The 57,484-nt window shown below is 70.6% G+C and carries 48 protein-coding genes and 1 riboswitch (1 of these 49 cut by a window edge); of the genes, 33 read left to right on the top strand and 15 right to left on the bottom strand.

What is annotated here, in order from left to right; genetic code table 11:
- A protein-coding gene (locus AB0E78_RS38090; protein WP_361843104.1) for a vitamin B12-dependent ribonucleotide reductase crosses the window boundary here: on the top strand, positions 1-823 show its 3' end. The gene continues 2,087 nt to the left of window position 1, outside the view; 823 of the gene's 2,910 nt are visible here — the last part of the coding sequence; its start codon lies off the left edge, out of view; the stop codon is at positions 821-823.
- Positions 824-889: 66 nt separating this feature from the next.
- Here the strand turns inward: AB0E78_RS38090 and AB0E78_RS38085 are convergent, their stop codons facing one another.
- Complete coding sequence (locus tag AB0E78_RS38085) at positions 890-1,417, bottom strand: TerD family protein (protein WP_361843102.1); 528 nt, start codon at positions 1,415-1,417, stop codon at positions 890-892.
- 148 nt (positions 1,418-1,565) lie between these two features.
- Here AB0E78_RS38085 and AB0E78_RS38080 point away from each other — a divergent pair, with 148 nt between their 5' ends.
- From AB0E78_RS38080 to AB0E78_RS38060, 5 genes are all read left to right on the top strand, one after another.
- The gene (locus tag AB0E78_RS38080) at positions 1,566-2,399 is read left to right on the top strand and encodes an arylamine N-acetyltransferase (RefSeq protein WP_361843100.1); all 834 of its coding nucleotides are present in this window, start codon (positions 1,566-1,568) and stop codon (positions 2,397-2,399) included.
- A gap of 33 nt (positions 2,400-2,432) precedes the next feature.
- Positions 2,433-3,038 (top strand): YdbC family protein, encoded by a 606-nt coding sequence (locus AB0E78_RS38075; RefSeq protein ID WP_361843097.1) that lies wholly within the window; start codon positions 2,433-2,435, stop codon positions 3,036-3,038.
- A gap of 143 nt (positions 3,039-3,181) precedes the next feature.
- Positions 3,182-3,841, top strand: a complete 660-nt coding sequence (locus AB0E78_RS38070; RefSeq protein WP_361843094.1) for a histidine phosphatase family protein — start codon at positions 3,182-3,184, stop codon at positions 3,839-3,841.
- Between the two features lie 12 nt (positions 3,842-3,853).
- Positions 3,854-4,762, top strand: a complete 909-nt coding sequence (locus AB0E78_RS38065; RefSeq protein WP_361843091.1) for an ADP-ribosylglycohydrolase family protein — start codon at positions 3,854-3,856, stop codon at positions 4,760-4,762.
- A gap of 492 nt (positions 4,763-5,254) precedes the next feature.
- A complete protein-coding gene (locus AB0E78_RS38060; RefSeq protein WP_361843194.1) occupies positions 5,255-6,706 on the top strand; it encodes a DUF4173 domain-containing protein in 1,452 nt (483 codons plus the stop codon).
- A gap of 192 nt (positions 6,707-6,898) precedes the next feature.
- On the opposite strand, the gene AB0E78_RS38055 is transcribed toward AB0E78_RS38060, so the two are convergent.
- The gene (locus AB0E78_RS38055) at positions 6,899-8,455 is read right to left on the bottom strand and encodes an MFS transporter (RefSeq protein ID WP_361843088.1); all 1,557 of its coding nucleotides are present in this window, start codon (positions 8,453-8,455) and stop codon (positions 6,899-6,901) included.
- A gap of 124 nt (positions 8,456-8,579) precedes the next feature.
- Between AB0E78_RS38055 and AB0E78_RS38050 the strand changes: the two genes are divergently transcribed.
- The 3 genes from AB0E78_RS38050 to AB0E78_RS38040 all read left to right on the top strand — a co-directional run bounded on the left by AB0E78_RS38050 (position 8,580) and on the right by AB0E78_RS38040 (position 10,695).
- The gene (locus AB0E78_RS38050; RefSeq protein WP_361843086.1) at positions 8,580-9,194 is read left to right on the top strand and encodes a TetR/AcrR family transcriptional regulator; all 615 of its coding nucleotides are present in this window, start codon (positions 8,580-8,582) and stop codon (positions 9,192-9,194) included.
- Positions 9,195-9,241: 47 nt separating this feature from the next.
- The gene (locus tag AB0E78_RS38045; protein WP_361843083.1) at positions 9,242-9,943 is read left to right on the top strand and encodes a ribonuclease HII; all 702 of its coding nucleotides are present in this window, start codon (positions 9,242-9,244) and stop codon (positions 9,941-9,943) included.
- A gap of 77 nt (positions 9,944-10,020) precedes the next feature.
- Positions 10,021-10,695, top strand: coding sequence for a hypothetical protein (locus AB0E78_RS38040; protein ID WP_361843080.1), 675 nt, complete (start codon positions 10,021-10,023; stop codon positions 10,693-10,695).
- A 229-nt stretch (positions 10,696-10,924) separates the two neighbouring features.
- Here AB0E78_RS38040 and AB0E78_RS38035 read toward each other — a convergent pair whose 3' ends face one another.
- On the bottom strand, positions 10,925-11,566 hold the full coding sequence (locus tag AB0E78_RS38035) for a hypothetical protein (protein WP_361843078.1): 642 nt from the start codon (positions 11,564-11,566) through the stop codon (positions 10,925-10,927).
- Positions 11,567-11,780: 214 nt separating this feature from the next.
- Positions 11,781-13,970: a RecQ family ATP-dependent DNA helicase gene (locus AB0E78_RS38030; protein WP_361843075.1), complete on the bottom strand. Its 2,190-nt coding sequence runs from the start codon at positions 13,968-13,970 to the stop codon at positions 11,781-11,783.
- Between the two features lie 133 nt (positions 13,971-14,103).
- Between AB0E78_RS38030 and AB0E78_RS38025 the strand changes: the two genes are divergently transcribed.
- The 7 genes from AB0E78_RS38025 to AB0E78_RS37995 all read left to right on the top strand — a co-directional run bounded on the left by AB0E78_RS38025 (position 14,104) and on the right by AB0E78_RS37995 (position 24,912).
- Positions 14,104-15,567: a DUF4192 domain-containing protein gene (locus AB0E78_RS38025; protein ID WP_361843072.1), complete on the top strand. Its 1,464-nt coding sequence runs from the start codon at positions 14,104-14,106 to the stop codon at positions 15,565-15,567.
- A 390-nt stretch (positions 15,568-15,957) separates the two neighbouring features.
- Positions 15,958-17,859, top strand: a complete 1,902-nt coding sequence (locus AB0E78_RS38020) for a glycogen debranching N-terminal domain-containing protein (RefSeq protein WP_361843070.1) — start codon at positions 15,958-15,960, stop codon at positions 17,857-17,859.
- A gap of 139 nt (positions 17,860-17,998) precedes the next feature.
- A complete protein-coding gene (locus AB0E78_RS38015; RefSeq protein WP_361843067.1) occupies positions 17,999-18,760 on the top strand; it encodes an NUDIX domain-containing protein in 762 nt (253 codons plus the stop codon).
- 202 nt (positions 18,761-18,962) lie between these two features.
- Positions 18,963-20,903: an ATP-binding cassette domain-containing protein gene (locus AB0E78_RS38010; protein WP_361843065.1), complete on the top strand. Its 1,941-nt coding sequence runs from the start codon at positions 18,963-18,965 to the stop codon at positions 20,901-20,903.
- 161 nt (positions 20,904-21,064) lie between these two features.
- A complete protein-coding gene (locus AB0E78_RS38005; protein ID WP_361843063.1) occupies positions 21,065-21,952 on the top strand; it encodes a FadR/GntR family transcriptional regulator in 888 nt (295 codons plus the stop codon).
- A gap of 419 nt (positions 21,953-22,371) precedes the next feature.
- Positions 22,372-23,916, top strand: coding sequence for an RNA polymerase sigma factor (locus tag AB0E78_RS38000; RefSeq protein WP_361843060.1), 1,545 nt, complete (start codon positions 22,372-22,374; stop codon positions 23,914-23,916).
- A gap of 165 nt (positions 23,917-24,081) precedes the next feature.
- Positions 24,082-24,912, top strand: coding sequence for a serine protease (locus AB0E78_RS37995; RefSeq protein ID WP_361843058.1), 831 nt, complete (start codon positions 24,082-24,084; stop codon positions 24,910-24,912).
- Positions 24,913-25,081: 169 nt separating this feature from the next.
- Here AB0E78_RS37995 and AB0E78_RS37990 read toward each other — a convergent pair whose 3' ends face one another.
- On the bottom strand, positions 25,082-25,309 hold the full coding sequence (locus AB0E78_RS37990; protein WP_361843055.1) for a hypothetical protein: 228 nt from the start codon (positions 25,307-25,309) through the stop codon (positions 25,082-25,084).
- Positions 25,310-25,749: 440 nt separating this feature from the next.
- Between AB0E78_RS37990 and AB0E78_RS37985 the strand changes: the two genes are divergently transcribed.
- The 6 genes from AB0E78_RS37985 to AB0E78_RS37960 all read left to right on the top strand — a co-directional run bounded on the left by AB0E78_RS37985 (position 25,750) and on the right by AB0E78_RS37960 (position 32,660).
- On the top strand, positions 25,750-27,873 hold the full coding sequence (locus tag AB0E78_RS37985; RefSeq protein ID WP_361843053.1) for a DNA topoisomerase IV subunit B: 2,124 nt from the start codon (positions 25,750-25,752) through the stop codon (positions 27,871-27,873).
- Between the two features lie 180 nt (positions 27,874-28,053).
- A complete protein-coding gene (locus tag AB0E78_RS37980; RefSeq protein WP_361843050.1) occupies positions 28,054-28,566 on the top strand; it encodes a DUF1453 domain-containing protein in 513 nt (170 codons plus the stop codon).
- The gene (locus AB0E78_RS37975) at positions 28,563-29,705 is read left to right on the top strand and encodes a histidine kinase (protein ID WP_361843047.1); all 1,143 of its coding nucleotides are present in this window, start codon (positions 28,563-28,565) and stop codon (positions 29,703-29,705) included. Before AB0E78_RS37980 ends, AB0E78_RS37975 begins: the two co-directional genes overlap by 4 nt.
- Entirely contained in the window at positions 29,702-30,394 is a 693-nt protein-coding gene (locus AB0E78_RS37970) for a response regulator transcription factor (protein ID WP_361843045.1), read from the top strand. Before AB0E78_RS37975 ends, AB0E78_RS37970 begins: the two co-directional genes overlap by 4 nt.
- A gap of 125 nt (positions 30,395-30,519) precedes the next feature.
- Positions 30,520-31,071: a DUF485 domain-containing protein gene (locus tag AB0E78_RS37965; protein WP_361843042.1), complete on the top strand. Its 552-nt coding sequence runs from the start codon at positions 30,520-30,522 to the stop codon at positions 31,069-31,071.
- Positions 31,068-32,660, top strand: coding sequence for a cation acetate symporter (locus tag AB0E78_RS37960; RefSeq protein WP_361843039.1), 1,593 nt, complete (start codon positions 31,068-31,070; stop codon positions 32,658-32,660). Before AB0E78_RS37965 ends, AB0E78_RS37960 begins: the two co-directional genes overlap by 4 nt.
- 60 nt (positions 32,661-32,720) lie before the next feature.
- On the opposite strand, the gene AB0E78_RS37955 is transcribed toward AB0E78_RS37960, so the two are convergent.
- The 4 genes from AB0E78_RS37955 to AB0E78_RS37940 are packed head-to-tail and all read right to left on the bottom strand — an operon-like array spanning position 32,721 to position 37,330.
- Positions 32,721-33,401, bottom strand: coding sequence for a response regulator (locus AB0E78_RS37955; protein WP_361843036.1), 681 nt, complete (start codon positions 33,399-33,401; stop codon positions 32,721-32,723).
- Positions 33,398-35,056: a sensor histidine kinase gene (locus AB0E78_RS37950; protein ID WP_361843033.1), complete on the bottom strand. Its 1,659-nt coding sequence runs from the start codon at positions 35,054-35,056 to the stop codon at positions 33,398-33,400. The genes AB0E78_RS37955 and AB0E78_RS37950 overlap by 4 nt, the downstream gene beginning before the upstream one ends.
- A gap of 27 nt (positions 35,057-35,083) precedes the next feature.
- Complete coding sequence (locus tag AB0E78_RS37945) at positions 35,084-36,031, bottom strand: sucrase ferredoxin (protein ID WP_361843031.1); 948 nt, start codon at positions 36,029-36,031, stop codon at positions 35,084-35,086.
- 36 nt (positions 36,032-36,067) lie between these two features.
- Complete coding sequence (locus AB0E78_RS37940) at positions 36,068-37,330, bottom strand: citrate synthase family protein (RefSeq protein WP_361843029.1); 1,263 nt, start codon at positions 37,328-37,330, stop codon at positions 36,068-36,070.
- A gap of 109 nt (positions 37,331-37,439) precedes the next feature.
- Here AB0E78_RS37940 and AB0E78_RS37935 point away from each other — a divergent pair, with 109 nt between their 5' ends.
- Complete coding sequence (locus AB0E78_RS37935) at positions 37,440-38,615, top strand: citrate synthase/methylcitrate synthase (RefSeq protein WP_361843026.1); 1,176 nt, start codon at positions 37,440-37,442, stop codon at positions 38,613-38,615.
- Positions 38,616-38,677: 62 nt separating this feature from the next.
- On the opposite strand, the gene AB0E78_RS37930 is transcribed toward AB0E78_RS37935, so the two are convergent.
- The 3 genes from AB0E78_RS37930 to AB0E78_RS37920 form a co-directional block, all read right to left on the bottom strand.
- Positions 38,678-39,376, bottom strand: coding sequence for a DUF6082 family protein (locus AB0E78_RS37930; RefSeq protein ID WP_361843023.1), 699 nt, complete (start codon positions 39,374-39,376; stop codon positions 38,678-38,680).
- A 99-nt stretch (positions 39,377-39,475) separates the two neighbouring features.
- Positions 39,476-39,712 (bottom strand): hypothetical protein, encoded by a 237-nt coding sequence (locus AB0E78_RS37925; RefSeq protein WP_361843021.1) that lies wholly within the window; start codon positions 39,710-39,712, stop codon positions 39,476-39,478.
- Positions 39,713-39,897: 185 nt separating this feature from the next.
- The gene (locus AB0E78_RS37920) at positions 39,898-40,452 is read right to left on the bottom strand and encodes a DUF6082 family protein (RefSeq protein ID WP_361843018.1); all 555 of its coding nucleotides are present in this window, start codon (positions 40,450-40,452) and stop codon (positions 39,898-39,900) included.
- Between the two features lie 321 nt (positions 40,453-40,773).
- On the opposite strand from AB0E78_RS37920, the gene AB0E78_RS37915 reads away from it, so the two are divergent.
- On the top strand, positions 40,774-41,853 hold the full coding sequence (locus tag AB0E78_RS37915) for a CobW family GTP-binding protein (RefSeq protein ID WP_361843016.1): 1,080 nt from the start codon (positions 40,774-40,776) through the stop codon (positions 41,851-41,853).
- Here the strand turns inward: AB0E78_RS37915 and AB0E78_RS37910 are convergent, their stop codons facing one another.
- A complete protein-coding gene (locus tag AB0E78_RS37910) occupies positions 41,854-44,307 on the bottom strand; it encodes a DNA topoisomerase IV subunit A (RefSeq protein WP_361843013.1) in 2,454 nt (817 codons plus the stop codon).
- Between the two features lie 219 nt (positions 44,308-44,526).
- Between AB0E78_RS37910 and AB0E78_RS37905 the strand changes: the two genes are divergently transcribed.
- From AB0E78_RS37905 to AB0E78_RS37890, 4 genes are all read left to right on the top strand, one after another.
- Positions 44,527-45,867, top strand: coding sequence for a pitrilysin family protein (locus tag AB0E78_RS37905; protein ID WP_361843192.1), 1,341 nt, complete (start codon positions 44,527-44,529; stop codon positions 45,865-45,867).
- Entirely contained in the window at positions 45,864-47,249 is a 1,386-nt protein-coding gene (locus AB0E78_RS37900; RefSeq protein WP_361843010.1) for a pitrilysin family protein, read from the top strand. The genes AB0E78_RS37905 and AB0E78_RS37900 overlap by 4 nt, the downstream gene beginning before the upstream one ends.
- Before the next feature lie 197 nt (positions 47,250-47,446).
- Positions 47,447-47,610: riboswitch (cyclic di-AMP (ydaO/yuaA leader) on the top strand.
- A 12-nt stretch (positions 47,611-47,622) separates the two neighbouring features.
- Entirely contained in the window at positions 47,623-48,426 is an 804-nt protein-coding gene (locus tag AB0E78_RS37895; protein ID WP_361843007.1) for a M23 family metallopeptidase, read from the top strand.
- Positions 48,427-48,650: 224 nt separating this feature from the next.
- Positions 48,651-49,343 carry a GntR family transcriptional regulator gene (locus tag AB0E78_RS37890; RefSeq protein ID WP_361843005.1) on the top strand — a complete coding sequence of 231 codons (693 nt, stop codon included), beginning with the start codon at positions 48,651-48,653 and terminating at the stop codon, positions 49,341-49,343.
- 158 nt (positions 49,344-49,501) lie between these two features.
- Here AB0E78_RS37890 and AB0E78_RS37885 read toward each other — a convergent pair whose 3' ends face one another.
- Positions 49,502-49,783, bottom strand: a complete 282-nt coding sequence (locus tag AB0E78_RS37885; protein WP_190085156.1) for an HPr family phosphocarrier protein — start codon at positions 49,781-49,783, stop codon at positions 49,502-49,504.
- 256 nt (positions 49,784-50,039) lie between these two features.
- Between AB0E78_RS37885 and AB0E78_RS37880 the strand changes: the two genes are divergently transcribed.
- From AB0E78_RS37880 to AB0E78_RS37865, 4 genes are read left to right on the top strand one after another with little or no spacing between them, the layout of a single operon-like run.
- Positions 50,040-52,865, top strand: a complete 2,826-nt coding sequence (locus AB0E78_RS37880; RefSeq protein WP_361843002.1) for a GNAT family N-acetyltransferase — start codon at positions 50,040-50,042, stop codon at positions 52,863-52,865.
- Between the two features lie 42 nt (positions 52,866-52,907).
- A complete protein-coding gene (locus tag AB0E78_RS37875; protein ID WP_361842999.1) occupies positions 52,908-53,504 on the top strand; it encodes a DUF5998 family protein in 597 nt (198 codons plus the stop codon).
- Positions 53,504-54,697: a nucleotide pyrophosphatase/phosphodiesterase family protein gene (locus AB0E78_RS37870; protein WP_361842997.1), complete on the top strand. Its 1,194-nt coding sequence runs from the start codon at positions 53,504-53,506 to the stop codon at positions 54,695-54,697. The genes AB0E78_RS37875 and AB0E78_RS37870 overlap by 1 nt, the downstream gene beginning before the upstream one ends.
- A gap of 55 nt (positions 54,698-54,752) precedes the next feature.
- The gene (locus AB0E78_RS37865) at positions 54,753-55,412 is read left to right on the top strand and encodes a thymidine kinase (protein WP_361842995.1); all 660 of its coding nucleotides are present in this window, start codon (positions 54,753-54,755) and stop codon (positions 55,410-55,412) included.
- Position 55,413: 1 nt separating this feature from the next.
- Here AB0E78_RS37865 and AB0E78_RS37860 read toward each other — a convergent pair whose 3' ends face one another.
- The gene (locus AB0E78_RS37860; protein WP_361842992.1) at positions 55,414-56,220 is read right to left on the bottom strand and encodes a VOC family protein; all 807 of its coding nucleotides are present in this window, start codon (positions 56,218-56,220) and stop codon (positions 55,414-55,416) included.
- Between the two features lie 320 nt (positions 56,221-56,540).
- Between AB0E78_RS37860 and AB0E78_RS37855 the strand changes: the two genes are divergently transcribed.
- Complete coding sequence (locus AB0E78_RS37855; RefSeq protein ID WP_361842989.1) at positions 56,541-57,395, top strand: sulfurtransferase; 855 nt, start codon at positions 56,541-56,543, stop codon at positions 57,393-57,395.
- The last annotated feature ends 89 nt before the right edge of the window (positions 57,396-57,484 follow it).

Here is a 57,484-nt window from a genome sequence, read left to right as displayed (position 1 = left end):
CTACCGCGACAACTGCAAGGTCGGCCAGCCCCTCTCCGCCAAGAAGAAGGAGCAGGAGAAGGTCGAGGTCACCGCGAAGACCGAGGACACGATCCGTGCCGCGGTCGAGAAGGTGGTCGAGTACCGCCCCGTCCGCAAGCGCCTTCCCAAGGGCCGCCCGGGGATCACCACCTCCTTCACGGTGGGTGGCGCCGAGGGCTACATGACCGCCAACTCCTACCCGGACGACGGTCTCGGCGAGGTCTTCCTGAAGATGTCCAAGCAGGGCTCGACCCTCGCGGGCATGATGGACGCCTTCTCGATCGCGGTCTCCGTGGGCCTGCAGTACGGCGTTCCGCTGGAGACGTACGTCTCGAAGTTCACGAACATGCGCTTCGAGCCGGCCGGCATGACGGACGACCCGGACGTGCGGATGGCGCAGTCGATCGTCGACTACATCTTCCGCCGTCTGGCGCTGGACTTCCTGCCCTTCGAGACGCGCTCCGCGCTCGGCATCCACTCGGCCGAGGAGCGTCAGCGTCACCTGGAGACGGGTTCGTACGAGCCGTCCATGGACGAGTCGGACGTCGACGTCGAGGGCCTGGCCCAGTCCGCTCCGCGGCAGCCCGAGGTCCTGAAGGCGGTCGCCACGCCGAAGGCCGAGGCCGAGGCCGAGGCCGAGAAGCCCGCTCCGCAACAGGCGCACACCAGCGCCGAGCTCGTAGAGATGCAGCTCGGTATCCAGGCCGACGCGCCGCTGTGCTTCTCCTGCGGGACGAAGATGCAGCGGGCAGGCTCCTGCTACATCTGCGAGGGCTGCGGCTCGACCAGCGGTTGCAGCTGACCGGCTGATCTAGCCGAGTGAGGGGTTGGCGGAGCCGGTCGGCTCCGTCAGCCCCTCATCGCGTTCTCAGAACTCTCCGCCCATCAGCGCGGCGAAGGACGTCGGGTCGGCGTCGAAACCGCGGATGATCTCCCGGAAGGACCACGCGCCCGACTCGTCCCGGGTGAACTCGGCGACGGTGGCCGCCGTGGCCCCGGAGACTCCGGAGAGGTCGGTCAGGGCGAGGTCCGTGTACCCGTGGCGGATGCGGACGGAGGTGTTCGGGATGTCGCCGAAGACCTTCTCCCCCTCATGGGGCTGTATGGCCACGCCGACCACCACGCGCGCGTACGTGGCCGCCAGCCGACCGAGCTCCAGGGTCATGACCTCGTCGAAACCGAAGCCCTGTCCGGTCTTGCTGTCCCTGTTGAGAGTGATCGTCCCGTCGGGGGCGCGGCTGCCGAAGTGCACCAGGTATACGGGGCTGCCGTGCGGAGCCTCCGCCGTATAGGTACCGGCGATGATGTCGAGATCGTGCGGCCGCGAGCCGACGGGGCTCGGATCCCACTTGAGCCCCACCTCGACCTTCTCAATTCCCTTGCTGACACTGCTCACCAGAGATCCCCCTCCTCGTAGTCCCCGCCCGCGCCGATGCTCTAGGCATGTCCAACAGACACGCTACGACGCATGACTGACATCCCTGAATTCCGCCGGTGGGAAAGGCTGTTGGCATGCGGGCACGGTCGTGTGGATCATTGCCTCCATGACATGGAACGGGGAAGAAGCGGATATCGAGGCCTATGTGGGCAGAGTCGGGCACAAGGGGGACCTGAAGCCTGACTTCGACACCCTCCGGGCGCTCCATCGCGCGCATGTGGCGTCGATCCCTTTCGAGAACCTGGAGATGATGGTCGGCCGGCCCGTCCCCCTCGATCTGGCGGCGCTGCAGGACAAGCTGGTGCGGCAGCGCAGAGGCGGCTACTGCTACGAACAGAACCTCCTGTTCGCCGCGGTCCTGGAGCGGATCGGCTTCGCCGTCACGGGACTCGGTGCCCGCGTCCGGGTGGGTGCCTCGTCGCGTCGCGCGGTGACGCACATGCTCCTGAAGGTCGAGGCGGACGGGCAGCAGTGGCACTGTGATGTCGGTTTCGGCGGCCTGGGACTGCTCGAACCGATCTCCATGGGGAACGAGGGCCACGTACGGCAGGACGCGCGACAAGGAGAGTGGCGGTTCGGGATCGTCCAGGAGGCGAACGGTGCCCGGGTGTTGCGGACCGAGCGCGCGGGCGGCTGGTTCGACCTCTACGAATACACGCTGGAAGAACGGCTTCCCGTCGACTACGTAGTGATGAACCACTACACGTCGACCCACCCCATGTCGTCGTTCATCCGCCGCCCGGTGGTCCAGAGGGCCGCTCCGGATGTGCGCCGCACATTGGTAGGTGAACATTTGACGGTGACGCGACCGGACGGCACATCGGACGAACGTGACGTATCCGCCCGGGAGTTGGGGGATGTTCTCGACCGTGAGTTCGGTATTGAACTGAGCGCCGAGGATCGCGCCGAGCTGATCCGGGCGCACTACGCCGGAGCGTGACCCGGGCCACGCTCGGCGCCGTACGATGGCGCGGTGCTGGTCAAGTGGATTCGCTGCACCGTGGTGGACCGACGGGGGTTCGAGCGGGGGCAGCGGAAGTGGGCGGGGCTTCTGGGGGAGCCGGGGTTCCGGGGACAGGGCGGGGGGTGGAGTCGGGAGCGGCCGGGCGTGGCGCACGTCTTCGGCTTCTGGGAGAGCCGGGCCTTCTACGACTCCTTCATGGCGCGCTCCCATGACCGGCTCGCCGCCACACAGTCGGGCACCTTCAAGGACATCCAGATCAAGCTCTTCGACCACCGTTTCGACGTGAAGACGGGCTTCGAGCCGCGCTTCGCGGACGCCGACGTGGTGCGGGTGGCGCACTGCCGGGTCCACGAGGCGCGGGTGGAGCACTTCGCGCTCATGCAGGAGAAGGTCTGGAACCCGGCGATGGCGGGCTCGCCGGGGATGGTGCGCGGGCTCTTCGGTGAGGCGCCGGGGCACGAGTTCCTCGTCCTCTCCATGTGGCTGTCGGCCGCCGAGCACGGGAAGTACCGCAGGGAACGGGTGGAGCGCCTCTCGCTGCGGGCCCAGACGGAGACGGACGTCGCGGCGCTTGCCGGTGACATCGTGGAACTCGAGCCGTCGTGGACGGTGTGACCTCGGACGCGGGGTGACCTGCTGCCGGGCGGGGCCGCCGCTGTGGTGACGGTGCCGTCGGTGGCGGCGTCCGCATAGGCCGGATGGAGCCCGGACGGCCGACCGGTTGAGCTACCGGGGAGGGCCCGATCTAGGGTTTCCGTATGGCACGTCCGCAGCGCATCTTCCTTGTCCGGCACGGCGAGTCGGCCGGAAACGCCGACGACACCGTGTACGAACGCGAACCCGACCACGCGCTGGCGCTCACCGAGAAGGGGTGGCGGCAGGCGGACGAGACGGGCGAGCAGCTACGGGAGGCCGTCGGCCTGGAGCGGGTGAGCGTGTACGTCTCGCCGTACCGGCGCACCCATGAGACCTTTCGGGCCCTGCGGCTCGACCCCGAGCTGGTGCGGATCCGCGAGGAGCCACGGCTGCGGGAGCAGGACTGGGGAAACTGGCAGGACAGGGACGACGTCAGGCTGCAGAAGGCGTACCGCGACGCGTACGGGCACTTCTTCTACCGCTTCGCCCAGGGCGAGTCGGGAGCCGACGTGTACGACAGGGTGGGCGCGTTCCTGGAGAGCCTCTACCGGAGCTTCGAGGCACCGGACCATCCGCCGAACGTCCTCCTCGTCACCCACGGCCTGACCATGCGGCTGTTCTGCATGCGCTGGTTCCACTGGTCGGTGGCGGAGTTCGAGTCGCTGTCCAACCCCGGGAACGGCGAGATGCGGACGCTGGTGCTCGGCGACGACGGCAAGTACACCCTGGACCGGCCGTTCGAACGCTGGCGCGAACCCGAACCGTACGGCGTCACCGGATAGAGTGGCAGAGCGATGACCGCTGACTCCTCTCCCGACCGGCGCCTGGCCCGCGCTCTGGCCAGCCTGCGTGGACTGGCGGTGGGGGACGCACTGGGCTCTCAGTTCTTCGTGCCCGCGAACTACCCGCTGCTCAAGCGCGGGGAAGCGCCCCCAGGCCCCTGGCAGTGGACCGACGACACCGAGATGGCCTGCTCCGTGTTCGCGGTCCTGGTCCGCCACGACCGGATCGATCAGGACGCGCTCGCCCTGTCCTTCGCCGAGCACCACGACTTCGACCGCGGCTACGGCCCCGCCGTGAACCGGCTGCTCAGGCAGGTCCGGGAGGGCGGGGACTGGCGGGAGCTGGCCTCCGCGCTGTTCAAGGGCCAGGGCTCCTGGGGCAACGGGGCGGCCATGCGGATCGCGCCGCTCGGCGCCTGGTACGCGGACGATCCGGAGCAGGCGACGCACCAGGCGGAGATCTCCGCCTACCCCACGCACCAGCACCGTGAGGCGGTCGTGGGAGCCATGGCGGTGGCCGCCGCCGCGGCGCTGACGGCCGACCCCACCGGGCCGCCCGCACCGAAGGCGCTGCTCGACGGCGTCATCGACCTCGTACCTCGCAGTGCGGTGGGAGCGGGGCTCCGTCGCGCCCGGGACATGCTCGACTACGGGGACGCGGCGACGGTCGCCGCGGTCCTTGGATGCGGGCGCCGCACGACGGCTCATGACACGGTGCCGTTCGCGCTGTGGTCGGCCGCTCGTGGCCTGGGCGACTATGAGCGGGCCATCTGGTCCACCGCCCAGGTGGGCGGCGACATGGACACGACCTGCGCCATCGTGGGTGGAGTGGTCGCTTCCGGCGAGGGCGGGGCGCCCTCCGGCGCGTGGCTGGAGCAGACCGAGGATTTGCCCGGCTGGGTGCCGGTCACGGTGGGCTGACTTGGGGATTCCGGTGTGTGACTGTCCACGTCCTGTGTGACTGTCACGGTCATGCCACAGCGTGGCCGATGCGAGGGCCGTCGGCGGCCTCGCGGCTACTCTTTCCGGCAGGCCGCGAGTTGATCATGACTTGCGTGTCCTCAACGAGATGCCGGTCGCCCGGCGGACCGCCACGCGCGCGTGCCGTCCGCCGCACGTGCGGACCGGCCGGGAGGGGGTCCCGTGTCCGATGCACCGTCCACACCGTCCGCGCCTGAGCCTTCTGATGGGCCAGGTCCAGATGCGCCAGCTCCACGAGGTTCAGCCGGAGAACCGCTGAGGCGTCCGCGAGGGGACGCCGGCGGTGGCGACTCCGACGACGACAGAGAGGCGCCCGGGGAGCCCCAGGACGCCGTGCCAGGCCCGTGTGCCGCGGCGGGCAACCCACCAGCGCCTCGGCCCGACTGGGCGTACCCGGGAGGCGGCTACAAGCACGAGCCGCTGCTGGCCGATCTGCGGGCAGACCCGCCCGCCCCGATCCGGACGGGCACCCTCGGCGCGGTGTTCGCGACCGGCCTGCTGAGCATGCTGCTGCTCGGCGACGGCCTCGCGATCAATCTGCTGATCGTCGCCCTGCCCGCCGCGCTCGCCGCGTACTTCGCCGCCGAGCAGGCCGGCCGCAGGCTGCGCCCATGGACGCTGACCTGGGCGATCGGTGGCCTCGCACTGCTGGCCGTGCCCGCGCTGCGGGACGCCGGCTGGCCCTCGTTCCTCGCCCTCGTGTCCGCCGTCGCCCTCGGCTCGCTCGCGCTGCACGGCTGCCGTACCTGGCCCGGCGTACTGCTTGCCCCGGTCGGTCTCTTCGAAGCGGTGCTCTCCGGCCTCGGCTGGGGCTGGCGCGGGGCGCGGGGACGTGCGAGCGGGTCCCGGAGCGGTCCCGTGCTGCGGGCGGCCGCGGTGACCGTTGTGCTGCTGCTGGTCTTCGGCGCGCTGTTCGCCGGGGCCGACGCCGCCTTCGCGGGGCTGCTGGGCGACCTGATGCCTGACGCCTCCGTCGCCGAAGGGCCATGGCGCCTGCTGCTCTTCGCGCTCGGCGTCGTCGGAGCGCTCGCCGCGGCGCACACCGCTGCCGCGCCCGTGCGCTGGGACCGGCTCGTCGTAGGTCCCGGCCGGGAGCGGGGCCGCGTCGAGTGGGCGCTGCCGCTGATCGTCCTGAACCTGCTGTTCGCGGCGTTCAACGTGGTGCAGCTTGCCGTGCTCTTCGGCGGCTACGACGCGGTCCTGGAGAAGACCGACCTCTCGTACTCCGCGTATGCGCGCCAGGGCTTCTGGCAGCTGCTGCTCGCCACGCTGCTCACCCTCGTCGTCATCGTCCTCGCCCTGCGCTGGGCGCCGCGGGACGGGGCACGGGACCGAAGTCTGGTGCGGGCCGTGCTCGGGACGCTCTGCGCCCTCACGCTCGTCGTCGTCGCCTCGGCCGTGCGTCGCATGGACATGTACGTCGAGGCGTACGGACTGACCCGGCTGAGGGTCTCGGTCGTGGCCGTGGAGCTCTGGCTCGGCCTGGTCATCGTATTGATCATGGCGGCCGGAGTGTGGGGCGCCCGCTGGCTGCCGCGCGCTGTCGCCGCGAGTGCCGCGGCCGGCGTGCTGGCTTTCGGGCTCCTCTCGCCCGACGCGCTCATCGCCGAGCGCAATGTGCAGCGCTACGAGGACACCGGGAAGTTCGACCTGGAGTACGCGCGGGGGCTGTCCGCCGATGCCGCTCCGGATGTCGACGGGTTGCCGGAGCCGTTGCGCTCTTGCGCCCTTGAGGGCATCGCGGAGGGCCTCGGGTCCGAGCGAGGTCCTTGGTACGCCACCAGTCTGGGGGAGGCGCGGGCCAGGGAGATCATCGAGGACCGGCCGCCGACGGCATCCTCGGCGGACTGCATGGGCGTCGGCGAGGAGACCGCGTACCGTTGAATCGCCCTCTGGGCGGGGCATCGGTCTCCTGGGCCCCTGGCCGGGCGATGAGAGTGCGGCGCTGGGCGTCCACAGAGGCAGTCACGGCGGCGTCCACGGCGGCGAGTGCCGGGCCGCTCTCGCCGCCGTGGACGACCCGGCACGTACGCCTCCGCATGCTCCAGCCAGCAGCTAGCAGCCAGCAGCCAGCAGCTAGCCGCCAGCTGGACCCGCCGTGCTCGCTGTGCCGGACAACGCCTCCATGTCGCTCTTGCGTACCCGGACGACCACCAGGGCGGTGACCAGGGCGAGCAGGGCCATGGCGACGGCCGGAATGAAGGCCGTCGAGATCCCCTGGGACAGCACTTCGTGCCCCCAGGGCGCGGGCAGCTCGCCGGTCTTGGCGAAGGCGGCCTTCTGTTCCGGCGAAGCGTTCGCCATGAAGTCCGCCATCTGTTCCTTGCCCTCGTCCCGGCTCGCCGTACCGAACACCGTGGTCAGGATGGAGAGGCCGAGCGAACCGCCCACCTGCTGCGTCGCGTTGAGCAGGCCTGATGCCGCGCCCGCCTCGTGTGGGGCTACTCCGGAGACGGCTGTCAATGTAAGGGTCACGAAGTTCAGACCCATGCCGAAGCCGAACAGGAGCATCGGGCCGAGCACTCCGCCCGCATACGAACTGTCCGGGCCGATGAGGGTCAGCCAGCCGAGCCCCAGGGCCACGAGGGCCGAGCCGGTCACCATGAACGGTTTGGGGCCGAGGACCGGAAGCAGCTGTTGGGAGATGCCCGCGCCCGCCACGATCGCGACCGTGATCGGCAGGAAGGCGAGGCCTGCTTCGATCGGTGTGTAGCTCAGCACGTTCTGGACGAAGAGCACGATGAAGAAGAACATGCCGAACATCGCCGCAGCCAGGCTCAGCATGATCACGTAAGAACCCGAGCGGTTGCGGTCGGCGAACATCTTCAGCGGAGTGATCGGTTCCTTGGCCCGGCTCTCGATCAGCGCGAAGGCGAGGAGCAGCACGATCGCCGCGCCGAACGACCCCAGGGTGAGACTGTCGCGCCAGCCGTCCTCGGCCGCCCGGATGAATCCGTAGACCAGGGAGGCCATGCCGAGGGTCGACGTGAGGGCGCCCGCGATGTCGAAACGGCCCGGATGGCGCTCGGACTCGTTGATGTAGAGCGGGGCGAGGAAGGCGATCAGGATGCCGATGGGTACGTTCACGAAGAGCACCCAGCGCCAGTCGAGCCACTCCGTGAGCATGCCGCCGGCCAGCAGGCCGATGGCGCCGCCGCCCGCGGAGACGGCCGCGAAGACACCGAACGCGCGGTTGCGCTCGGGGCCTTCGGGAAACGTCGTGGTGATGAGGGCCAGGGAGGTGGGCGACGCGATCGCGCCACCTACGCCCTGCAGGGCGCGCGCGGCCAGCAACTGCCAGGGTTCCTGGGCGAATCCGCCCAGGAGCGAGGCGAGGGTGAAGACCAGGATGCCGGTCATGAAGACCCTGCGGCGGCCGAGGATGTCGCCGGCCCGGCCGCCGAGAAGCAGCAGGCCACCGAAGGTGAGCGTGTACGCGCTGACGACCCAAGTGAGGTCAGTGGTGGAGAATTCGAGCGCGTCCTGAATGTGCGGCAGGGCGATGTTCACAATTGTTGCGTCGAGGACCACCATGAGTTGGCAGGCCGCGATGACGGTCAGAGCGATACCGGGCCGGCCCTCTCGGCGGGCGGCACCGGGTTTCCGGTCTTTGGCTAACTGAGAGGTTGTCACTATGGGTCCCCCACAAGTGCGTTAGTGAACGCGCCCGTTCACTGTCCCCTCAACGGTAGTGACTCCCCATCAGTGAACGCAACCGTTCACTGACACTGCCTCGTACTCCAACGGAGAGATGTCGATGGTTACTTCGCGCTGGAGCGCCGCTGCCGCTCAAACGGCCTCCCTGCGCCGCCGGGGCCCCGTGCTGGAACGGGCGATCCTTGATGCCGCGCTCGAGCAGCTCAGCACCGTCGGCTGGAACGGTCTGACGATGGAAGGCGTGGCCGCGAGCGCGCAGACCGGCAAGGCCGCCGTCTATCGCCGCTGGCCCTCCAAGGAGGACCTCGTCGTGGACGCGCTGCAGGCCGGCCTCCCGAAGCTGGACTCCACACCGGACTGTGGAGACGTGCGGGAAGATCTCGTTCAGCTGTGCAGGCAGATGCGTGAGGCGATGTTCTCGCGACCCGGATTCGCTCTCCGCGCGGTGCTTCACGAGTGCGACACGGTGGCGGCCGAGCGCTTCCATGGAGTGATCTTCGACGGGGTCATCGGGCCGAGCGTGGAACTGATCAAAGAAGTGGTGCGCCGGGGGGTCGAGCGCGGCGAGGTGCGCCCCGAGGCCACGAATTCCTACGTATGTGACGTCATTCCGGCGATGATGATGTACCGCTCCAAGGTGTGCGGCAGCGAATGGGGGGACGAAGAATTCACGGAACTGATCGATCAGGTCATGGTTCCGATGCTGCGTCGGTAGGCCCGGGTGTCGCGGGTGGCATGCGGCGGCGTACGCTGGCTGGCGCCATGCCGTACGAACCACCCACCCACACCGTCGAGCGCTCCCTTCGCGCTACCACCGGAGCGAAGATCGTTGCCGGAGTCGACGAAGTCGGACGCGGAGCGTGGGCGGGACCGGTCACCGTATGTGCGGCGATCACGGGACTGCGCAGGCCGCCCGAAGGGCTCACCGATTCCAAGCTGATCACTCCCAAGCGGCGCACGACGCTCGCCGGGGAGTTGGAGAGCTGGGTCACGGCCTATGCCCTGGGGCATTCCTCGCCCGAGGAGATCGACGAGATGGGGATGACGGCCGCGCTGCGGCTCGCCGCGGTGCGCGCCCTGGAGGAGCTTCCGGTACGGCCGGAAGCGGTGATCCTCGACGGGAAGCACGACTATCTCGGGACTCCCTGGCAGGTTCGTACGGTGATCAAGGGCGATCAATCCTGTGTGGCCGTCGCCGCGGCGTCGGTGATCGCCAAGGTTCGGCGCGACAAAATGATGGCCGAACTGGGTATCGAACATGCAGACTTCGGTTTTGCGGCCAACGCCGGCTATCCGTCGCCGGTACACAAGGCCGCGCTGGCGGAGCGGGGGCCCACCCCGTACCACCGGATGTCGTGGGCGTATCTTGATGCGCTGCCCCAGTGGCGGCACCTCAAGAAGGCCCGCAGCTGGGCGGATGGAAGCGTTCCGGCAATCGAGGGCCAACTCGGCTTCGATTTCTGACGCTTCCGGCAGTTCCACTCGCACTCAAGTGCCACCCGCCGATGCGACTCGCACCGGCGTTTGATAGACAACAACGCATGCCTCTCAGTCCCGAGGAGCCTCAGATTCACGAGAGTGCCCAGGGTCCCCGCGTGACCCCGGCCAGTGGCCGCATCACGCCGACCCCCCGCCCCGTACCCGGCCCGCGTCCCGCGGCCGCGCCGCGTCCTGGCCGACCGGGCCCCGCCCGGCCTATGCCGCCGGCGCAGCGCACGTCGCACGAGCCGGCCGCCAAGCCCGGGCTTTCCGCCCCGGCCGCTTCCGCCGCTCCGACGGTTCCCGCTGGTTCCCCCGCGGGCTCCGTCACGGATGCCGGTGCTTCGGTTCCGCAGATCCAGCTGGTCCCGGCTTCCGCCGAGGGGGCGCTCGACGCCGCCGAGGAAGCCGTTGACCTGCTGCTCGACTCGGGCCGCGCCCCGGGTGAGGTCCTGGTGATCACCACCGGCGACCCGCACCCGTGGGCCACGCACGAGCTGTCGTTCGGCGAGACGTCCTACTGGGCCCAGCACGACGCGGGTGACGACGTCTTCTACGCCGACGCCGCCGCCCTGGACCGTGCAGTGCCCCGCCCCGTGGTCGTCGTCGCCATCAATGGCGGCAGCGAGGAGACCGCGGTCGGCGCACTGCCGACGGCGCTCACCCGGGCCGGAGTCCTACTGATCGTCTGCGGTGACCCGCAGCGCATCAACGCGATGCTGGGCGCGGGCGTCTGACGTTCGCCGTCTGACATCCGCGGCCCGGGCTCCGGCTTCGGCCGCCTGACGATCGAACGCCTGACGTTCGAGGCCGGGTGGACGGAGTGGGGCGTGGGCGGCCGGTGTCCGTGGCATGGCCGGGTGAGCTTCGAGCCGTGTGCGTCGCGCACCACGCGACGCGGACGAGTCAGGTGCGCACCGGTCCATGCCTGTCACCCGCCTCGCGGCGGGTGGTCCGGAGGACGCCTCAGCGTGCCGCCACCCGGCGCAGTACCTCGGACGCGGCGCCGCCGGTGCGTATCGGTGGCGGCGGATCGGTGTCGGTGAAGGCCTCGGGATGTGAACCGGTGCTGGGCCGACGGCCGCCGCGCCCCTCACCGAGGACCTGCCAGCCGTCACGGGTCAGCGTGATGTAGGCGCCGCATCGCAGCCCGTGCAACGTGCAGGCGTCCCGCAGTCCCCACATCCACGCCCCGTCCTCCGGCGTCCAACGCGCGTCACCCTCACGGCAGTAGAGCAGGACCGCCGTACGCACCGGAGTGCGGCGCCGCAGATCGTGCGGGATGACCCGGCGCAGCTGCGCGAGCAGGGCGTTGCGGAACACCCACCCGTCCGCCGCGCTCGGCCGCCGCGTGAACGAAGCGCTCGCCCGGAGCCGTTCCTCAGGATCGAGGACGGCGACGACGGCTGTCTCGGGCGTCGGACGATGCCGGGCGTGCAGGCCGCTGACGACCTCACGCGGATTACGCAGCAGGGGTATTCCCGCGGCTGACCACTCCGCTGGCTCGAGCATCCGGCTCAGACGGTTGGCGGAATCGGTGGACATCTCAGCCGACGTCGAGAACTCCGACATCGATGCCGCAGTGGACGGAGTGAATCCGAAGGTCACGGTCCTCCCTTCGGCTACGCGCCCAGAGGGCGGGGTCGGACTGGGGGAGCGCACCGCGGCACGTTCCTGCCGGGCCACGGAAAGCCGCGCGGGGAGCGATACCAATTCTTCCCGTCGGATTGCCTTGCGGCAACGAGCAATTGGGACCGCCGACCGGTATCTGGTGATGCGTCTTCTATATCCCTGCCCACGGCGCCCCACATCGACGCTTGCGTCAGCCTTGCACGGCCAGGACCAGCGGCAACACCCCCTTGGCTCCGGCACGGCGGAGCATGCGCGCGGCCACCGCCAAAGTCCAGCCACTGTCAGTCAGATCGTCGACGAGCAGCACGGGGCCGCCCGCTTCCTGGAGCGCCGCGGCGAGCTCAGGGGGCACGGTCAGCGTCCCGTCGAGGGCGCGCAGGCGCTGAGCGCTGTTGCTCCTCGGCACATGTGCCGTGTCGGCCCCGGTGGCGTACTCGATGGAGCCGAGGAGCGGAAGGCGGCCGATCTCCGCGATCCGGGCGCCCAACGACTGGATCAGCTGGGGCCTGGTGTGCGAGGACATGGTCACGACGCCCGCCGGTCGTGGCTGGGCGTCGGCGCTGCCCGAGGCCCAGCCGCCGGGGCCCTTCGCCCAGTCGGCGAGGACGCCGACCACGGCCTTCGCCACGTCGTCGGGCACGGGCCCGTCAGGGGACTGCGGGGCGAGCATCGGCCGGAGCCGGTTGCCCCACCCGATGTCCGAAAGCCGTCCCAAGGCCCGGCCCTGGGAGGCCTGTTCCCCGGCGGGGATACGTCCCTTGAGGTCGACGCCGACCGCTGCGAGCCCGGTCGGCCACATCCTCCGGGGTTCGACGTCCACGCCCGCGCGGACCAGTTCGCCCCGCGCCGTGTCGAGTGCTCCGGAGGACACGGCGTCGGTGAAGCGTGCTCCTGCGCAGTTGTCGCAGCGGCCGCAGGGGGTGGCTGCCTCGTCGTCCAGCTGCCGCCGCAGGAACTCCATCCGGCAGCCGGGAGTCGCGGCGTATTCACGCATCGCCTGCTGCTCCGTCTGCCGCTGCTTGGCGACCCAGGCATAGCGCTCGGCGTCGTACGCCCAGGGCATCCCCGTGGAGGTCCAGCCGCCCTTGACGCGCCGGACCGCGCCGTCCACGTCGAGGACCTTGAGCATCGTCTCGAGGCGTGACCGGCGCAGCTCGACCAATGGCTCCAAGGCGGGCAGTGACAGCGGCCTGCCTGCCTGTGCCAGCACGTCCAGCGTGCGCCTGACCTGCTCCTCGGGTGGGAAGGCGAGGGAGGCGAAGTAGTTCCAGATCGCCTCGTCCTCCTTGCCCGGCAGGAGCAGCACCTCCGCGTGGTCGACTCCGCGGCCCGCGCGGCCGACCTGCTGGTAGTACGCGATCGGGGAGGAGGGGGAGCCGAGGTGCACCACGAAGCCGAGGTCGGGCTTGTCGAAGCCCATCCCCAGGGCGGAGGTGGCGACCAGGGCCTTCACGCGGTTGGCGAGCAGATCCTCCTCGGCCTGCTGACGGTCCGCGTTCTCCGTCTTGCCGGTGTACGAGGTGACGGTGTGGCCGCACTGCCGCAGGAAGGCGGTGATCTCCTCGGCGGCGGCGACCGTGAGCGTATAGATGATCCCCGAGCCCGGCAGCTCATCCAGGTGGTCGGCTAGCCAGGCCAACCGGTGTGCCGCGTTGGGAAGTTGCAGAACGCTCAGGCTCAGGCTCTCCCGGTCGAGGGGGCCGCGCAGCACGAGCGCGTCCGAGGTGCCGCCGGTGCCCAGCTGCTCGGCCACGTCAGCTGTCACACGTGCGTTGGCGGTCGCGGTGGTGGCCAGGACGGGGACGCCCGGCGGCAGGTCGGCGAGCATCGTGCGCAACCGTCGGTAGTCGGGCCGGAAGTCATGGCCCCAGTCCGAGATGCAGTGCGCTTCGTCGACCACGAGCAGGCCGGTCGCGGCGGCGAGCTTGGGCAGGACCTGATCGCGGAAGTCCGGGTTGTTCAGCCGCTCCGGGCTGACGAGGAGGACGTCCACGTCGCCGGAGGCCACCTCGGCCTGGATGGTCTCCCACTCCTCCGTGTTGGAGGAGTTGATCGTGCGGGCGCGGATCCCGGCCCGGGCGGCCGACTCCACCTGGTTGCGCATGAGCGCGAGCAGCGGGGAGACGATCACGGTGGGGCCGCTGCCCCGCTCCCGCAGCAGTGCGGTCGCGACGAAGTACACGGCGGACTTTCCCCAGCCCGTGCGCTGCACGACCAGGGCCCGTCGCTTGTCGGCGACGAGCGCTTCGATCGCTCGCCATTGGTCCTCACGCAGTCGTGGACCGTCCGACGGGGGCACCTCACCGCTTGCGGGCGCGGGGCCGCCGACGAGTCGGGCGAGTACGGCATCGGCCGCCGTGCGTAGATCTTCGTTGCTCATGCCCCCATGCAACCCGATGGGTCTGACATTGCGCGAACGAGTCCGCCGAGCTGTGGATAACTCTTGGCGTGCCCCTGACCGCACTTATCCACAGGGCAAACCGGAACCTGGTGATTCGCGGGAGAGTCGGCGCATGGCGAACCACAGCGAACAAAACGACACGAACAACACGAACGACTCGACTGACTCCATCGGCTCGGCAGACTCCATTCGCCCGGCCGACTCAGCCGACTCCATCGGCTCGGCCGAATCAACTGGCTCCATCAACCCCATCGATGCGATCGAGCCCACCGGCTCCATCGACGAGACGACGGTCACCTTGCGTACTCCCGCCGAACTCGCGGATGCCCTGCCGTACTTGCTCGGGTTCCGGCCGGAGGAGAGCGTCGTCCTCATTGCCCTGCACGGCGAGCGGGGGCGGTTCGGTGGGAGGGTGCGCCTCGGCATTCCCGGGCGCGAGGAGGACTGGCCGCCCATCGCGGAGCAGCTCGCCCAGTGCCTGGTGGGCGGTTGTGAGCGGCGCGGCGCCCGGCCCGACGGCATTGTCGCCTTCCTGTGCGCGGAACCGGTCGGTGCCGAATCGGGCCGGCAGGTCATGGAGCGCCTTCGACCGCTGGCACAGGTGCTCCGCACCGCCTGCGGAAGCCTCGACGTTCCCGTGTTCGAGGTCGTGTGCATCTCGGCGGGCACCTTCTGGACCTACTGCTGTCCGAACAAGCAGTGCTGCCCGCCGGAGGGCGTGCCACTGCTGCGGCCCGGCACCTCGGTCCTGGCCGCGGCCACGGCCTACGCAGGCCTCCAAGTAGGCGTCACTCAAAAGGAAATGCGGGCGCGGCTCGCCCCGTGGGAATCCGTCGCCGCGGCGGACCAGGAAGCCGCACTCGACGCGGCGGGCATGGCGATCGTGCACCGCATCCTGGAGGAGGACGGGCACGCGGAGGTCGCCGCAGACACGCTTGACCTGGCGCGAAGGATCATGGCCCGCATCGTTGCCGCGCCGTCGGTCGCCGACAGGCTGGAGGCGGACCTCCAGGACGACGGACTTCTCGCGCACGACGAGGCCGCTGCGCTGATCCTCGGTCTCCAGGACCGTACGACGCGTGATCGGGCCGCGGAGTGGATGGAAGGAGAGGCCGCGTCATCGGCGCTGCGGCTCTGGAGGGCCCTGGCCCGGCGCTGCGTCGGTGCCTACGGGGAGCACGCCGCGGCACCGCTGGCGCTCGCGGGCTGGGTCGCGTGGTCCCTCGGTGACACCGCGGAGGGCCAGGAAGCTTTGGACATGGCGCTGTGCGCCGATCCGAGTTACACCTTCGCGCAACTCCTGCACCATGCCTGTACCGGCGATCTGGACCCTGAGCCGATCCGCCGCTGCTTGCGCAGGGAGCGGACCGACCGGGACACGAAGGGGGTGCAGACCGAGCTGCCCCTCTCTACGCAGCCCTCGAACCCCACGGATGAGCCGGTGGGTGCCGCTCCGCGACGCCGCCGCCCAGCCCGCCCGAAGGGTGGCACCGGCTCACGGGCCGCCGACAGGCCGAGCACGGGTCCGCAGAACCGCCGTCGCACCATCCGGCGCGCAGCGAGGAACGACACGTGAAGGCGGGGGTTCGGGGTCGGGGGACAGGGACCGGACGGGTGGCGTCCGGGGTGCCGCGCGCGGAAGGCCGGGGCCGGGCGGGTGGCTTACCCTCCCGCAGGCGTGACTTGGGGCGGGGCGGGTCCGTTCACCTGAGTGGCGGTACCTGTGCCTGGGTCGAGCCGCTGTACGACCTCCGACTTCCCGTAGCGCGGACAGCGCAGAAGAGGCCACCTCATGCCCCTGCCCGCCCCGTCTCCTGGCTCCGGCGTCTCCGGTGTCTCCGGCAGAGAGGGGTCCCGGAGGCCCGCGCCGCGATCTCCGCTTCCTCCCGGCGGACCCGCGCAGGCTCCCGCGCCGCGTCGCCTCGCTCAGCTGCCGCCCGCGCACGCCACACTGATCTGTGTCGCCATGCCCGCTCTCGCGATCTCCACGGACCAGGGGCAGTTGACCGGCCGGGGACTCGAGGGGTTCTACCGCGCGGGGCGCAGGCTGCTGTCCCGCTGCCAGCTTCGTGTGGCGGGGCGCGAGCCGATCGCCGTGCAGGCGCGGATGCTCTCGGCCGACTGCGCTCGCTTCGTGGCGACGCTGCGGCCCTCCGCGGACGGTGGCCCGGATCCGGACGTGATCGTCGAGCGGACCCGGTACGCGGACGGCACGGAGCGGATCGTCCTGCGCAGTGCCGCCGGCCGACACCTGCGGCTCCCCGTGGAGGTGTCGCTCGGCACGGACCTGGCAGAGCTCGGAGCGGTCGCTTCCGGCAATACAGGTCCCGAACTGCCCGCCAGTGTGCACGACTCCGGGATGCGCTGGTCCTCGCCGCCGGGCACCTGTGTGGTCAGCGCACACCCGGGGCCCGCGGACGCGCTGGCCTCCGCGGGGCTGCTGCGCTGGGAGGTGGAGCTGCCGCCGGGCGGCACCTGGAGCCTGGAGCTGCGGGTACGGCCGGAGGGCGCGGGCCCGGTGCGGGCGGTCGGGCACGGGGCTTCGCGCTCCCTCGCCACGGCGCGGGCCGCGGGCGACGACCCCAGGGCCCGGACCCTGCTGGACCGATCCGTGGAGGATCTCCAGGCGTTGCTGCTGCGGGACCCCGAGCACCCGACCGACGTCCACCTGGCGGCGGGGGCGCCATGGCGCTGCGGCCTCGCGCCGGCCGAGGCGCTCGCGGCCGCCCGGATGGCCTTGCCGCTCGGCACCCGGATCGCCGCAGGGACGCTGCGTATGCTCGCCCGCCGTCAACTCGTGGGCAAGGGGCCCAGGGCGGGCATGATCCCCGGTCCGCTGCGGAACGCGGGACCGCATCTGCCGCCCGGGTGCACGGGAGTCGAGGCGACGCTGCTCTTTCCGGTGCTATTGGCGGAGGCATGGCGTTGGGGGCTGCCGGCTCAGGAGACGGAGGAGTTGCTGCCGGCGGCCGAGCGTTGCCTGCGGTGGCTGCTTGCCGCGGCGGACGGAGGGCCACTGCCGGACCCGTATCCGGGTGGGCCCGCGCGCTGCGAGACCCAGGCCCATGCCCACCGGGCCGCGCTGCTCGGCGCCGACCTGCTCGACGCGCACAGCCGTCCGGGAGGCGCGGACCTGCGGCACTGGGCGGAGCGGCTGCGGGGCTCGTTCCGGGAGGACTTCTGGGTGGAGGACCGGACGGGTGGGCGGCCGGCCGCGGCCTGCCTGGCCGACGGCCGTCCCGTGTCCCACCTCACCGGTGGAGCCGCGCACCTCCTCGACACGGGTCTGCTCGGGTCGGGCGTACTCGCGCCGGGACTGCTGGACAAGGTGCGGACCGAGCAGCTCGCCCGGCTTCTGGGCGGGCCCGCCATGGACTCGGGATGGGGGCTGCGGAGCCTGGGCGCCAAGGAAGCCGCGTACAACCCTTTCGGACATCGTGGCGGGGCGGTGCGCGTCCATGAGACCGCGGTCGCCGTCGCGGGTCTGGCCGCCGCAGGCTACGAGAAAGAGGCGAGTGCGTTGCTGCGAGGGGCGCTGGCGGCGGCCGAGACGTTCGACTGCCGACTGCCTGAGATGTACGCGGGGGAGCAGCGCACGGAAGGCGGTGCTCCGTTGCCGCACCCCGCTGCCTGTCGCCCGGCGGCCACCGCCGCGGCTGCCGGGGTACTGCTGCTCACGTCGCTCGCCGGGATCCGGCCCGATGCCCCGTCGGGCACGGTGACGTTGAGTCCCGTCCGCAGCGCGCCCCTCGGTGAGCTGGGGCTGACGGCGCTGCGCGTCGCGGGCGCCCCGTTCTCCGTGCGCGTCAGCCGGCTCGGCCTCGCCATGGTCGAGGAGGCCGCCGAAGGGCTGCAGCTGGGGGTGTGACCAAGGAGGAAGGAGCCGCCGGGACGGTGGTACACCTGCGGCGGGTGTGGCTCAAATCCGACGCGGGGCACGGCGAATCCGACCGGGATCGGATGCCGGAGGAGCTGTTTATCGTCAGGCAGACGACTATGATCGCGGCATGTCGCCCTACGACCCGTCGGCCTTCCCGCCCTTTGCTGTCACTGTCGATCTGGTCGTGCTGACCGTGCGTCGCCACGCGCTCTGCGCACTTGCGGTACGCCGGGGTGAGTCGCCGTTCCAAGGTCGTTGGGCGCTCCCCGGCGGCTTCGTGCGGGACGACGAGGACTTGTCGGCGGCCGCCGCGCGGGAGCTGGTCGAGGAGACGGGTCTGTGCGCTCACGATCCGGACTCTCCGGCGCAGGCGAACGGCGCGCACCTGGAGCAGCTCGCCACGTACGGCGATCCCAAGCGCGATCCGCGGATGCGGGTCGTCAGCGTCGCCCATCTCGCGCTCGCTCCCGACCTCCCCGCACCGCGGGCCGGCGGTGATGCGAACAGTGCCCGCTGGGCGCCGGTCGAGGCACTGCTCAACCAGGGCGGGTACGGCCGTGAGGGCGAGCAGGCGGCGCCGCTCGCCTTCGACCACACGCAGATCCTGGCGGACGGCGTGGAGCGCGCCCGTTCGAAGATCGAGTACTCGTCGCTGGCGACGGCCTTCTGCCCGCCCGAGTTCACCGTCGGTGAGCTGCGACGGGTGTACGAAGCCGTGTGGGGCGTCGTGCTCGACCCGCGCAACTTCCACCGCAAGGTGACCGGCACGCCGGGCTTCCTCGTCCCTACTGGTGGTACGACCACCCGCCAGGGCGGTCGCCCGGCCCAGCTCTTCCGCGCGGGCGGTGCGACTTTGCTCAACCCGCCGATGCTGCGCCCCGAGGTCTGAGAGCCGCACCACGGGTTGCCCCGCTGGTCACCTGTCGGTCTGGTGCCGGTCTGGCCGCGTGAGGGACACCCGCGGCCCACACCCTGACCGAAATGCCGGAAATATCGCGTTATCTTGCAGGAGTACCCACGGGGTTCGTCCGTCCCCGACCCGGCGGACGAACTCTGGCCGCCGAGCGGTCGCACATCCCGCGAGAGAAGCGATGATCCAGGCCATCGGACTGACAAGCAATCCCCGCCAGGAGCTGCCGCCCGCCGTCGACGACGTGTCCTTCGAGGCGCGAACAGGCCGTGTCACGGCGCTGCTCGGCGCGCAGGGCGCCGGCAAGACGACGGCGCTGAGACTCATGCTCGAAATCCAACAGGGCCGAGGAGTCACCTACTTCCGAGGGCGTCCGCTGCACCGGATCACCCATCCGTCGCGCGAGGTGGGCGTCCTGCTGGGCGAGGTTCCGGGGCACCCCGGCCGCACGGTCCGCGGTCAGCTGCGCATGCTGTGCGCGGCCGCCGGTGTGCCCGTCCAGCGCGCCGACGACGTACTCGAAGTCGTCGGGCTCGTCAGCCTCCGAGATCAGCGGCTCGGCACGCTCTCGCGTGGCATGGACCGCCGTCTCGGGCTGGCCTGCGCGCTGCTCGCCGACCCGCACACGCTCGTCCTCGACGGGCCCGCAGACGGACTCTCGGCCCGGGAGGGCGGCTGGCTGCACGGGATTCTGCGCGCGCACGCCACCCAGGGCGGGACCGTCCTGTTCTCCACGGCCGACCCCAAGGAGGCCGCGCGGACCGCCGACCGCGTCGTCACGCTGGACGCGGGCCGACTGGTGGCCGACCAGGAAGCCGGTGACTTCGCCCGCACCCGGCTGCGCCCCCGGGTCGCGGTGCGCAGTCCGCACGCGGCTCGGCTCGGCACGCTGCTGTCCAAGGAGGCCCGCGCCGCGCAGCGCTCCATCGAGGTGGTCAAGGAGGACGGCAACCGGCTCTCGGTGTACGGCAGTACCTGTGCCGACATCGGAGAGACCGCCTTCCGTCACGGAATCCTCGTCCACCAACTTGCCGACGAGATCGGGGATGCGGGGCCTGCGGCGGAGGCTGCTGCGCCCGCTCCCGAGCCCGCTGGCGCAGTGACTGCGGGCGACGCGGCAGGGGCGCCAACAGGAGGTGACTCGCCGGCTGGAGCCGAGGCCTCCGCCCCGGCCGAGGCTGAGCCCGTTCCCGCGCCCAAGAACCTCGTCCCGCTCGCCACTACGGACCCGGTCGCCACCCCGGGCCCGGTCGCCACCACGGACCCGGTCACCGCCACGGCCCCGATCACCGCCGCCCAGCCGGTTCCTGCGGTGCCGTCCCCCTTGCCTCCCCCGATCTACATCCGACCCGCCCGTGGGCCGCTACGCCCCCTGCGCTACGAGCTGCGCCGCGCCGCCGGTGTCGGCACCGGGTACCTCACCATGGCCGCTGTGCTCGCCGTCTCCGCCGTCCTGTGCGTCTTCCTCGCCAGGAGTGGTCACACGCCTCAGGCTCACCTGCTGGCCGCCTGGCCCCAGGAACTCCCCTTGCCGCCCGCGGCGCTTGGCGCCGGACTGCTCGGCGCCCTCGCCTTCGGCGAGGAATTCCGTCATCCCGCCCTCGCTGCCGACCGGGGCACCGTCCCCCGCCGCTTGGGGCTGCTCAGCGCCAAGTTGATCGTCGCTGCCGCCACCGCGCTCCTGCTGTGCCTGCTCGTCCTTGCCTCCGACGCCGCGCTCCTGCACCTGGTATACGGCGAAGAGGTCGCCAGAGTTCCCGCCGACTGGCTTTCGCTGGGCGCGAGTTGGGTCGCACTGGTCGCGGGATGCGCCTGGGCGGGGGTGCTCGCCGGCGGAGTCTTCCGGTCCACGACCGCCGGTCTCGCCGCGGTTCTCGCCGTGCCGATCCTCGTCGTACCGCTCGTACAAAAGGCCTTGGAGGGGCCGTCTGTGCGATCGGCGGCGGGGCTTCCCGGGAGGTTGCGCGACCTCGCACTGGTGCAGTGGCCGTTCGGTGTCGAGCGATATCTGGCCGGCGGAGTCCGGATGGTCGCCCAACCTGTGGGTAGTGCGCTGATGTTGTCGGTGACCGCTCTGCTCTGCGCATATCTGCTCACGGCGATGCGCGGGAGGGCTCGATAACGACCGTCCGTCGCTTCCGTTCCCGTGCTGCGCACAACTCCCCGGAGAACGCCCATTTCTTTCCGATAAGGCGTCAATTGCGGCGGGGTAAGCGATCACCCTTTCGTGTGCTTTTCACCAAAGACCTCAAGGGACTTGGGAGCCACGCCGACAAAGGTTCCGTGAGTACCCTTGCGCACACCATGATGACCGCCGCCCGCTCCGCAGACTCCGGCCTCGCCGGCCCGGGCGAACTCGACCGCTACCCCTACGCCGAGGCCCCGGGTGCCGACCGCGTCGTCGCGCCCTCGTGGGACAGCGCCGACCAGGACCTCGGCCGCGTGGGACGACGCAGCGCCGGCAGCCGCGGCCGTGGCCTGCACGGCCAACTCGTCCAGCAGCTCGGCCAGATGATCGTCTCCGGCGACCTGGGAGCCGACCGCCCGCTGGTCCCCGAGGAGATCGGCCAGCGTTTCGAGGTCTCCCGCACCGTAGTCCGTGAATCGCTGCGTGTTCTCGAGGCCAAGGGCCTGGTCAGTGCCAGGCCGAATGTGGGCACGCGCGTGCGGCCCGTCAGTGACTGGAACCTGCTGGACCCGGACATCATCGAATGGCGCGCGTTCGGGCCGCAGCGCGACGACCAGCGCCGTGAACTCAGCGAGCTGCGCTGGACGATCGAGCCCCTCGCCGCCCGGCTCGCCGCGGGCCACGGCCGCGAGGAGGTCCAGCAGCGTCTCGCCGACATGGTCGAGATCATGGGCCACGCCTTGAGCCAGGGTGACGGGATCACCTTCTCCCGTGCCGACGCGGAGTTCCACTCGCTGCTCATCCAGCTCGCGAGCAACCGCATGCTGGAGCACCTGTCGGGCATCGTCTCGGCCGCGCTGCAGGTCTCGGGCGGCCCGGTCGTCGGCTGCGACCGCCCCACCGAGGCGTCGCTGGTGCACCACTCGCGCATTGTCGACGCCCTCGGGGCGGGCGACGGACCCGGCGCCGAGGCCGCCATGCGCCAGCTGCTCACCGTCCACCCGGAGGTGGAGCGCGTCGTGCCCGCCCCCCGCGAGCACTGACGGCCGGTCCTGCGTCCGTACGGCCGCCTCATGCGCCTCGCGGCCCGACCTCATCACTCCGTTGGCGCGGTGGCGACGCCGGGACTCTGTGGCTTCCTCGGGGATCCGGCAGAGTCCCGGCGACGCGGTCGTTGCCGTCCGGAGGGCCGTCAGGGCTCGGGTCTGCACACCTCTGACCGTATCTGGCCGCTTTTGAGCGCTTACGGGGTGTGACTCGGGCCACGTAGATTGGGCGTAACGCTCGTCGGGGCAGCGCGATGACCTAAGAGGTGATAGCCGAGGAGGGAATGCAGCAGTCGTTCGCGACGCTGTACAGCTCCCCGGCCCCGCCTGCGCCGTCGGCCCATCCCCAGTCGTCGGTCGTCGGTCCTGGTCCACAATGGACGGGGCCGGAAGCCGTTTTCCAACGTTCCGAGAGGTTGTTCGTGTCGGCCAGCACATCCCGTACGCTCCCGCCGGAGATCGCCGAATCCGTCTCTGTCATGGCGCTCATCGAGCGGGGAAAGGCTGATGGGCAGATCGCCGGCGATGACGTGCGTCGTGCCTTCGAAGCTGACCAGATTCCGGCCACTCAGTGGAAGAACGTTCTGCGCAGCCTCAACCAGATCCTCGAGGAAGAGGGTGTGACGCTGATGGTCAGTGCCGCGGAGCCGAAACGCCCCCGCAAGAGCGTCGCAGCGAAGAGCCCGGCCAAGCGCACCGCGACCAAGACTGTCGCGGCCAAGACGGTCACGGCTAAGCAGGCCACCGCGACCGCCGCCCCCGAGGCGTCGGCCGTAGATGTCGCAGCTGAGGACGCGCCCGCGAAGAAGGTCGCAGCCAAGAAGACGACGGCCAAGAAGGCCGTCGCCAAGAAGACCGTCGCCAAGAAGGCGACGGCAAAGAAGAGTGCGTCCAAGCAGGACGACGAGATCCTGGACGACGAAGCCACCGAGGAGACGCCCGCGAAGGGCAAGCCCGGTGAGGGCGAGCCCGAGGAAGAGGGCGCAAAGGGCTTCGTACTGTCCGACGAGGACGAGGACGACGCGCCGGCCCAGCAGGTCGCCGCGGCCGGTGCCACCGCCGACCCCGTCAAGGACTACCTGAAGCAGATCGGCAAGGTCCCGCTGCTCAACGCCGAGCAGGAGGTCGAGCTCGCCAAGCGCATCGAGGCCGGCCTGTTCGCCGAGGACAAGCTGGCGAACGCCGACAAGCTCGCCCCGAAGCTCAAGCGCGAGCTGGAGATCATCGCCGAGGACGGGCGCCGCGCCAAGAACCACCTCCTGGAGGCCAACCTCCGCCTGGTGGTCTCCCTGGCCAAGCGCTACACCGGCCGCGGCATGCTCTTCCTGGACCTCATCCAGGAGGGCAACCTCGGTCTGATCCGCGCGGTCGAGAAGTTCGACTACACCAAGGGCTACAAGTTCTCCACGTACGCCACCTGGTGGATCCGTCAGGCGATCACCCGCGCCATGGCCGACCAGGCCCGCACCATCCGTATCCCGGTGCACATGGTCGAGGTCATCAACAAGCTCGCGCGCGTGCAGCGCCAGATGCTCCAGGACCTGGGCCGTGAGCCCACCCCGGAGGAGCTGGCCAAGGAACTCGACATGACCCCGGAGAAGGTCATCGAGGTCCAGAAGTACGGCCGTGAGCCGATCTCCCTCCACACCCCCCTGGGTGAGGACGGCGACAGCGAGTTCGGCGACCTCATCGAGGACTCCGAGGCGGTCGTTCCGGCCGACGCGGTCAGCTTCACGCTCCTCCAGGAGCAGCTGCACTCCGTGCTCGACACGCTGTCCGAGCGTGAGGCGGGCGTGGTCTCCATGCGCTTCGGTCTCACGGACGGCCAGCCGAAGACCCTCGACGAGATCGGCAAGGTCTACGGGGTGACGCGTGAGCGCATCCGCCAGATCGAGTCGAAGACGATGTCGAAGCTGCGTCACCCGTCGCGTTCGCAGGTCCTGCGCGACTACCTCGACTAGTCACCAGCGCTCCACAAGAAAGACCCGAGGCCTCATGCGAGGCCTCGGGTCTTCTGTTTGTCCGATGTGTGTCCGCCCCGACGCGGACGCGCGTGGCGCGGGTGCGGGGCGCGACGCGCTGGATCACTGTGGGTGTTTCACGACAACCCAGAGTGAGGAGATCGCATGCCTCGTCCTTTCGCTCGCACCTTCACGGCGGCGTTGGCCCTTGTCGCCCCCGCGGTGGTGCTGCCGCTGGCCGCTCAGGCTCCCGCGGCGGCCGACAGCATCGTCATCGGGGGCAGTCAGGTCCGGGTGGCCGACAGCCCCTGGGTGGTGGCACTGTCCAGCCGTGACCGGTTCGGGGGTACGCGTTCGGGACAGTTCTGCGGAGGAGTGGTGGTCGGCCGCTCGACGGTGCTCACCGCGGCGCACTGCATGGGAGAGGAAGTCCTGGGAGTACGGCTGAGCGAGATGAGTGACCTGAAGGTGATCGTCGGCCGGGACGACCTGGGTACGTCGCAGGGCAGGGAGATCGCGGTGCGCCGGGTGGAGGTCAATCCGGAGTACGACAGCTTCTCGAACTCCGGCGACGTCGCCGTGCTGTCGCTGGCGAGCCCGCTTCCGCAGAGCCACGTGCTCCCCATGGCCGGTGCGGGCGACCAGGCGTACGACTCCGGCACGCAGGCGGCGGTCTACGGGTGGGGTGACACGACGGGGTCGGGCGATTACGCGCGGACGTTGCACGCCGCACAGGTGCGCGTACTGCCTGATGCGACGTGCGAGAAGGCCTACCCGGGCGATTCTGACGGAACGTACGCGGCCGCATCCATGCTGTGCGCGGGGGAACTTCAGGGCGGGCGCGATGCCTGTCAGGGGGACAGCGGTGGTCCGCTCGTCGCCCGTGGGCGGCTGATCGGCCTGGTGTCGTGGGGGAGCGGCTGCGGGCGGGCCGGGAGTCCCGGGGTCTATACGCGGATCTCGGGCGTCGCGCGGGACATCCATCTACGCGGCTGAAAACACGGGAGTTGTCCGTGAGGGGAGAGTGGGGCGCCGCCAGGGGCCGCCGAGGAGGTGCCTGGGTGCCCGTCTAACGCGAGCGGGCGGCCGTCCCTGGGGTTGGCAGGGGCGGCCGCCCGTTCACCGGCCTGGCGTGCGCCGGATGGCTCGTCGTGGGTGCGAGGTGTCAGTGATCCTCGTCAGTGGTCTCCGGGACGGCCGTCAGCCGTTCCGTCTCGTCCTGTATCTCAGCGGCGATCTTCTTGAGTTCCGGCTCGAACTTGCGGCCGTGGTGGGCGCAGAAGAGCAGTTCACCGCCGCTCAACAGGACGACGCGCAGGTATGCCTGGGCGCCGCAGCGGTCGCAGCGATCAGCGGCCGTCAGGGGGCTCGCGGGGGTCAGAACAGTAGTCACGTCGCCTCTTCTCTAGCTCGACGAGCTGTCGTACCAGGGTCAACATCCAACCAGGCCGAAAACGTTCCCGCTCGTGGCTTTTCCTCGAAGTTTTTTCCGAGGCGGCTGTCTGCTGCCGGTTGGCGGCGAATGTGCCGTATTACGTCTCTTACGTGTCGTACGGTTTCGCGCTGTCTGTCAGGTCGGTCGTCCGCCGGCTGGGTTGCCGGTTGTTCATGAGGACGTGCCCGGAGCCTAAATGGTTCATGCCTGGAAGGGAACGTGACGTGCGCTTCACTCAATCGAGGGATCGAACAAGCGTACGGCGCTGGACTAGTGTGAGTTGTGACGAGGGTGGCGTTACAACGGCTCTACCAGGCCTCGGTACCCTCTGAGCGGCAACCGAAGCCGGGCCCTTACCCCAAGGGGTCCCTTTTGAAATTCAGCGAGGAGCGAACCGCGTGACCGCCGAAACGTCCGTGCCGTCCACAGCATTGCTGACCGGAGCAGACCGGGACGGTTCCAACTACACCGCGCGGCACCTGCTCGTCCTGGAGGGGCTCGAGGCCGTCCGTAAGCGTCCGGGCATGTACATCGGGTCCACGGACAGCCGTGGCCTGCTGCACTGCCTCTGGGAGATCATCGACAACTCCGTCGACGAGGCCCTGGGCGGCTACTGCGACCACATCGAAGTCATCCTCCACGACGACGCCTCCGTAGAGGTCCGGGACAACGGCCGAGGCATCCCGGTGGATGTCGAGCCCAAGACCGGTCTCTCCGGAGTCGAGGTCGTCATGACGAAGCTCCACGCGGGCGGCAAGTTCGGCGGTGGCTCCTACGCTGCCTCCGGCGGCCTGCACGGAGTGGGTGCCTCCGTGGTGAATGCCCTGTCCGCACGCCTCGACGTAGAGGTGGACCGCGCGGGGCACACCCACGCGATCAGCTTCCGTCGTGGCGTCCCCGGCGCCTTCGCCAAGCCCGGTCCCGACGCCGACTTCGACTCGTCGGCCAAGCTGCGCAAGGCCAAGAAGATCCCCAAGACCCGCACCGGCACGCGCGTGCGCTACTGGGCGGACCGCCAGATCTTCCTCAAGGACGCCAAGCTCAACCTGGAGACGCTGCACCAGCGTGCCCGGCAGACGGCGTTCCTGGTGCCGGGCCTGACCATCGTCGTGCGCGACGAGTACGGCCTCGGCGACGGCGGCACCAAGGGCGAGGAGTCCTTCCGCTTCGACGGCGGTATCAGCGAGTTCTGTGAGTACCTCGCCCAGGACAAGGCCGTCTGCGACGTCCTGCGCCTCACCGGGCAGGGCAGCTTCAAGGAGACCGTCCCCGTCCTCGACGACCACGGTCAGATGACCCCCACGGAGGTCACCCGTGAGCTCTTCGTGGACGTCGCCATGCGCTGGGGCACGGGCTACGACACGACGCTGCGGTCCTTCGTCAACATCATCGCCACCCCCAAGGGCGGCACCCATGTGGCGGGCTTCGAGCGCTCGCTCACCAAGACGATGAACGAGGTGCTGCGCACCCAGAAGGTGCTCCGGGTCGCCGAGGACGACATCGTCAAGGACGACGCCCTGGAGGGGCTGACCGCGGTCGTCACGGTGCGTCTCGCCGAGCCGCAGTTCGAGGGCCAGACCAAGGAGGTGCTCGGCACCTCCGCGGCCAACCGCATCGTCTCCAATGTCATCGCCAAGGAGCTCAAGGCGTTCCTGACGTCCACCAAGCGTGACGCCAAGGCCCAGGCGCGCGCCGTGATGGAGAAGGCCGTCGCCGCGGCCCGCACGCGCATCGCGGCCCGGCAGCACAAGGACGCCCAGCGCCGGAAGACGGCCCTGGAGTCCTCGTCGCTGCCGGCGAAGCTCGCCGACTGCCGCAGTGACGACGTGGAGCGCAGCGAGCTCTTCATCGTCGAGGGCGACTCGGCGCTCGGCACCGCCAAGCTGGCGCGGAACTCCGAGTTCCAGGCCCTCCTGCCGATCCGCGGCAAGATTCTCAACGTTCAGAAGGCGTCCGTCACGGACATGCTGAAGAACGCCGAGTGCGGCGCGATCATCCAGGTCATAGGGGCGGGGTCCGGCCGGACCTTCGACATCGACGCGGCGCGCTACGGGAAGATCATTCTCCTCGTCGACGCCGACGTCGACGGCGCGCACATCCGGATTCTGCTGCTCACCCTCTTCCAGCGCTACATGCGTCCGATGGTGGAGGCGGGCCGGGTCTTCGCGGCCGTACCGCCCCTGCACCGGATCGAGCTGGTGCAGCCGAAGAAGGGCCAGGACAAGTACGTCTACACGTACTCGGACAACGAGCTGCGCGAGACGCTCCTGGAGTACCAGCGCAAGGGGATCCGCTTCAAGGACTCCATCCAGCGCTACAAGGGTCTTGGCGAGATGGACGCGGACCAGCTGGCGGAGACCACCATGGACCCCCGCTACCGCACGCTGCGGCGGGTCAACATCGGCGACCTGGATGCCGCCGAGCAGGTCTTCGATCTGTTGATGGGCAACGACGTCGCGCCCCGCAAGGAATTCATCACGAGCTCGGCGGCGACGCTGGACCGTTCGCGTATCGACGCGTAGCGCTCCCGCGAGGCTGGTGCGTTCCGCTCGCGCGAAACGCACTCCACCCGTGGGTGGAGCCCTTGGCTCCACCCACGTTCCACCCCTGCTCCGATGTCCTGACCAGGTCTTTTCCGTAGCGTCGAAGGTGTCGATCCGCATCGGATCGGCTCCGCTCTTCCTCGCCCCACGGAGGCCGTCATGTCTGGGCTCACCCATGGTCTGGTGGTCTGCGCAGTCGTCGCGCTCGTCATCGTGCGCCAGTTCAAGGCGCAGCGGATCACCGCGGACAGGCGCTGGTGGGTCATACCCGCCGTGCTGGTTTTCATGGCCGTGCGCGAGCCCGACGTGCTGGACCCCCACCACCAGACGGCGGCCGGCGCCCTGCTCGCCGTGGAGCTCCTCGTCGGTCTGGCCATCGGCTTCGGCTGGGCGCGGACCACGCATGTATGGACAGCGCCGGACGGTGCCGTGTGGGGCAAGGGGACCAAGGCCACCGCCATCGTCTGGGGCGCCGGGATCGCGCTGCGGCTCGGCCTGTTCGGCATCGGCGCGCTGCTGGGTGTGCGGCAGGGCAGCGCCGCACTGATGCTGGCGCTCGCGGCCACCCTCCTGGTGCGCAGCGGCATGCTGGCGCAGCGGGCCGGCCTGCTCCGCCCGGCGTACGGTGTTGCGGACGCGGCGTACGAGCCGATGCGGAAGGACCCCGTGTGATCTCGGACCGGTGGATGAGATGGCCCTCCCGGGAAGGGCTCACCCGGGAGGGGCAGAGCGTCGCCCGACTGTGGTTCGTCAGGGTCCTGCGGGTGGCGATCGGCGGCAGCCTGCTGTGGAACGCGTTCCATCACGACCGGGGCTGGCGCCTGGCGGCCGGTGTGGGTCTGGTCGTGCTGTGCGGCGGGCTCGTCTGGGCGTTCCTCCGTACGTCCTTCGACCATCGGCTGTGGCCTTCGGTCACTCTGCTGGCCCTGCTGGTGGGGTCGGGGTACGCCGCGCAGCTGGGCGACTGGAGTGTGCTGGCTCTCGTCCTCTGGTGCGGCGCCGCCTTCCTGGCCCTGGAGCGACTGCCCCTTGTGGTGGCCGCGGGCTGCATGCCATTGGCGCTGGCCTCGTTCGCGACGCACAACGACGACGGCTGGCTCGTCACGGCCCTCATCGTCGTCGGCCTCGCGCTGGCCGGATACACGCTGCGGCTCGACGCCGACGCGCGGGGCAACGCCCATCGGCTGCTCGCCCAGGAGCGGGCCGCCCGCGCAGCGGAGGCCGAGACGGCCGCCCTGGCGGAGCGGTCGCGCATCGCCAGGGAGATCCACGATGTCCTCGCGCACAGCCTCTCCGCGCAGCTCGTCCATCTGGAGGCGGCACGTCTGCTGATCGAAGGCGACGCGACGCGCGAGCAGATACTCGACCGAGTGGTGGCGGCGCGCTCCATGGCCCGAGAAGGGCTCGCGGAGACCCGGCAGGCGCTCTCCGCGCTGCGCGGCGAGATGACGCCCGTCGAGGACTTCCTGCGCGAGCTGGTCGTCTCGGACAAGGCCTCGGTGTCCGTGACGGGGGCGCGCCGTGCTCTGCCCGCCGAGGCGTCACAGGCGGTGCGCCGCGTCGCGCAGGAGGCCCTGACGAACGTCCGCAAGCACGCTCCGGGCGCGAAGGTCTTCGTGCGTCTCGCGTACGAAGAGGGGGAAGTGACGCTGGACATACGGGATTCCGGCGGACCGCCGGGTGAACTGGCGGCGTCCGGCGCCGGGTACGGTCTGATCGGCATGCGGGAGCGGGCGGAGCTGCTGGGCGGCTCACTGACGGCCGGGCCTGGCGAGGAGGGGTTCATCGTGACGCTGAAGGTGCCCACATGACGGGGGAGGGCGGCGCCAAGGCGCCGGCGCGGGTGGTCGTGGTCGACGACCAGACGGTGGTGCGCGAGGGCATCGTGATGCTGCTGGGGCTGTTGCCCGGTATCGAGGTCGTGGGCTCCGGGGGCGACGGCGAGGAGGCCGTGCGGCTCGTCGCGGAACTCGCCCCGGACGTCGTCCTGATGGACCTGCGCATGCCACGGGTGGACGGTGCGGAGGCCACCCGTCGCATCCGCGCCGAGTACCCAGGGACGCAGGTCGTCGTGCTGACCACGTTCGCGGACGACGACTCGCTCTTCCCCGCGCTGAGAGCCGGTGCGCGCGGCTATCTCACCAAGGACGCCGGTGGGGACGAGATCGTGCGCGCCGTCGAGGACGTGCTCTCGGGCGACGCGGGCCTCTCCCCGCGGATCCAGCGGCGGCTGCTGGAGAGGCTTTCGGAGCCCGAGCAGCCCGCACCCGCGCCGGAACCGCCCGACGGCCTCACCACGCGTGAGACCGAAGTGCTCGTCCTGATCGCCGAAGGGATGACGAACCAGGAGATCGCCCGCGCGATGCATGTCTCCACCGCGACGGTGAAGACACACATCAACAATCTCTTCGCCAAGACGGGCCTCAAGGACCGTGCGCAGGCGGTCCGTTACGCCTATGGCCACGGGCTCGCCAAGCCGCCGACGGTCAGGCCCGGCTGAGTGGGGTCTTCGATGCGGCCCTTCACCTGATGGGGTGAAGAGCAGAGAGAGAAGAGTCAGGGATCTTCCCGATCTGTCCATCCTTGGGCACGCGGCCGAACAAGGCTGCGGACAAGGAGAGTTCGGTGGAGAAGCACGACGGGCGCGATGCGGGGCAGGCGCGGACCGGTGATCCGAGGGATCCCTGGTACGACGCGCTTGCGTCCGGTTGGGGTGAGTTGGACGGCACGGGTGCGCCGGCGCCCGTGGCACCGCCCCGAGCCGCGCCGGAGCGGATCGCGACCGCGGCCGACATCTATCTGGAGGTCCAGCGCAGTGCTGCCTTCCAGGAGGTGCGCGGCCGGTATCGGCGGTTCGTCGTCCCCGGGGTGGCGCTCTTCTTCACCTGGTACGTCGCGTATGTGGTGACGGCGACGACGGCACCCGGGCTGATGGCGCGGCCCGTCGCCGGAGCCGTGAACGTCGCCATGCTCGCCGGCCTCGGACAGTTCCTCACGACCTTCCTGCTGACCTGGGCGTACGCCCGGCACGCACGGCTGAGGAGGGATCACGCGGCGCTCGATCTGCGCTGGGCGGTGTTCGAACAGAAGCGCGAGCAGGACCAGAGAAGGGTCCTTCAGCAGCGGGAACACGATCAGCGGGGCGAGCAGGAGCAGGCCCGGGGGAGTGAGCGATGACCGGGGACCACCAGACGCTCGCCCTGCTGCTCTTCGGCGTGTTCGTGGCCGTCACGCTCGCCATCACGACATGGGTGAGCCGGAACCGCCACGGCTCGGCGGAGGAGTTCTACGCCGGCGGGCGGCTCTTCTCGCCCATGGAGAATGGATTCGCCATCGCGGGCGACTACATGTCGGCCGCCTCCTTCCTCGGTATCTCCGGACTGATCGCGCTCTTCGGGTACGACGGGCTGCTCTACTCGGTGGGCTTCCTCGTCGCCTGGCTGGTCGTGCTGTTCCTGGTGGCCGAACTGGTGCGCAACTGCGGCCGGTTCACACTCGCCGATGTCGTCGCCTCCCGGATGAGGGAGCGGCCCGTGCGTATCGCGGCGGGAACTTCCTCGGTGACCGTGTCCGTTCTCTATCTGGTGGCGCAGATGGTGGGGGCGGGCTCACTGGTGGCGCTGCTGCTCGGTGGGACGAGTGGAGCGGCGCAGGCCTGGACGGTCATCGGCGTCGGCGCGCTCATGGTCATCTATGTGTCGCTGGGAGGGATGCGGGCCACCACCTGGATCCAGATCGTCAAGGCGGTCCTGCTGATGTGCGGTGCGATCGCGCTGACCGTGCTCGTGCTGGTGCGTTTCCACGGCGACTTCGACCAGTTGCTGCGGACCGCGGCCGACCGCAGCGGACACGGCAGCAAGTTCCTCGCGCCCGGACTGAAGTACGGCGGTGACTGGACCTCGCGCCTGGACTTCATCAGCCTCGGGCTCGCGCTCGTCCTCGGCACGGCCGGGCTGCCGCACATCCTCTCCCGCTTCTACACGGTGCCGACCGCGCGGGCCGCCCGCCGCTCCGTCGTCTGGTCCATCGGTCTCATCGGCAGCTTCTACCTGATGACCATCGTGCTCGGCTTCGGCGCCGCCGCGATCGTGGGCTCCGATGCCGTACGGGGATCGAATGCCGCGGGGAACACGGCAGTTCCCCTTCTCGCGCTCGATCTGGGCGGCGGCGCGGACTCCACAGGCGGAACGGTTCTTTTTGCGGTCGTCGCCGCGATCGCCTTCGCCACGATCCTCGCCGTCGTCGCCGGGATCACGCTCGCCTCCTCGGCGTCCGTGGCCCACGACCTGTACGCGTCGCTGCGGCGCAAGCATGCGAAGCCGCGCAGCGAGGTGGCGGTGGCACGCCTCGCTGCTGCCGGGATCGGAGTGGTCGCGATCGGCCTGGGGCTGCTCGCCCGCGATCTCAACGTGGCGTTCCTGGTGGGTCTCGCCTTCGCGGTGGCCGCGTCCGCGAATCTGCCCGTGCTGCTCTACTCGCTGTTCTGGCGGAACTTCACCACGCGGGGAGCGGTCTGGTCCGTCTACGGCGGCCTGGTGCCCTCCCTGGCGCTCGTCGTGCTGTCACCCGTCGTCTCCGGAGGGCCGAGCTCCCTCTTCCCGGGCGTGGACTTCCAGTACTTCCCGCTGGAGAACCCGGGGCTCGTCTCCATCCCGCTCGGCTTCCTCGCCGGATGGATGGGCACGGTCACTTCGGCGGAGCCCGCCGACGAGGCCAAGCACGCGGAGACCGAGGTGCGGTCGCTCACCGGGGCGGGAGCGGTGTGAAAGCCGCGGTGTGAGAACCCTCCTGCGGAGATTTCGCCGGGCTCTCTCGCAGAGGTTCCGCTAGGAAGCGCTCGAGGCCCATTCGTAGCGGTGCTCCGGGCGGCCCGTGTCGCCGTACTTGAGGCTGAGCCGGACCCGGCCGGAGCGCTCCAGGAGCTTCAGATAGCGCTGGGCGGTCTGGCGGCTCAGCCGGGTGCGGTCGGCCAGCTCCTGGGCGGACAGCGGCCCCTCCGCGCCCATCAGGGCCCTGCGGACCAGCTCGGCCGTGGTGGGGGAGTGCCCTTTGGGCAGCTCCGGTGCCGGAGTCGCCGACAGCGCGCCGAAGATGCGGTCGACCTCGGCCTGCTCGGCCTCGCCTCCGCCGTCCAGCGTGCGGCGCAAGGTCGCGTACGCGTCGAGCTTCGCGCGAAGTCCCGCGTAGGAGAACGGCTTGACCAGGTACTGCAGGGCGCCGTGGCGCATCGCGGCCTGGACGGTGGCCACGTCGCGCGCGGCGGTCACCATGATCACGTCGGTCTGGTGGCCGCGCTCACGCAACGTACGGACCACGGCGAGACCCGTCTCGTCCGGCAGATAGTGGTCGAGGAGCACCAGGTCGACGGGGAGCTCATCGACGAGCCGCAGTGCCTCGGCCGCGTTGTGGGCCTTCGCGGCCACCCGGAAGCCGGGGACCTTCGCCACGTAGGCGGCGTTGACGTCCGCGACCCGGACGTCGTCGTCCACGACGAGCACCTCGATCATCGTGTCTCCTCCGTGGGGGCCAATTCGGACGTGGGGGCCAGCTCGGTTTGGGCGAGGGCTTCGGGCAGGACGACGGTGAACTCGGCGCCCCCGTCGGGCGACGCGTCGGCCCGTGCGCTGCCCCCTTGCCGCTCGGCGAGCCTGCGGACCAGGGCGAGCCCGATGCCGCGCTTGCCGTGCGCCGGAGGCTCCTTGGTGGACCAGCCCTCCGTGAAGATCGTCTCGCGTTGCTCGGGCGGTACGCCAGGGCCCGTGTCGCTCACCCGAAGGACGACGGCGCGCCCCTCGGTGCGCACATCGACCTCCACGCGCGCGTGGAGCGTGCCCGCCGCCGCGTCGAGGGCGTTGTCGACGAGATTGCCGACGATGGTGACCAGCCCGCCCGGGTCGATCAGCCGGTCGGGCAGCGCGGTCTCACGCGGGACGGCGAGGGCGACCCCGCGCTCGGCGGCGACCGTGGCCTTGCCCACCAGGAGAGCGGCGAGCAGCGGATCGCCGATCTTCTCCGTGATCTGCTCGGCGGTCACCCGGTGCGCGCCCGCCACCTCGCCGACGAACTCCGCCGCCTCCTCGTACATCTCCAGCTCCAGGAGGCCGAGCAGGGTGTGCATGCGGTTGGCGTGCTCGTGGTCCTGGGCGCGCAGTGCGTCGATGAGGCCGCGGGTGGAGTCCAGTTCGCGGCCCAGCTGCTCCAGTTCGGTGCGGTCGCGCAGGGTGGCGACGGCGCCTCCGTCGTCCGTGGGCATGCGGTTGGCGACCAGGACGCGCTGACCGCGGACGGTCAGGAGGTCGGTGCCGGTGACCCGTCCGGCGAGCACGTCGGTCGTACGTCCCGGGCCGAGCGCGATGTCGAGCGGCTGCCCGATGGCTTCCGTTCCGATGCCGAGGAGGCGCTGGGCCTCGTCGTTGAGGAGGCGGACGCGGCCGGCGCGATCCAGTGCCACCACGCCTTCGCGGATGCTGTGCAGCATGGCCTCGCGTTCGGCAAGGAGGGCCGAGATATCGGAGAAGGCCAGGTCACGGGTCTGCCGCTGCACCCTGCGTGAGATCAGATAGGCGGCGAGGGCACCGACGGCGAGCGCCCCGCCCGCGTAGGCGAAGAGCCCGGGGATCGCGTGGATCAGCCGGGCGCGGACGCTGTCGTACTCGATGCCCACGGAGACGGCGCCCACGATGTGCCCGTCGATGTCCCGCAGCGGCACCTTGCCGCGGGCCGAGCGGCCCAGGGTGCCGTCGTCGATCTCCATGACCTCGTCCCCGGCGAGCGCGTCGCTGGGGTCGGTGGAGACGACCCGGCCGATCTCGTCGTGGTCGGTGTGGGACCAGCGCACGCCGTCCTTGTTCATGATCACGACGTACTCGGCGCCGCTGGCGCGCCGGATCCGTTCCGCTTCCGTCTGCACGGGCCCGTCGACGGCCGGCTTCGAGGAGCGCAGGTCGTCAGCGATCTGCGGCTGGGCGGCCGTGGTCTGCGCGATGGCGAGCGCGCGGCGCATCGCCTGGTCGTCCAGCTGATCGCTGAGCGGCGCGAGGAAGAGCCCCGTGGCGAGCACGGCGACCCCGGCGGCGATCGCCAGCTGCATCAGCAGGACCTGCGAGAAGACGCGCCGCGGCAGGCCGAGGCGGAGTCGTCGGGCAGGGGAGGTCGGGCTCATGATGCGAACGGTACGGCGAGCGGAGGGCTACTCCGAAGTGACTGTGGCGGGGATCTCCCGCGCGACTCCGTACGCGATCGGCCGCACCGCCACGACATCCATGCGCGCCGGGGCCGCGAGTGCCGCGCCGCAGCTCTCCGGCCGTGGCGGCTGCGAGGCCTCCTGGGCGACGGTCACGCGCCAGAGCCGTCCGTCGGTGTGGGCCACCGTCACGTCCCAGCGAGGGGCCGTGCCGTCCGTGTGGACGACGCTCAGGGCTCCCGCGGCGTCCTCGCCGGTGGCGGTGCGCACCGCGAGCTCGGCGGCCTGTCCCGGGCGGTCCCAGGCGGAACTGCCCCGGCAGCCTTCGGTCACCACGCGGCCCGTACGCACGCCTTCGAGGATCTCCCTGACGGCGTCCGGACCCGAGTGGCCGTACGCGTAGCCGTACGGCAGGACCAGCAGCGTGGGGGAGAAGCGGTGACCACCCAGATGGGTGACTTCCCAGGCGCCTTGTTCACCGGACGTGGCGAGTGCGGCGGCGAGCGGCCTGCCCAGGAGCGCGCAGCAGCGGTCACGCTTGCCGTTCGTGCAGACCAGGGCGAGCGGGTCGCCCGTGTACGGGGTGCCGAACCCGCCGTGGTCGCCCGCGCCGAGAGCCGTGAAGTCGAGGCCGAGCAACTCCTCCGGCCGGTCCGTGACGCCGCCGCGCAGCCAGGTGTTGCCGGGCGCGGTGTGGGCCACGTAGACCCGGCGCCGGGCCGAGGGGTGGCTGTCGGCGTGGCGGCCGGGGCGTCGGATGAGCGCGATGCGTACGCCCGTTCCCTCGGCGGCGGCCTCCAGGGCGCGGCCCACCTCCGGATCCAGGTGGCTCGAAGTGAGCGCTCTGGCGCCCCACGGGCCGGGCTGTTCCAGCAGCAGCCAGGTCCTGGCGGTGGCCGCGGTCCCCGCGAGAGGCTCGTCCAGATCCCGCGAAGCGGTGGCACACGTACTCACAGAGGCGAGCCTAACCCGGGCCGGGCCCGGGGTGATTCAGCCGCCGTCGGGCGCGGGCAGCGGCTGGGGCGGACGCAGCCCGACGTACTGCCCGCTGGGGCGCATGCGCAACGGCCGTTCCCCGTACTCCTCCAGGGCGTGCGCGATCCAGCCGGCCGTGCGTGCCACGGCGAAGATCGTCTCGCCTGCCTCGGCGGGCATCCCGGACGAGGCGGTCAGGACGGCGAGGGCCAGGTCGACATTGGCGTGCAGGTCCGTGTGGCGGGCCGTGGTGGCGACCACGTCGCGGGCCGCGGCCAGGGCGGGGCCCGCCTTGGGGATGACCTCCAGGAGGGCGAACAGGGCTTCCGCGCGCGGGTCGTCGCCGGGATAGAGCCGGTGGCCGAGGCCCGGGACGCGGCGGCCCGCGCGGAGCTCGTCGGCCACTACGGGGGCCGCGCTGCCGCGGTCAAGTACGTCCAGGAGCATGCGGTGCGCGAGGCCGCTCGCCGCGCCGTGCAGCGGGCCCTCCAGAACGCCGAGGCCCGCCGACACCGCCGCGTACGGGTGGGCGCGGGCGGAGGCGGCGACGCGGACGGCGAGTGTCGACGCGGCGAGGTCGTGGTCCACGAGCAGGGCGAGCGCGGTGTCCAGGGCGTGCAGGGACGCGTCGTGGGGCTGCTGGCCGCTGAGGCGTGCCCAGAGCCGGTGGGCCAGGGGGCCCTCGTCCTGGTGGGCGCGGCTGACCGGGGGCAGCGCCGCGACGAGGGTGGGGATGAGGGTGCGTGCGGTGCCGATGACGGCTTCTTCGGAGAGGTCGAAACGGAGGGGGTCGGCTGCCGCGGCCGAGATGGCGGCCACACGCAGGAGGTCGGTCGGGCCGCTGTGCTCGGGCAGCGCGTTGATGGCGCGGCGGGCGGCGCGAGTGGTCTCCTCGGGGGCGGTGAAGCGGATTCCGGGCCGCATGACGCCGGTCCACAGCCACTCGGCGACCTCTTCGTAGGAGTGCGCCAGGCTCAGTTCCCGCGCGTCGACACCGCGGTAGTAGTAGCGGTCCTTGTCGATGAGCGTGATGCGGGTGCGGACGGAGAGTTCGCCGCTCGCGGAGATGGCGGCGGGTTCCCGGCGGTTCTTGCGGGCGAGCGACTCGACCTCCTTGGCGTCGAAGGTGCTGCCCCGGGCGCCGGGGCCGCGGCGGCTTGTGAGCTGGCCGCGGCTCACGTAGGCGTACACGGTTTCCGGCTTCACGCCGAGCAGTTCCGCGGCTTCCCGAGTGCTCAGGCGCCGGCCTTCCTTGGGGGTGGCCTCTTGATCCGTCATGGGCGACACCGTATCCAGCTAGACGTGATATTGATTCAATCAATATTGACAGGGATTCAGTCAAGCATGGACAGTCGAATCAAGTCCAGGGAGGAAGTCGAGGAAGAACATGCCGATCAATGGCTCCACCACCACCCCCACCGGCCCCGTGGAGGTTCCCCGCGGGCTCGCGGGCGTCGTCGTGACCGAGACCCGGCTCGGGGACGTCAGGGGATACGAGGGCTTCTACCACTACCGCCAGTACTCGGCCGTCGAGCTCGCGCAGACCCGCGGCTTCGAGGACGTGTGGCACCTGATGTTCCACGGTGAGCTCCCGGACGCGGGGCAGCGTGCCGCCTTCGCCGCACGGACCGCCGCTCTGCGCAGGCTGCCGGACGAGGTGCGCGCCGCGCTGCCCGCCATAGCCCGCGCCAGCGCCCTGTCGGGGCCGCTCGCCGGGTTGCGTACGGCGCTGTCGCTCTTCGGCGCGGCGAAGGGCTTCCGCCCGGTGTACGACATCGACGCCGACCGGCGCCGTGCCGACGCCCTCGCCGCGTCCGCCGTGGTGCCGACGCTGCTCACGGCGCTGTACCGGCTGGGGCAGGGGCTCGAACCCGTCGAGCCGCGAGATGACCTCTCGTACGCGGCCAACTACCTCTACATGCTGACGGGTTCGGAGCCGGACCCGGACCGCGCTAGGGCGATCGAGCAGTACCTCATCTCAACCATTGACCATGGATTCAATGCATCCACGTTCACGGCCAGGGTGATCACCTCGACCGGCGCGGACGTCGCGGCCTGCCTGGTGGGGGCCGTGGGTGCGCTGTCGGGTCCGCTGCACGGCGGGGCGCCGAGCCGCGCGCTCGACACGCTCGACGCCATCGGCACGCCCGACCGCATCGACGCCTGGATCCGTGAGCGGGTGCTCGCGGGGGACCGGATCATGGGCTTCGGTCACCCCGTCTACCGCACGGAGGACCCGCGTTCGCGCATGCTGCGGGGCATCGCGCAGCAATTCGGCGGGCGGATGGTGGAGTTCGCGGTCGAGGTCGAGCGCCAGGTGGAGGCGATCCTCGCCGAACTGAAGCCTGGACGCGAGCTGCACACCAACGTGGAGTTCTACGCGGGCGTCGTCATGGAACTGTGCGGCCTGCCCCGCGAGATGTTCACGCCGACGTTCGCGGCGGCGAGGGTGGTGGGCTGGGGAGCCAACGTCCTGGAGCAGGCGGAGGACTCGAAGATCATCCGACCTGCGGCGCGCTATGTGGGGCCTGTCCCGCCGGAGCGGGTGCCGATGGTCGACTGAGGGCAGGCGGGCCGTGCAGGTGCGAGTCCTGCTCGTATGCCGTAGTGCTTGAGTGCCTTCGCTCACGATCTGGGCGGAGGCGCCCCGCCCTGACGGCTCGCCAGAACCTGATCGAAGACTCGGAACAGGCGTCCCTCTGAGCTCTCGGGCGGCAACTCGCTCTTATGCGCGCGCGTGGCGTTCCAATACCGAAGGAACGCGGGATTTTCGAGGAGATCGCGAGCGTAGATGACCAGATCGTCTTCGGAGTAGCTTCCCCAGCTGAGGCCGAGAACAAAGTGGTTGAAGACCAGATTGGCGAAGAGATGTTGGCGACGCGCGTTGTCTGACCCGCCTTCGTGCCTGGTCCACACCTCGGCCAAAGAGGGGTCTGCTATCGCCATTTGAGTCAGTTGCACGTGCAGGTTACGCATGTCCGCTTCCGCACTCCGATGCAGCTCGGTGCGAGAGGCGGCGAGCTCCTCGCGCTGCATCGAAAGCTCCCGGCGCTGAAGCCGCAGCTCACGTTGCTGGAAGAGCAGTGTGACGATGAGCAGAAGCAGGGCGACTCCGGAGAAGACGGCGCTCACGCCACCGAAATAGTCCCCGAGGGCGCTGCGTTCTTCCGCGGTCTGCCTGCTTCCGCTGGCAGCTTCGGCGCCGCGAGCGAGCCAGCCGCTGAATATGACGGAAGCTGTGCCCACCAACGCGACGCCCGCAGCGGCTGCGGCCAACCAGGCGCAGACGGAGAGTGCTGAACGCCAGCTGGTGTGGCGGGACATCGTTCCCTCCTTCGGGAGACCGCGGGATTCTTCCCTTGGCGTCCGGGGCGGGAAACCGGGTTGGCACGATCAGACTGAACCGTCCTTCGCTAACTGGTCTTAGACGTCAGGGATGTCGCCCTTGGCTCGGATCAGGGTCTCGCGGCTCACGATCACGATGCGTTCGTAGCCAGCTCGCGAGGCGTCGGGCGGGAGTTCTTTCTCGAGCGTCGCTGTGGCCTCTGTCCCGATGACGGCGAAGTTTCCATCGCTGAGTTCGAAGACATCGGGGCATGACTGTCCTGAGGCGCTTCCCCGCTGCTGGGGAGAGGCACCAATGCGGCGCACGATCTTCAACGGTTTTCCAGTCTTAGGAGCGGTGGCGGGGAGCGTGGGGGCAGCGCTGTCTGAGGTGTTGCAGAAGTTTTGGGGTGCGGCGTCTGGGGTACAAAGCGCCGCGCGCGCCCACCTTAGGGACTGTCAATGCCTGAGACAAGCTGAGGCAACCCCGCGCGTCAGCCCAACGAAGGAATCAACTGGCCTTATTCGCAAGGTGGTTCGCCCACCACCCACCACTCGTCAGTGTCCGCTTCCTCTAGATCCCGTATGAGCTTGTCGACCATTCGGCCCATGCGGGCCTCGTCCGAAGTGTCCAGCAGGCTGGCTCGATGCGGTCGCGTGGCCTCCCAGTAGCTGCGGAAGATGGGGTTCTGGCAGATCAGACGCAGGTGTCCGTGCACTTCTTCCCAGGTGAAGTTGCCGACGCGCCAGAACAGCAGTGCGTTGGTGTACACGGCATTGGCGAACAGGTACTGACGGAGGGTCCGGGGATCGAGAGTCACGTCGAAGGTGTCCAGGACGGCCGCCAGGTCAGGGTCGTCCATCGCCTTGCTGAGCATGTCGAACTGCAGTCGCTGTTGCGCGATCAAGGTGGTGTTGTGCTGGTGCTCGGGCTGTTCTGTGCACGCGATTCGCAGCCGCAGCGCCCCGTGCTTGCGTTGCTGAGCAGTCAGGACCGTCAGGGCCCCGACGGCGAAAGCAAGGCCCGCGGCAGCGGCGGACCCCAACCCCCGTATCCCAAACTTCTGTGTGGCCATGTCAACCCCCGAATCGGCGACCGTCCGCCGGTCGTCGGATGCGGGTCGACAGGGTGAGGACCGGCGAGCGATGGGCGGCGCGCTTGCCGCCTTCCAGGATGCCGAGCGGCTCTGATCGGCAGGGAGGCGGAGAGGAGGCGCACGGAAGGCAGCAGTGGTCGCATGTCCCGGCGCCGTGCCAGATGTGTGCCCCGCCCGCGCCGCTAACAATCGTTCACTTCGCGGTGTTTCTACGCGCTCGTATCCTGGGGCGGCAGCCATTCGTCGTACGAGAGCCGGTGCCCGCGCCGGTGCACGCGTCAGTGTGAAAGGGGTCGCACGTTGACTCAGCCGAGCGCCCGGCAGATCCCGGTCGTCGTCCTCACCGGCTTCCTCGGTTCGGGCAAGACGACCTTGCTCAATCATCTGCTGCACCGCAGCGGCGGGAGCCGGATCGGGGCGATCGTCAATGACTTCGGGTCCATCGAGATCGACGCCATGGCCGTAGCCGGGCAGCTCGGTGACTCCACCGTCTCGCTCGGCAATGGGTGTCTCTGCTGTGCCGTGGACGCCAGTGAGCTCGATGAATATCTGGAGCGGCTTGCCCGACCCGCTGCCCGGATCGACGTCATCGTCGTCGAGGCCAGCGGGCTCGCCGAGCCGCAGGAGCTCGTGAAGATGGTCCTGGCCAGCGAGAACCCGCACATCGTGTACGGGGGGCTCGTCGAGGTCGTCGACGCCGTCGAGTTCGACGCCACGCGTGAGCGGCATCCCGAGGTCGACCGGCATCTGGGGATCGCCGACCTTGTCGTCGTCAACAAGGTCGATCGCGTCCCCGAGGCGGAGCGGGAGCGGATCCTCGGCCTTGTCCGCGGGTTCACCGATCGTGCGGCCGTCGTCCCCGCCTCCTACGGACGCGTCGACGTCGAGCTGCTTCTCGACCGGAAGCCCGTGGGGGAGCGCGTGGGGCAGCTGTCCTTCGACGACCTGCATCAGCATGAGCCCGACGACGGGCACCACGGCCATCTGCACTCCGCCTACGAAAGCCTCTCCTTCTCCTCCGAAGTGCCCATGGCTCCCCGCCCGTTCATGGCCCTGCTCGACAGTCGGCCCGAGGGGCTCTACCGCATCAAGGGGTACGTCGATTTCGGCGCCCATGACCCGCGCAACAAGTACGCCGTGCACGCCGTGGGGCGGTTTCTGCGCTTCTACCCCGAGCCGTGGGCCGCGGGCGAGCCCCGCCTCACCCAGCTCGTCCTCATCGGGTCCGGCATCGACGTACCGGGCCTGGAGAAGGAACTGGAGGCCTCGCGCGCGTACGCCCCACAGGCCGGTGCCGATGAGCACAGCATGTGGGGCGTACTTCGGTATGTGCAGGAGGTCCAGGAGCCGCAGGAGGTCCAGGAACCGCGGGGCGACTGACTACGCCGGGCCCGCCACCGCCGCCACCGGCTTCGACAGGGAGACGCCCGAGCCGTCGCGGCGCGGGTCGATCTCCGGCAGCTCCGCCGGCAGGCCGCTGCGCTGGGCCGCGAGCGGCGGCGTCGGGCCCGCCCACGCGAAGCTCAGGCAGTCCTCGCCCTTCAGGAAGCGCTGGACGCGTACGCCGCCCGTGGCCCGGCCCTTGCGGGGGTACTGGTCGAACGGCGTCACCTTGGCCGTCGTCTGCACCGAGTCGTCCAGTGTGCCGCGCGAGCCCGCCACCGTGAAGACCACGGCGTCCACGGCCGGGTCCACCGCCACGAAGGAGATGACCTTGACGCCGTCCGCGAGCTTGATGCCCGTCATGCCGCCCGCGGGACGGCCCTGCGGGCGCACCTGCGAGGCCTGGTACCGGAGGAGCTGGGCGTCGTCCGTGATGAAGACCAGGTCCTCCTCGCCCGTGCGCAGCTCGGCCGCGCCGACGATCCGGTCACCATCCCTGAGGGTGATGACCTCCAGCTCTTCCTTGTTCGAGGGATAGTCCGGGACCACGCGCTTGACCACGCCCTGCTCGGTGCCGAGCGCGAGGCCCGGTGAGGACTCGTCCAGGGTCATCAGGCAGATCAGCTTCTCGTCCGCCTCCAGGGAGAGCAGCTCCGAGACCGGCGCGCCTCCGGAGAGGTTCGGTGCCGCATGCGTCTCCGGGAGCTGCGGCAGGTCCACCACGGAGAGGCGAAGGAGCCGTCCCCCGGACGTCACCGCGCCCACCTCGCCCCGCGCGGTGGCGGGCACGGCGGAGATGATCACGTCGTGCTTGACACGCTTGGTGTCGCTCTCGGCGAACGGCTCGCCGTTCGCCGTACGGGCGAGGAGGCCGGTCGAGGAGAGGAGCACGCGGCACGGGTCGTCCGCCACCTGCAGCGACACCGTGGGCGCCGGGGTGCCCGACGACTCCAGGAGGACCGTACGCCGGTCCGTGCCGAACTTCTTGGCCACGGCGGCCAGTTCGCCGGAGACCAGCTTGCGCAGCTCGGCGTCCGACTCCAGGATCCGGGTCAGCTCCTCGATCTCGGCGTTGAGCTTGTCGCGCTCGGACTCCAGCTCGATGCGGTCGAACTTGGTGAGGCGGCGCAGCGGCGTGTCGAGGATGTACTGCGTCTGGATCTCGCTCAGCGAGAAGCGCTCCATCAGGCGCTCCTTGGCCTGCGCGGAGTTGTCGCTGGAGCGGATGAGGCGGATGACCTCGTCGATGTCCAGGAGGGCGACGAGCAGGCCCTCCACCAGGTGCAGCCGCGCCTGCTTCTTGCTGCGGCGGAACTCGCTGCGGCGGCGGACGACGGTGAAGCGGTGGTCGAGGTAGACCTCGAGGAGCTCCTTGAGGCCGAGGGTGAGCGGCTGGCCGTCCACCAGGGCCACGTTGTTGATGCCGAAGGACTCCTCCATCGGCGTCAGTTTGTAGAGCTGCTCCAGGACGGCCTCCGGGACGAAGCCGTTCTTGATCTCGATGACCAGGCGCAGGCCGTGCGAGCGGTCCGTGAGGTCCTTGACGTCGGCGATGCCCTGGAGCTTCTTCGAGCCGACCAGGTCCTTGATCTTGGAGATGACCTTCTCGGGGCCCACGGAGAAGGGCAGTTCGGTCACGACCAGGCCCTTGCGGCGCGCGGTCACGTTCTCGACGGCCACCGTCGCGCGGATCTTGAAGGTGCCGCGCCCCGATTCGTACGCGTCCTTGACCCCGGTCAGGCCGACGATGCGGCCACCCGTGGGCAGGTCGGGGCCCGGCACGAAACGCATCAGCGTCTCCAGGTCGGCCCCGGGGTGCTTGATCAGGTGGCGGGCGGCGGCGATGACCTCGCCGAGGTTGTGCGGCGGCATGTTCGTCGCCATGCCGACGGCGATGCCGGACGAGCCGTTCACCAGAAGGTTCGGGTAGGCCGCCGGAAGGGTGACCGGCTCCTGCTCCTGGCCGTCGTAGTTCGACTCGAAGTCGACCGTGTTCTCTTCGATCGACTCCGTCATCAGGGACGTGGCGTCGGCCATCTTGCACTCGGTGTACCGCATGGCGGCCGGCGGGTCGTCGTTGCCGAGCGAGCCGAAGTTGCCGTGGCCGTCCACCAGCGGCAGGCGCATGGAGAAGGGCTGGGCCATGCGCACCAGGGCGTCGTAGATCGACGCGTCGCCGTGCGGGTGCAACTTACCCATGACCTCGCCGACGACGCGGGCGCACTTCACGTAGCCGCGGTCGGGGCGCAGGCCCATCTCGTTCATTTGGTACACGATCCGCCGGTGCACCGGCTTCATGCCGTCGCGGGCGTCCGGCAGGGCGCGCGAGTAGATGACCGAATACGCGTACTCGAGGAAGGAGCCCTGCATCTCGTCGACGACGTCGATGTCGAGGATCTTCTCCTCGAACGAGTCATCGGGCGGCGGGGTCTTCGTGCTGCGGCGGGCCATCGCTGCTGCGGCTCCTTCAATGTGTCTGCCAGGGCATCAACGGGATCTGACGCCGACCATTGTGGACTGTCCCACTGACAACGCCGACCACGACCCGGACTTCGGGGCCGACTACGCCGAGCGCGGAGCGGGAACTTCACAGGTTGTCCGCACGCTTGCATACAGTGTCAGGACTGGCAGAATTTCCAGCTTTTCGCGATCGAAGGGACGTACATGCCCATGGGTCACACGGCCACAGCCGAGGCCGGCTCCGGCGGCCTGACAGCGACCGAGCACCGGCTGGCCAACGGCCTGCGCGTGGTGCTCTCCGAGGACCACCTGACCCCGGTCGCCGCGGTCTGCCTCTGGTACGACGTCGGCTCACGGCACGAGGTGAAGGGCCGTACGGGCCTCGCGCACCTCTTCGAGCACCTCATGTTCCAGGGTTCGAAGCAGGTGCACGGCAACGGGCACTTCGAGCTGGTGCAGGGAGCGGGCGGGTCGCTCAACGGCACCACGAGCTTCGAGCGCACCAACTACTTCGAGACCATGCCCACACACCAGCTCGAGCTGGCCCTGTGGCTGGAAGCCGACCGCATGGGCTCGCTGCTCTCCGCGCTCGACGAAGAATCCATGGAGAACCAGCGCGACGTCGTCAAGAACGAGCGCCGCCAGCGCTACGACAACGTTCCGTACGGCACGGCCTTCGAGAAGCTGACCGCCCTCTCGTACCCCGAGGGACACCCCTACCACCACACCCCGATCGGCTCCATGGCCGACCTGGACGCGGCGACCCTGGAGGACGCGCGGGCGTTCTTCCGTACGTACTACGCGCCCAACAACGCGGTCCTTTCGATCGTCGGCGACATCGACCCGCAGGAGACCCTGGCCTGGGTCGAGAAGTACTTCGGGTCCATCCCCTCGCACGACGGCAAGCAGCCGCCGCGCGACGGATCGCTGCCCGACACGATCGGCAAGGAGCTGCGCGAGGTCATCGAGGAGGAGGTCCCGGCCCGCGCCCTGATGGCCGCCTACCGCCTCCCGGAGGACGGCACGCGCGCGTGCGACGCCGCCGACCTGGCGCTCACGGTGCTCGGCAGCGGCGAGTCCTCCCGGCTCTACAACCGCCTCGTGCGCCGCGACCGCACCGCCGTGGCGGCCGGGTTCGGCCTGCTGCGGCTCGCCGGAGCCCCCTCGCTCGGCTGGCTCGACGTGAAGACGTCCGGTGACGTCGAGGTCCCCGTCATCGAGGCCGCCGTCGACGAGGAGCTCGCCCGCTTCGCGGAAGAGGGCCCCACCGAAGAGGAGATGGAGCGCGCCCAGGCACAGCTGGAGCGCGAGTGGCTGGACCGGCTCTCCACGGTCTCGGGCCGCGCGGACGAACTGTGCCGCTACGCCGTCCTGTTCGGCGACCCGCAGCTCGCCCTCACCGCCGTCGGGCGCGTCCTCGACGTCACCGCGGAAGAGGTCAGGGCGGCCGCGGCGGCCCGTCTGCGCCCGGACAACCGCGCGGTGCTCGTGTACGAGCCCACCGCGCCCGCCGAAGCCACCGACGAGGACGAAGAGGAGGCCGCGAAGTGAGCGAGGCCGCAACGATGCAGTTCCACCCGCAGCCCCAGGCGGGCACCGCACGGCCGTGGGCCTTCCCCGCGCCCGAGCGCGCCACCCTGGACAACGGCCTCACCGTGCTGCGCTGCCACCGCCCCGGCCAGCAGGTCGTCGCTGTGGAGGTCCACCTCGAGGCGCCGCTGGACGCGGAGCCCGAGGGCCTCGACGGCGTCGCCACGATCATGGCGAGGGCCTTCAACGAAGGCACCGACAAGCACTCCGCCGAGGACTTCGCCGCCGAACTCGACCGCTGCGGCGCCACCATGGACGCGCACGCCGACCACCCCGGCGTCCGCGTCTCCCTCGAAGTCCCGGTCTCCCGCCTGCCGAAGGCGATGGGCCTGCTCTCCGACGCCCTGCGCGCCCCCGCCTTCGCGGACAGCGAGATCGAACGCCTCGTACGCAACCGCCTGGACGAGATCCCGCACGAGGCCGCCAACCCGGGGCGGCGCGCCGCCAAGGAGCTCTCCCGGCAGCTCTTCCCGGCGACCGCTCGCATGTCGCGCCCCCGCCAGGGCACCGAGGAGACGGTCACGGCCATCGACTCGGCGGCGGTGCGCACCTTCTACGAGAAGCACGTGCGTCCCGCCACGGCGACGGCCGTCATCGTGGGCGACCTGACCGGCGTCGACCTGGACGCCGTCCTCGCCGACACCGTCGGCGCCTGGACGGGCGGCACCGCCGAACCGCGTCCGGTGCCTCCGGTGACCGCGGACGACACCGGGCGTGTCGTCATCGTGGACCGCCCCGGAGCCGTCCAGACGCAGCTGCTCATCGGCCGCGTGGGCCCGGACCGGCACGACCGTGTCTGGCCCGCACAGGTGCTCGGCACGTACTGCCTGGGCGGCACCCTCACCTCGCGTCTGGACCGCGTCCTGCGCGAGGAGAAGGGATACACCTACGGCGTACGGTCGTTCGCCCAGGTCCTGCGTTCCACGCCGGACGGAAGCGGCGCCGCGATGCTCGCCATCAGCGGCTCCGTGGACACCGAGTCCACGGGCCCGGCGCTCGACGACCTGTGGAAGGTGCTGCGCACGCTCGCCGCCGAGGGACTCACGGACGCCGAGCGCGACGTCGCCGTGCAGAACCTGGTGGGCGTCGCCCCGCTCAAGTACGAGATGGCGGCGTCCGTCGCGGCCACGCTCGCCGACCAGGTCGAGCAGCACCTGCCGGACGACTTCCAGGCTCAGCTGTACCGCCAGTTGGCCGCCACCGGCACCGTGGAGGCCACTGCCGCCGTCGTGAGCGCCTTCCCGGTGGACCGGCTGGTGACGGTGCTCGTCGGGGACGCCGCGCAGATCGAGGAGCCCGTCAGGGCGCTCGGCATCGGTGAAGTGAGTGTGGTCACCGGCTGAGTGACAGTCAGGACATGTCGGGACCCCAGTGGCGGGAATTGGCTACTGGGGTCCTCATATGTCCGAATTGATATGGAGGTTACGTGTCTGACCTGTGGCGTGCGCTACAAAAACTCTGATCCGTTTGTCGTTTGAAAGATGGCCCGCTTAGCGTCATCCCGGCTGTTCGTCATGCAGTACGCCGCACCCGCGGCACCGGACAGTCATCGCCGAGTCCCCGTACGGCGCGAGCCAGGGGAGCCGGGGACCCACATGTCCCCTTGGGGTGAATCGGGAACCTTGCCGTCAGGTGAGGGACTCGTAGGAGACCTTCCTGCTCCGAACCCGTCAGCTAACCCGGTAGGCGAGAAGGAAGGAAAGGATCAGCCGCTTCATGGCGTTCACCCGTGCCACCGGGAAGCACCGTCGCCCGAGCCGCCTCACGCGTACGACCGCGAACGTGGCGGGCGTCGCAGCCCTCACCACCACCGGTGTCATCGGAGGCCTGGCCGCTCCGGCGCTCGCCGCCGACGACGCTGCGGCTCTTGAGCACACCGGCCTCACCCAGGCCATCTCCGTGGGCGACTCGCTCGCCCAGAGCATCGACGCGCAGGCCGCTGCCCAGCAGCAGGCCGCCGACGACGCCGCAGCCGCCAAGAAGGCCGAAGAGGCCGCAAAGAAGAAGGCCGAAGAGGCGAAGCGCAAGGCCGAGGCCGAGGCGAAGGCCAAGGCCAAGAAGGAGCGCGAGGCCAAGGAGCGTGCCGCGCGCGAGGCCGAGCGCAAGCGCCTGAACACCTACGTGGCCCCGGTCAGCGGCTCGTACGTCTCCACGGGCTACCAGACCGGCGGCGCCATGTGGTCCTCCGGCAGCCACACCGGCATCGACTTCCACGCCGCGTCCGGCACCTCGGTCCACGCGGTCGGCTCCGGCACCGTCGTCGAGGCCGGCTGGGGCGGCGCCTACGGCAACAACGTGGTCATCAAGATGAACGACGGCACGTACACCCAGTACGGCCACATGTCGTCCCTCGGCGTCACGGTCGGCCAGGCGGTCACTCCGGGCCAGCAGATCGGCCTCTCCGGCTCCACGGGCAACTCCAGCGGCCCGCACCTCCACTTCGAGGCCCGCACCGGCGAGGACTACGGCACGGACATCGACCCGATCTCGTACCTCCGCTCGCACGGCGTCAACGTCTGATCCCGTTGGTCCTGGACGGACGCGCGAAGCGCACCTGATTCACCGAAAGCCCCGGCTCGTCGAGAGCCGGGGCTTTCGCCGTTCTTGTTCCCCGCCCCTATCGCCTTTGGCCAAAAGTATCCCTGGATTTCGGCCGGCCGTCGGAAATTCGGCGGCTCTGCAATAGAGTCGCAGAACAGGCGTCGATCGACCGCGTTTCGCGGGGATTAAGGCGGAGGTCAGTCATGCGCATTCCCGCGCACTCGGTATGCACGGCAATCCGGGACGACATCGTCTCCGGTGTCTACGAACGGGGCGGCCGGCTCACCGAGGAACTGCTCGCGCGCCGCTACGGAGTCTCCCGCGTCCCCGTGCGCGAGGCCCTGCGCACCCTGGAGTCCGAGGGCTTCGTCGTCACGCGCAGGCACGCGGGCGCGTGCGTGGCGGAACCGACCGAGGAGGAGGCCGCCGACCTCCTGGAGATCCGCGCGCTCCTGGAGCCGCTGGGCGCCGCCCGCGCCGCGCAGCGCCGCACGGAGGCGCACCTGAAGGTCCTGCGCGGCCTCGTCAGGCTCGGCCAGGAGCGGTCGCGGCACGGCCGGAGCGAGGATCTGCGCTCACTGGGCGGCTGGTTCCACGAGACGCTCGCCCAGGCGTCCGGCAGCCCGGGCCTCACGGCGCTGCTCACCCAGCTCCGGCACAAGATCGCCTGGATGTACGTGGTGGAGGCGTCGGCGGCCCCCGCCGAGGCCTGGGCCGAGCATGCCGCGATCGTCGACGCGGTGGCGCGCGGTGACGCGGAGCGGGCCCGCGCGCTCACCGCGCAGCACACGGAACGGACGGCCTCCGCGCACCGGCCGCGCTTCGTGCAGGGCCGCGGCATCCCCGGTGTGAGGGGTTCGCAACATCCCGTAAACGCAGTGGGCCTACGGCATTAACAGAGGCGCCGTATACAAAGAAGAGTTATTCGGCGGGGGATTATTTCTGCTGTCCGAATTCAATGTCGACGACTGATATCAGGCAAGTGGAACCAGAAACGCCAAAGGGCCCGCCCCTATTCGAGGCGAGCCCTTCGGCGTATGAGTACCAGTCTTTACTAGACGGTCTCGGGGAGTTCCTCGAGGCCGTCCGCGACCAGCTTCGCCAGACGGTCGAGAGCGGCGTCCGCGCCCTCGGCGTCGGAGGCGAGCACGATCTCCTCGCCGCCCTGCGCGCCCAGACCGAGCACCGCGAGCATGGAGGCGGCGTTCACGGGGTTGCCGTCAGCCTTGGCGATCGTCACGGGGACGCCGGCGGCGGTGGCCGCGCGGACGAAGATGGAGGCGGGTCGGGCGTGAAGGCCCTCGGCCCAGCCGACGTTGACGCGGCGCTCAGCCATGTGTTGCTGCCCTTCCAGGTGTCTCACACTTGTCTAGACCAGTGTCTCATGCCGTCACGAGTGCTCCGCCGGCCGATGGTCCGTACGGTGCCGGCCGATGGTCCGCACGGCGCCCGACCAGAGAGTCCGTACGGTGCCGGTCGTAGGTCCCTGCTCCGTCGACCGTACGTCCTTCCGCCTCGGGTCCTCGTCCCGCCCTTCGACGTCTCCTAGCCTGCCCCGGCCGACGCGCCCCCGCGACCCGTACCCTGGCCCCATGCAGACCCCGTCGGACCGGCACGCATACCCCTCCCACTGGGAAGCCGATGTCGTCCTGCGTGACGGAGGCACCGCCCGGATCAGGCCGATCACGGCCGAGGACGCGGACCGCCTGGTCAGCTTCTACGAACAGGTCTCGGACGAGTCGAAGTACTACCGCTTCTTCGCCCCCTACCCCCGCCTGTCCGCCAAGGACGTGCACCGCTTCACCCACCACGACCAGGTGGACCGGGTGGGTCTCGCGGCCACCGTGGGCGGCGAGTTCATCGCCACCGTGCGCTTCGACCGCATCGACTCGCGCGGCATGTCCGCGAGCGCGCCCGCCGACGAGGCCGAGGTCGCCTTCCTCGTGCAGGACGCCCACCAGGGCAGGGGCGTCGCCTCCACCCTCCTCGAACACATCGCGGCCGTCGCCAGGGAGCGCGGCATCCGCCGCTTCGCCGCCGAGGTGCTGCCCGCGAACACCAAGATGATCAAGGTGTTCACGGATGCGGGCTATCAGCAGAAGCGCAGCTTCGAGGACGGGGTCGTACGGCTCGAGTTCGATCTGGAGCCCACCGACCGCTCGCTCGCCGTGCAGCGCGCGCGTGAGCAGCGGGCCGAGGCGCGGTCGGTGCAGCGGCTGCTCACGCCCAAGTCGGTCGCCGTGATCGGCGTCGGACGCACGCCCGGGGGAGTGGGCCGCAGCGTGCTCCGGAATCTTCGCGAGGCGGGCTTCACGGGGCGGCTGTACGCGGTGAACAGCGCGTTCGAGGAGGGCAGCGAGGTCGACGGGGTGCCCGCGTACCGCTCCGTGCGGGACATCGAGGAGACCGTCGAGCTCGCCGTCGTCACCGTGCCCGCCGAGCGGGTGCCGCAGGCCGTCGACGAGTGCGGTGAGCGCGGGGTGCTCGGGCTCGTCGTGATCTCCGCCGGGTACGCGGAGAGCGGCCCCGAGGGGCGGGAGCGGCAACGCGAACTGGTGCGCCAGGCGCGGTCGTACGGCACGCGCATTCTCGGCCCGAACGCCTTCGGGGTCATCAACACGTCACCCGAGGTACGGCTCAACGCCTCGCTGGCCCCGCATCCGCCCGAGCGCGGCAGGATCGGCCTCTTCACTCAGTCCGGCGCGATCGGTATCGCGCTGCTCTCCGGCCTCCACCGGCGGGGTGCGGGCCTGTCGACGTTCGTGAGCGCGGGCAACCGCGCGGACGTGTCCGGCAACGACGTCCTCCAGTACTGGTACGAGGACCCGGACACCGATGTCGCTCTGATGTACCTCGAATCCATCGGCAACCCGCGCAAGTTCACCCGGCTCGCCCGGCGCGCGGCGACGGCGAAGCCGCTGGTCGTGGTCCAAGGGGCGCGGCACAGCGGGATCGCGCCCACGGGGCACGCGGTGCAGGCCACGCGGCTGCCGCACGCCACGGTGTCGGCGCTGCTGCGCCAGGCGGGGGTCATCCGGGTCGACACCGTCACCGAGATGGTGGACGCGGGGCTGCTCCTCGCGGGGCAGCCGCTGCCCGCCGGGCCGCGGGTGGCGATCCTCGGGAACTCCGAGTCGCTCGGCCTCCTCACGTACGACGCGTGCGTCGCCGACGGGCTTCGGCCCCTGCCTCCGCGGGACCTCACCACGGGGGCGACGCCCGCGGACTTCCGTGCGGCGCTTGCCGAGGCCTTGTCGGACGACGCCTGTGACTCGGTGATCGTCACCGCCATCCCCTGGGTGGGGGAGGACGGGGCCACGGCGTCACCCGAAGGTGAGGTGCTCGCCACCGAGCTGCGGGCGGCGGCTGCCGGGTGCCCCGCCAAGCCCGTGGCCGTCGTCCACGTGGAGCTCGGCGGGCTCGCCGAAGCGCTGGCCGCCGCGACCCGCACACGCCCTGACGCCCCCGTTCCAGCACCCGGCAGCGGCGAGGGTGCCCAGTCGTCCCCCCATGCGGAACGCCTGCCCACGGCGGAGGTGGACGACCGCACCGTCATCCCCGCCTACCCCGCCGCCGAACGCGCCGTCCGGGCGCTCGCCGAGGCCGTGAAGTACGCCCAGTGGCGGCGCGAGGCCAAGGAGCCCGGCAAGGTTCATGAGTACGAGGACATCGACGAGAGCGGCACCGCCCGGCGGATCGACGAGCTCCTCGCCGAGCAGAACGACCCGCGCGGCGCCACCCTCGCCCAGGACGACGCCCGCGAACTGCTCGGGCGCTACGGCATCGACGTACGGGACGCCCTGCCCGCGCCCGACCCGGACGCGGCCGTGGCGGCGGCCCGCGCGCTCGGCTATCCCGTGGCCCTCAAGACCACCGCCCCGCACCTGCGCCACCGCGCCGATCTCGGCGGTGTGCGCCTGGACCTGGCCGACGAAGAGCAATTGCGCCGCGCCTACGCCGAATTGACCGAAACCTTCGGCAAGCCCGCGGAGCTGCGGCCCGTCGTGCAGGCGATGGCACCCCGCGGCGTCGACACCGTCGTGCGCGCGGTCATCGACCCGGCGGCCGGAGCGGTGCTCTCGTTCGGGCTCGCGGGCGCCGCCTCCGAGCTGCTCGGCGACACCGGTCACCGCCTGGTCCCGGTCACCGAGCGCGACGCGGGTTCCCTGGTCAGGTCCATCCGGACCGCTCCGCTCCTCTTCGGCTGGCGCGGTTCGGCACCGGTCGACACCCCGGCCCTCGAGGAGCTGCTCCAGCGGGTCTCGCGCCTCGTGGACGATCACCCCGAGGTCGTCGCCGTGTCCCTGGAGCCCGTGGTCGTCGCCCAGCGCGGCCTCTCCGTGCTCGGTGCCTCCGTGCGGCTCGCGCCCCCGCCGGCCCGCAGCGACCTCGGCCCGCGGGCCCTGCCCGGGTACTGAGGCGGCCAGTGGGGCACCGTGCCCCCTCCACCGGGTCGTAGGATGGACGGCATGGCAAAGACCGGTACGACGACCCAGGGGCTGCGCGCGGCGATCGAGCGCAGCGGCTACTACCCGGCCCTCGTGGCCGAGGCGGTGGAGGCCGCGATCGGCGGCGAGCCCATCGGGTCGTACCTGGTCCACCAGGAGACCACGTTCGACGCGAACGAAGTACGCCGGCACGTGACGGTCCTCGTCCTGACCGGCACCCGCTTCATCGTCAGCCACACGGACGAGCAGGCGGCGGACAGCACCTCCCCGACGCCGTACGCGACGACCTCCACGGAGTCCGTGAAAATCGGCCGGATCTCGTCCGTGGTCGTCAGCCGCGTCGTCGCCAACCCCGAGAAGTACGTGCCGGGCTCGCTGCCCCGTGAGGTCGTCCTGACCATCGGCTGGGGCGCCGTGTCGCGCATCGACCTGGAGCCCGCCGCGTGCGGCGACCCCAACTGTGAGGCGGACCACGGGTACACCGGCAGCTCCACCGCCGACGACCTCAGCCTCCGCGTCAGCGAGGCGGGCGACGGCCCGGACACCGTGCGCCAGACCCTGGCCTTCGCGCAGGCACTGTCCGAGGCGACCGCGGACACCGCCCGCTGATGTCCCTGCCCGCCTGGGACGACGTGCAGCCGCTCTCCCTCGACTCCGCACCCCTGCCCGAGTACGGCGCGGGCTCGCTCGCCGACCTGCTCCCCACGCTCGTCGCCCACCAGGGCGTCGAGGGCTTCGCGCCCGTCATCCCGGAACTCGCCCCGGCCGACCGGAACTGCGTCTTCCTGATCGACGGCCTCGGCTGGGAGCAGCTCCGGGCCCACCCGGACGAGGCGCCCTTCCTGACCTCGCTCATCGGCTCGTCACGGGGCGGCACGGGACGTCCGATCACCTCGGGCTTCCCCGCGACCACCGCGACCTCCCTGGCCTCGGTCGGCACGGGCCTGCCGCCCGCCGCGCACGGCCTGCCGGGCTATACGGTCCGCAACCCCGCCACCGGCGAGCTGATGAACCAGCTCCGCTGGAATCCGTGGACGGACCCGCGCAAGTGGCAGCCGTACCCCACCGTCTTCCAGCAGGCCCACGCGGCGGGCGTGCACACCGCCCAGGTGTCGTCCCCGACGTTCCAGAACACCCCGCTCACCAAGATCGCGCTGAGCGGCGGCAGCTTCCGCGGCAAGCTCTCCGGCGAGGACCGCATGGACCTCGCGGCCGAACAACTGGGCGCGGGCGACCGCTCGCTGGTCTACACGTACTACGCGGAGGTCGACGGCAAGGGCCACCGCTTCGGCGTCGACTCCGACGCCTGGCGCGGCCAGCTCATGTACGTCGACCGCCTCGTCCAGCGCCTCGCCGAGCAACTCCCGCCGCGCAGTGCCCTGTACGTCACCGCCGACCACGGCATGCTCGACATCCCCTTCGACGAGCAGTCGCGCATCGACTTCGACGAGGACTGGGAGCTGCGCGCCGGCGTGGCCCTCCTGGGCGGTGAGGGCCGCGCGCGCCATGTGTACGCGGTGCCGGGCGCCGAGAACGACGTCCTGACCGTCTGGCGCGAGGTGCTCGGCGAGCAGTTCTGGATCGCGAGCCGGGACGAGGCGATCGCCGCGGGCTGGTTCGGCCCGCCCGACGCCGTCGACGAGCGGGTGTACGCACGCTTCGGCGACGTCATCGCGGCGGCCCACGACGACGTGGCGATCATCGCCACCGAGAAGGAGCCGAAGGAGTCCGCCCTGGTCGGCATGCACGGCTCCATGACCGCCGTCGAGCAGCTCGTTCCGCTCATCGAAGTGCGCTCCTGACCGGACCCCCGGCCCACGCCGTCCCCCCGTACGTCTCGAAAGGCTGCAACTCCCCATGCCCGAGCTGGTGTTCTTCTCCGGAACGATGGACTGCGGAAAGAGCACCCTGGCTCTGCAGATCGAGCACAACCGCTCGGCCCGCGGACTGAAGGGGATGATCTTCACCCGTGACGACCGCGCGGGCGAGGGCAAGCTCTCCTCGCGGCTCGGCCTCGTCACGGACGCGATCGAGGCCGCCGACCACTTCGACTTCTACGCCCATCTCGTCGACCACCTCTCGAAGGGCGGCCGCGCGGACTATCTGATCGCGGACGAGGCGCAGTTCCTCGCGCCCGGCCAGATCGACCAGCTGGCGCGCGTCGTCGACGACCTGGGCCTGGACGTGTTCGCCTTCGGCATCACCACGGACTTCCGCTCCAAGCTCTTCCCGGGCTCGCAGCGCCTGGTCGAACTCGCCGACCGCGTCGAGGTGTTGCAGGTCGAGGCGCTGTGCTGGTGCGGCGCCCGCGCCACCCACAACGCCCGCACCATAGGCGGTGCGATGGTCGTCGAAGGCGCCCAGGTCGTCGTCGGCGACGTCAACCACGCGGCGGACGAGGTGGGTTACGAGGTGCTGTGCCGCCGTCACCACAGGCGCCGGATGACGGCGGCGACCTCGCAGGCGGGAGCCCTGTCGCCCGACGTGCTGCCGGTCGACACGTCCTCCGCCGTCTGAGTCAGTTCTCGGATCGCACGAGCGTGAAGGCCGCGCCCTCAGGGTCGGCGACCGTGGCCACCCGCCCATGCGTGCCCGCCTCCGCGGGCTTCAGGACGTGGCCGCCGAGTTCGACGACCCGCTCCACCGACTCGTCCACGTCGGCGACTTCGAAGTACGTCATCCAGTGCGCGCCGCGGTCCCGCGGCAGCGCCTGGCCCACGCCGCGCACCGATGCCACGGGCCGCCCGTCGACCTGGAGCGTCACGTAGTCGAAGTCGGCCGGTGCGGCCGCCTCCTGGGTGTAGCCGAAGACCGCCTCGTAGAACTTGACGACCCCTGCCGTCTCGTGGGTGACCAGCTCGTTCCACGCCGGTGCTCCGGGCTCCCCGACGAGGGCGGCGCCCAGATGCTCCGCCGCCTGCCAGATCCCGAACACCGCGCCCGCGGGGTCCACCGCGATGGCCATTCGCCCGGCCGGGCCCGCGTCCAGCGGGCCGACACCGATCGTGCCGCAGCAGTGCCGCACGGCCTCGGCCGTCGCGTCCACGTCGTCCGACGCCAGGTACGGCGTCCAGGCGATCGGCAGATGGTGGTCGGGCGGCAGCTGCCCGATCCCGGCGACCTCATGGCCGTCGAGCAGCGCCCGTACGTAGGGCCCGAGCTGGTCCGGGCCAGGACGGAACTCCCAGCCGAACAACGCTCCGTAGAACTCCTGGGTCGCGGCCAGGCCATGCGCCATCAGGCTCACCCAGGTGGGTGTGCCGGGCGCGCGGCGGACGGCCCCCAAGCCGTCACGCTGACCCGTCGACCCCCATGCCTCCGTCATCGTCACTCTCTCCTCGGCCCGTCATGGTGGCCGCTCGGCTCCGCTTTCGAACGCACGCGCCTGTGCCGTGCGTTTGCCCGCCCGTGCAGATGCTCGCACCACCCGTGGCGCCGCGCGCCCCGGCCGCGCCGCTTGCCCCGGCTCCGCCCAGAGGATGCCCGGTTTGCCGTTTCTCATCCGTAAACGCGCGATTGCTCGGTGGTGTCGTTCGGCAGTACAGGGCGTGCCCGGTTCTGCACGCCACGTGTTCGTCGGACGTACGGCGGAGCAGGGTAGCCGGACCTGGCCGACGCGGCCACCCCGTGCGCGAGGATGGGCCCATGAATGCCATCATCTCCGCATCCGAACTCGCGAGCGACCTGGCGGGCGAGAACCCGCCAGCGCTCCTGGACATCCGCTGGCAGCTGAGCACCGCCAAGGCGGCGGGCGCCCCCGCCTTCGACGGGCGGGCCGAGTACGAGAAGGGGCACATCCCGGGCGCCGTCTTCGTCGATCTGGACGCCGATCTCGCGGGCCCGGCGGGCGCGGCCGGACGGCATCCCCTGCCGGATGTGGAGCACTTCGGATCGGTGATGCGGGCGGCCGGGATCTCGGTCGGCCGGGACGTGGTCGTGTACGACGGCGGGCAGGGCTGGGCCGCCGCACGCGCCTGGTGGCTGCTGCGCTGGACGGGGCATCCCTCGGTGCGGGTGCTCGACGGAGGGCTCGCGGCGTGGGACGGTCCGCTGAAGTCGGGCGACGAGCGCCCGGCGGCCGAGGGCTCGTTCGTCCCCGAGGCGAACACCACGGACCTCCTCGACGCCGATGCCGCGGCGGCCCTGGCCCGCTCCGGACTGCTCCTGGACGCCCGCGCGGCCGAGCGCTACCGCGGTGACGTCGAGCCGATCGACCGCGTCGGCGGCCACATTCCGGGCGCGGTCTCCGCGCCGACCACGGAGAACGTCGGCGCGGACGGCACCTTCCGGCCCGCCGCCGATCTCGCGGACCGCTTCCATTCGCTGGGCGCTTCCGGCACTTCCGAGGTCGGCGTCTACTGCGGATCGGGCGTGTCAGGCGCCCACGAGGTCCTCGCTCTCGCGGTGGCGGGCATCCCGGCGTCGCTGTACGTCGGCTCGTGGTCGGAGTGGTCGTCGGACGAGTCCCGCCCGGTGGCCACGGGCCCGGACCCGCAGTAGCCGCCGGAACGCCGCCGGGGGGCCCCCCCCCCCCCCCGGGGGGGCCCCCCCGCCAGCAGCCCGGGGTAAGGCGGGGGGCGAGGGCGCGA

It is taken from the genome of Streptomyces sp. NPDC032198 (assembly GCF_040636975.1).
Lineage (GTDB): Bacteria > Actinomycetota > Actinomycetes > Streptomycetales > Streptomycetaceae > Streptomyces.
Note: the sequence above shows the minus strand (reverse complement) of the source record. Positions and strands in the feature narration are given on the sequence as shown.

Excerpts from the sequence above, each read along its gene's own strand:
- AB0E78_RS37910 (WP_361843013.1), bottom strand. The coding sequence starts at position 44,307 with ATGGCCCGCCGCAGCACGAAGACCCCGCCGCCCGATGACTCGTTCGAG.
- AB0E78_RS37880 (WP_361843002.1), top strand. The coding sequence starts at position 50,040 with ATGCAGACCCCGTCGGACCGGCACGCATACCCCTCCCACTGGGAAGCC.
- AB0E78_RS37970 (WP_361843045.1), top strand. The coding sequence starts at position 29,702 with ATGACGGGGGAGGGCGGCGCCAAGGCGCCGGCGCGGGTGGTCGTGGTC.
- AB0E78_RS38030 (WP_361843075.1), bottom strand. The coding sequence starts at position 13,970 with ATGAGCAACGAAGATCTACGCACGGCGGCCGATGCCGTACTCGCCCGA.
- AB0E78_RS38045 (WP_361843083.1), top strand. The coding sequence starts at position 9,242 with ATGCCGTACGAACCACCCACCCACACCGTCGAGCGCTCCCTTCGCGCT.
- AB0E78_RS38065 (WP_361843091.1), top strand. The coding sequence starts at position 3,854 with ATGACCGCTGACTCCTCTCCCGACCGGCGCCTGGCCCGCGCTCTGGCC.
- AB0E78_RS37980 (WP_361843050.1), top strand. The coding sequence starts at position 28,054 with ATGTCTGGGCTCACCCATGGTCTGGTGGTCTGCGCAGTCGTCGCGCTC.
- AB0E78_RS37940 (WP_361843029.1), bottom strand. The coding sequence starts at position 37,330 with ATGACGGATCAAGAGGCCACCCCCAAGGAAGGCCGGCGCCTGAGCACT.
- AB0E78_RS37870 (WP_361842997.1), top strand. The coding sequence starts at position 53,504 with ATGTCCCTGCCCGCCTGGGACGACGTGCAGCCGCTCTCCCTCGACTCC.
- AB0E78_RS38010 (WP_361843065.1), top strand. The coding sequence starts at position 18,963 with ATGATCCAGGCCATCGGACTGACAAGCAATCCCCGCCAGGAGCTGCCG.
- AB0E78_RS38080 (WP_361843100.1), top strand. The coding sequence starts at position 1,566 with ATGACATGGAACGGGGAAGAAGCGGATATCGAGGCCTATGTGGGCAGA.
- AB0E78_RS37995 (WP_361843058.1), top strand. The coding sequence starts at position 24,082 with ATGCCTCGTCCTTTCGCTCGCACCTTCACGGCGGCGTTGGCCCTTGTC.
- AB0E78_RS37855 (WP_361842989.1), top strand. The coding sequence starts at position 56,541 with ATGAATGCCATCATCTCCGCATCCGAACTCGCGAGCGACCTGGCGGGC.
- AB0E78_RS37920 (WP_361843018.1), bottom strand. The coding sequence starts at position 40,452 with ATGGCCACACAGAAGTTTGGGATACGGGGGTTGGGGTCCGCCGCTGCC.
- AB0E78_RS38015 (WP_361843067.1), top strand. The coding sequence starts at position 17,999 with ATGTCGCCCTACGACCCGTCGGCCTTCCCGCCCTTTGCTGTCACTGTC.
- AB0E78_RS38020 (WP_361843070.1), top strand. The coding sequence starts at position 15,958 with ATGCCCGCTCTCGCGATCTCCACGGACCAGGGGCAGTTGACCGGCCGG.
- AB0E78_RS38070 (WP_361843094.1), top strand. The coding sequence starts at position 3,182 with ATGGCACGTCCGCAGCGCATCTTCCTTGTCCGGCACGGCGAGTCGGCC.
- AB0E78_RS38040 (WP_361843080.1), top strand. The coding sequence starts at position 10,021 with ATGCCTCTCAGTCCCGAGGAGCCTCAGATTCACGAGAGTGCCCAGGGT.
- AB0E78_RS37905 (WP_361843192.1), top strand. The coding sequence starts at position 44,527 with ATGGGTCACACGGCCACAGCCGAGGCCGGCTCCGGCGGCCTGACAGCG.
- AB0E78_RS37860 (WP_361842992.1), bottom strand. The coding sequence starts at position 56,220 with ATGACGGAGGCATGGGGGTCGACGGGTCAGCGTGACGGCTTGGGGGCC.
- AB0E78_RS37930 (WP_361843023.1), bottom strand. The coding sequence starts at position 39,376 with ATGTCCCGCCACACCAGCTGGCGTTCAGCACTCTCCGTCTGCGCCTGG.
- AB0E78_RS37955 (WP_361843036.1), bottom strand. The coding sequence starts at position 33,401 with ATGATCGAGGTGCTCGTCGTGGACGACGACGTCCGGGTCGCGGACGTC.
- AB0E78_RS38050 (WP_361843086.1), top strand. The coding sequence starts at position 8,580 with ATGGTTACTTCGCGCTGGAGCGCCGCTGCCGCTCAAACGGCCTCCCTG.
- AB0E78_RS38025 (WP_361843072.1), top strand. The coding sequence starts at position 14,104 with ATGGCGAACCACAGCGAACAAAACGACACGAACAACACGAACGACTCG.
- AB0E78_RS37890 (WP_361843005.1), top strand. The coding sequence starts at position 48,651 with ATGCGCATTCCCGCGCACTCGGTATGCACGGCAATCCGGGACGACATC.
- AB0E78_RS37895 (WP_361843007.1), top strand. The coding sequence starts at position 47,623 with ATGGCGTTCACCCGTGCCACCGGGAAGCACCGTCGCCCGAGCCGCCTC.
- AB0E78_RS37960 (WP_361843039.1), top strand. The coding sequence starts at position 31,068 with ATGACCGGGGACCACCAGACGCTCGCCCTGCTGCTCTTCGGCGTGTTC.
- AB0E78_RS37875 (WP_361842999.1), top strand. The coding sequence starts at position 52,908 with ATGGACGGCATGGCAAAGACCGGTACGACGACCCAGGGGCTGCGCGCG.
- AB0E78_RS37935 (WP_361843026.1), top strand. The coding sequence starts at position 37,440 with ATGCCGATCAATGGCTCCACCACCACCCCCACCGGCCCCGTGGAGGTT.
- AB0E78_RS37950 (WP_361843033.1), bottom strand. The coding sequence starts at position 35,056 with ATGAGCCCGACCTCCCCTGCCCGACGACTCCGCCTCGGCCTGCCGCGG.
- AB0E78_RS37865 (WP_361842995.1), top strand. The coding sequence starts at position 54,753 with ATGCCCGAGCTGGTGTTCTTCTCCGGAACGATGGACTGCGGAAAGAGC.
- AB0E78_RS37885 (WP_190085156.1), bottom strand. The coding sequence starts at position 49,783 with ATGGCTGAGCGCCGCGTCAACGTCGGCTGGGCCGAGGGCCTTCACGCC.